37 protein-coding genes and 1 pseudogene are annotated in these 41,359 nt (G+C 71.2%); 22 read left to right on the plus strand and 16 right to left on the minus strand.

Translation table 11 applies throughout. The annotated features are described in order from the left end of the window. Window positions 1-610 (minus strand): annotated as a pseudogene (locus tag QMK28_RS20550) (pyridine nucleotide-disulfide oxidoreductase); the annotation flags it as partial. Between the two features lie 222 nt (window positions 611-832). Here QMK28_RS20550 and QMK28_RS20555 point away from each other — a divergent pair. After that, window positions 833-1,048 carry a hypothetical protein gene (locus QMK28_RS20555; protein WP_326440058.1) on the plus strand — a complete coding sequence of 72 codons (216 nt, stop codon included), beginning with the start codon at window positions 833-835 and terminating at the stop codon, window positions 1,046-1,048. Here the strand turns inward: QMK28_RS20555 and QMK28_RS20560 are convergent. Continuing rightward, window positions 1,027-2,313, minus strand: coding sequence for a uracil-xanthine permease family protein (locus QMK28_RS20560; protein WP_326440059.1), 1,287 nt, complete (start codon window positions 2,311-2,313; stop codon window positions 1,027-1,029). The two genes, QMK28_RS20555 and QMK28_RS20560, sit on opposite strands and share 22 nt — an antisense overlap. A gap of 3 nt (window positions 2,314-2,316) precedes the next feature. Then, entirely contained in the window at window positions 2,317-3,438 is a 1,122-nt protein-coding gene (locus tag QMK28_RS20565) for an arylsulfotransferase family protein (RefSeq protein WP_326440060.1), read from the minus strand. A 109-nt stretch (window positions 3,439-3,547) separates the two neighbouring features. On the opposite strand from QMK28_RS20565, the gene QMK28_RS20570 reads away from it, so the two are divergent. Further along, complete coding sequence (locus tag QMK28_RS20570; protein WP_326440062.1) at window positions 3,548-4,105, plus strand: helix-turn-helix domain-containing protein; 558 nt, start codon at window positions 3,548-3,550, stop codon at window positions 4,103-4,105. 135 nt (window positions 4,106-4,240) lie between these two features. Here the strand turns inward: QMK28_RS20570 and QMK28_RS20575 are convergent, their stop codons facing one another. Next, window positions 4,241-4,729, minus strand: coding sequence for a glutathione peroxidase (locus tag QMK28_RS20575; protein WP_326440064.1), 489 nt, complete (start codon window positions 4,727-4,729; stop codon window positions 4,241-4,243). 191 nt (window positions 4,730-4,920) lie between these two features. Here QMK28_RS20575 and QMK28_RS20580 point away from each other — a divergent pair, with 191 nt between their 5' ends. The 3 genes from QMK28_RS20580 (at window position 4,921) to QMK28_RS20595 (ending at window position 8,881) form a co-directional block, all read left to right on the plus strand. After that, window positions 4,921-5,166 carry a hypothetical protein gene (locus QMK28_RS20580; protein ID WP_326440065.1) on the plus strand — a complete coding sequence of 82 codons (246 nt, stop codon included), beginning with the start codon at window positions 4,921-4,923 and terminating at the stop codon, window positions 5,164-5,166. A gap of 371 nt (window positions 5,167-5,537) precedes the next feature. Beyond that, window positions 5,538-6,770 (plus strand): aminotransferase class V-fold PLP-dependent enzyme, encoded by a 1,233-nt coding sequence (locus QMK28_RS20585; protein WP_326440066.1) that lies wholly within the window; start codon window positions 5,538-5,540, stop codon window positions 6,768-6,770. 260 nt (window positions 6,771-7,030) lie between these two features. Next, a complete protein-coding gene (locus tag QMK28_RS20595) occupies window positions 7,031-8,881 on the plus strand; it encodes a TerD family protein (RefSeq protein WP_326440068.1) in 1,851 nt (616 codons plus the stop codon). Between the two features lie 61 nt (window positions 8,882-8,942). On the opposite strand, the gene QMK28_RS20600 is transcribed toward QMK28_RS20595, so the two are convergent. After that, window positions 8,943-10,235, minus strand: coding sequence for a PAS domain-containing protein (locus tag QMK28_RS20600; RefSeq protein ID WP_326440070.1), 1,293 nt, complete (start codon window positions 10,233-10,235; stop codon window positions 8,943-8,945). Window positions 10,236-10,594: 359 nt separating this feature from the next. On the opposite strand from QMK28_RS20600, the gene QMK28_RS20605 reads away from it, so the two are divergent. From QMK28_RS20605 to QMK28_RS20630, 6 genes are all read left to right on the plus strand, one after another. Then, window positions 10,595-11,965 carry an ATP-grasp domain-containing protein gene (locus tag QMK28_RS20605; protein WP_326440071.1) on the plus strand — a complete coding sequence of 457 codons (1,371 nt, stop codon included), beginning with the start codon at window positions 10,595-10,597 and terminating at the stop codon, window positions 11,963-11,965. Next, entirely contained in the window at window positions 11,965-13,974 is a 2,010-nt protein-coding gene (locus QMK28_RS20610; protein ID WP_326440073.1) for a PEP/pyruvate-binding domain-containing protein, read from the plus strand. The genes QMK28_RS20605 and QMK28_RS20610 overlap by 1 nt, the downstream gene beginning before the upstream one ends. Then, window positions 13,914-15,311, plus strand: coding sequence for an MFS transporter (locus tag QMK28_RS20615; protein WP_326440075.1), 1,398 nt, complete (start codon window positions 13,914-13,916; stop codon window positions 15,309-15,311). The genes QMK28_RS20610 and QMK28_RS20615 overlap by 61 nt, the downstream gene beginning before the upstream one ends. Before the next feature lie 155 nt (window positions 15,312-15,466). Further along, a complete protein-coding gene (locus tag QMK28_RS20620; RefSeq protein ID WP_326440077.1) occupies window positions 15,467-15,985 on the plus strand; it encodes a mycothiol transferase in 519 nt (172 codons plus the stop codon). 252 nt (window positions 15,986-16,237) lie between these two features. Continuing rightward, window positions 16,238-17,863 (plus strand): MFS transporter, encoded by a 1,626-nt coding sequence (locus QMK28_RS20625; RefSeq protein WP_326440079.1) that lies wholly within the window; start codon window positions 16,238-16,240, stop codon window positions 17,861-17,863. Window positions 17,864-18,025: 162 nt separating this feature from the next. Beyond that, window positions 18,026-19,624: an IS1634 family transposase gene (locus QMK28_RS20630; RefSeq protein ID WP_326440081.1), complete on the plus strand. Its 1,599-nt coding sequence runs from the start codon at window positions 18,026-18,028 to the stop codon at window positions 19,622-19,624. A gap of 23 nt (window positions 19,625-19,647) precedes the next feature. Here the strand turns inward: QMK28_RS20630 and QMK28_RS20635 are convergent, their stop codons facing one another. Next, window positions 19,648-20,394 carry a hypothetical protein gene (locus QMK28_RS20635; RefSeq protein WP_326440083.1) on the minus strand — a complete coding sequence of 249 codons (747 nt, stop codon included), beginning with the start codon at window positions 20,392-20,394 and terminating at the stop codon, window positions 19,648-19,650. A 35-nt stretch (window positions 20,395-20,429) separates the two neighbouring features. Next, window positions 20,430-20,972 carry a PadR family transcriptional regulator gene (locus QMK28_RS20640; RefSeq protein WP_326440085.1) on the minus strand — a complete coding sequence of 181 codons (543 nt, stop codon included), beginning with the start codon at window positions 20,970-20,972 and terminating at the stop codon, window positions 20,430-20,432. 101 nt (window positions 20,973-21,073) lie between these two features. On the opposite strand from QMK28_RS20640, the gene QMK28_RS20645 reads away from it, so the two are divergent. The 5 genes from QMK28_RS20645 (at window position 21,074) to QMK28_RS20665 (ending at window position 24,960) form a co-directional block, all read left to right on the plus strand. Next, window positions 21,074-21,640: a hypothetical protein gene (locus QMK28_RS20645; RefSeq protein WP_326440087.1), complete on the plus strand. Its 567-nt coding sequence runs from the start codon at window positions 21,074-21,076 to the stop codon at window positions 21,638-21,640. A gap of 213 nt (window positions 21,641-21,853) precedes the next feature. After that, a complete protein-coding gene (locus QMK28_RS20650) occupies window positions 21,854-22,198 on the plus strand; it encodes a hypothetical protein (protein WP_326440089.1) in 345 nt (114 codons plus the stop codon). A gap of 724 nt (window positions 22,199-22,922) precedes the next feature. Continuing rightward, window positions 22,923-23,348, plus strand: coding sequence for a PadR family transcriptional regulator (locus tag QMK28_RS20655; RefSeq protein ID WP_326440091.1), 426 nt, complete (start codon window positions 22,923-22,925; stop codon window positions 23,346-23,348). After that, on the plus strand, window positions 23,345-24,487 hold the full coding sequence (locus QMK28_RS20660) for a hypothetical protein (protein ID WP_326440093.1): 1,143 nt from the start codon (window positions 23,345-23,347) through the stop codon (window positions 24,485-24,487). The genes QMK28_RS20655 and QMK28_RS20660 overlap by 4 nt, the downstream gene beginning before the upstream one ends. Window positions 24,488-24,630: 143 nt before the next feature. Continuing rightward, the gene (locus QMK28_RS20665) at window positions 24,631-24,960 is read left to right on the plus strand and encodes a VOC family protein (RefSeq protein WP_326440095.1); all 330 of its coding nucleotides are present in this window, start codon (window positions 24,631-24,633) and stop codon (window positions 24,958-24,960) included. Between the two features lie 95 nt (window positions 24,961-25,055). Here QMK28_RS20665 and QMK28_RS20670 read toward each other — a convergent pair whose 3' ends face one another. Beyond that, complete coding sequence (locus tag QMK28_RS20670) at window positions 25,056-26,231, minus strand: methyltransferase domain-containing protein (RefSeq protein ID WP_326440097.1); 1,176 nt, start codon at window positions 26,229-26,231, stop codon at window positions 25,056-25,058. Between the two features lie 1,042 nt (window positions 26,232-27,273). Between QMK28_RS20670 and QMK28_RS20675 the strand changes: the two genes are divergently transcribed. Next, window positions 27,274-28,107, plus strand: a complete 834-nt coding sequence (locus tag QMK28_RS20675) for a helix-turn-helix domain-containing protein (protein WP_326440099.1) — start codon at window positions 27,274-27,276, stop codon at window positions 28,105-28,107. Continuing rightward, entirely contained in the window at window positions 28,104-28,313 is a 210-nt protein-coding gene (locus QMK28_RS20680) for a DUF397 domain-containing protein (protein ID WP_326440101.1), read from the plus strand. The genes QMK28_RS20675 and QMK28_RS20680 overlap by 4 nt, the downstream gene beginning before the upstream one ends. A 386-nt stretch (window positions 28,314-28,699) precedes the next feature. On the opposite strand, the gene QMK28_RS20685 is transcribed toward QMK28_RS20680, so the two are convergent. Together QMK28_RS20685 and QMK28_RS20690 are read right to left on the minus strand one after the other, a co-directional pair. Beyond that, on the minus strand, window positions 28,700-28,954 hold the full coding sequence (locus tag QMK28_RS20685) for a hypothetical protein (protein ID WP_326440103.1): 255 nt from the start codon (window positions 28,952-28,954) through the stop codon (window positions 28,700-28,702). Window positions 28,955-28,957: 3 nt separating this feature from the next. Continuing rightward, window positions 28,958-29,671 carry a TNT domain-containing protein gene (locus QMK28_RS20690; RefSeq protein WP_326440138.1) on the minus strand — a complete coding sequence of 238 codons (714 nt, stop codon included), beginning with the start codon at window positions 29,669-29,671 and terminating at the stop codon, window positions 28,958-28,960. Between the two features lie 599 nt (window positions 29,672-30,270). Here QMK28_RS20690 and QMK28_RS20695 point away from each other — a divergent pair. Beyond that, window positions 30,271-31,434, plus strand: a complete 1,164-nt coding sequence (locus QMK28_RS20695; RefSeq protein ID WP_443050780.1) for a CapA family protein — start codon at window positions 30,271-30,273, stop codon at window positions 31,432-31,434. Window positions 31,435-31,550: 116 nt separating this feature from the next. On the opposite strand, the gene QMK28_RS20700 is transcribed toward QMK28_RS20695, so the two are convergent. From QMK28_RS20700 to QMK28_RS20720, 5 genes are all read right to left on the minus strand, one after another. Beyond that, entirely contained in the window at window positions 31,551-32,150 is a 600-nt protein-coding gene (locus QMK28_RS20700) for an ANTAR domain-containing protein (protein WP_326440105.1), read from the minus strand. 219 nt (window positions 32,151-32,369) lie between these two features. After that, window positions 32,370-33,113: a GAF and ANTAR domain-containing protein gene (locus QMK28_RS20705; protein ID WP_326440107.1), complete on the minus strand. Its 744-nt coding sequence runs from the start codon at window positions 33,111-33,113 to the stop codon at window positions 32,370-32,372. Between the two features lie 230 nt (window positions 33,114-33,343). Next, on the minus strand, window positions 33,344-33,757 hold the full coding sequence (locus QMK28_RS20710; RefSeq protein WP_326440109.1) for an ATP-binding protein: 414 nt from the start codon (window positions 33,755-33,757) through the stop codon (window positions 33,344-33,346). 207 nt (window positions 33,758-33,964) lie between these two features. Beyond that, a complete protein-coding gene (locus tag QMK28_RS20715) occupies window positions 33,965-34,777 on the minus strand; it encodes an SAM-dependent methyltransferase (RefSeq protein ID WP_326440111.1) in 813 nt (270 codons plus the stop codon). Between the two features lie 278 nt (window positions 34,778-35,055). Then, complete coding sequence (locus QMK28_RS20720; RefSeq protein ID WP_326440113.1) at window positions 35,056-35,187, minus strand: hypothetical protein; 132 nt, start codon at window positions 35,185-35,187, stop codon at window positions 35,056-35,058. A gap of 203 nt (window positions 35,188-35,390) precedes the next feature. Between QMK28_RS20720 and QMK28_RS20725 the strand changes: the two genes are divergently transcribed. The 3 genes from QMK28_RS20725 (at window position 35,391) to QMK28_RS20735 (ending at window position 40,497) form a co-directional block, all read left to right on the plus strand. Continuing rightward, window positions 35,391-36,122, plus strand: coding sequence for a hypothetical protein (locus tag QMK28_RS20725; protein ID WP_326440115.1), 732 nt, complete (start codon window positions 35,391-35,393; stop codon window positions 36,120-36,122). Between the two features lie 354 nt (window positions 36,123-36,476). Beyond that, complete coding sequence (locus tag QMK28_RS20730; RefSeq protein WP_326440117.1) at window positions 36,477-38,900, plus strand: SpoIIE family protein phosphatase; 2,424 nt, start codon at window positions 36,477-36,479, stop codon at window positions 38,898-38,900. A 274-nt stretch (window positions 38,901-39,174) separates the two neighbouring features. Further along, a complete protein-coding gene (locus QMK28_RS20735; protein ID WP_326440119.1) occupies window positions 39,175-40,497 on the plus strand; it encodes a haloacid dehalogenase-like hydrolase in 1,323 nt (440 codons plus the stop codon). Between the two features lie 61 nt (window positions 40,498-40,558). On the opposite strand, the gene QMK28_RS20740 is transcribed toward QMK28_RS20735, so the two are convergent. Next, entirely contained in the window at window positions 40,559-41,293 is a 735-nt protein-coding gene (locus QMK28_RS20740; protein ID WP_326440121.1) for a YoaK family protein, read from the minus strand. Window positions 41,294-41,359 lie beyond the last annotated feature (66 nt).

Consider the following 41,359-nt stretch of genomic DNA (forward strand, 5'->3'; position numbering starts at 1 on the left):
CACGGACGGTCGGCAGGCCGAGCTCGGCCAGCCACTTCGGGGCCTGCGAGCCCCGTCCCGTGGCGTCGATGACGAGGTCCGCGGTGAGGTCGGACACCGAGCCGCCGCCGGCGGCGGCGCGCACGCGGGCGCCGGCGACCCGCCGCGCGTCGCCGAGCAGTCCGATGGTCTCGACGCCGTGCAGCAGGGTGATCCCCGGTCGCTCCAGGACCTGTGTGCGTACCACCCAGTCGAGGAGGTCGCGACTGCACGCGATGAGGAACTGGACTTCGGGCCCCCGCCGTATCCAGCCCTGCGGGCTCATGGAGACCAGCCCCGTCGGCAGCGGGATGCGGCGGGCCCCGGCGGCGAGCCAGCGGTCCATGGTGCCCGGAAGCAGCGCCTCGACGGCGCGTGCGCCGCCGGACCACAGCAGGTGGGCGTGCCTCGCCTGCGGAAGCCCCTTGCGGGGCCGCGCGGACTCGGGGAGCCGATCCCGGTCCACGACGGTGATCTCGTCGAAGTGCCCGAAGAGCGCGGCGGTGGCCAGCATGCCGGCTAATCCCGCGCCGAGGACGAGGGCCTTGCGGGGGCGGGCCAGGGGGTCGGCGGGGGGCGTGGGTTGATTCATGGGCGGCATTCTTCCGCCCGCCCGTCCGGGTCGAAGCGGCGGCGAGCGGTCCGCGTGCGAAGCGGCGACGAGCGGACAGAGCGCGGACAGGGCGCGGACAGGGCGCGGACAGGGCGCGGACCGCGCGCCCGGGCCCGGAACATCTGCCTTGTACACCGACGTACACCGACCCGGGCCGAGGTACGGGGTGCGTATCCGCGTACGTGGCCGCAGGGTGGAGATATGGCTGAGAACCCGCCCGTCGTCGTACACCCGTGGCTCGACGGCTCCCGGCGCGTGGCGATCCGGGGGCGTCCGGTCGGCCGGGCCTTCGGCACCGCCGACCTGGTCGAGTTCCTGCGCATCGCCGGCCTGGACCTGGACGGCGTCACCCTCGAGGACCCCGAGCTCATCGAATGGCGCGGCGGCGGCCCCGCCTACTGGGGTCCACCGGGCTGAACCGGCAGCCGCCGGGTACCGGAGGACGCGAAAGCGGCGGACAGGAAGATCCCCGTGAGAGCCGCGGCCGGCACACCGCTGCCGAACAGGGTGCGGGCCCACCCCGGCAAGGGCTCGTAGAGCTGCGGGGCGAGTACGGGCAGCAGCCCGGCCAGCAGCGTGAGGGCCAGAACGGTCGCGTTGGGCCCCTCGGAAAGCGCGGCTCGGCCGAGCATTCCGACGCCCATCGCGGCGATCACGGCGAAGACCACGAGGGCCGCCCCGCCGACCACGGGCGCGGGCACGGCCGTGAGGAGCCGGGTCACCGGCGCGAGCAGGCCGCTGAGGATGAGCAGGACGCCCGCGCCGGCGGTGACGAAGCGGCTCCGGACGCCGGTGAGTTGGACGATGCCGATGTTTTCCGCACTGGTCACCATCAGCGACGTGCCCAGGACGCCCGCGCCGAGCGAGGTGATCGCGTCGGCCCGTGCGGTGCGCGGCACATCGCGCGCCGGGTCCGGCTCGCGGCCCACCGCCTCGCTGTTGAGGACGGTCTGACCGGTGGCCTCGGCGAGGGAGGCGAGGCTGAAGACCATCAGAGGCAGCGCGGCGAGCAGGTCGAACTGCGGGGCGCCGTACGGGAAGAGGTGCGGCAGCGAGACGAGCGAGTCCCCCGGGGCGACCGTGAAGGGGGTTCCGGTGAGCGCCGCGGCGAGCGTTCCCGTCGCCATGCCCAGCAGGACGGACATCTGCCGCCACACACCGCGCAGCACCAGGAAGCAGAGCGCGGTGCAGACGATGGTCAGGAGGGCGAGCCAACTGCCGCCGGCGACCATCGGGGCGGTCAGCTTCACCATGTTGACGCCGATGATCAGCACCGTCGCCCCCATGACCAGCGGCGGGAAGAACCGGGCGATCCGCCCGTACAGCGGAAGCACCGCCAGCAGGAAGAGGGCGGCGACGATGACGGACCCGGAGGCGGTGGCCGCGCCGTGCTGCTGGGCGGTCTGCAGGAAGACGGCGACGGCCGCGCCGCCCGGCAGCATCACGAACGGCAGCCGCGAGCCGACGCGCAGCACCCCCAGCGACTGCAGGAGCGCCCCGGCGCCGCACAGCACCAGGGTCGCGCTCAGCAGCGAGGCGGTGCGCCCGGCGGACAGGTCCAGAGCCGGGGCCATGAGGTAGACGGAGGAAACGGGGGTCGCGATCATCGCGAGGACGTGCTGCGCCGAGAGCGGCGCGAGGCGGGCCAACGGCAGCCGCTCGTCGACCGGTTGCACGGACATCGCTCAGCCCCGCCGCTTCAGCCAGGGCAGATCCCGGGCGGCGTAGCGGTAGGCGCGGAACACGGCGTTGTTCTGTGCGGGGAACAGCTCGCCGACGCCCGGTTCCTGATAGCCGCCGAAGTGCGGGACGACGTACTCCCAGCACAGATACCCGTCCGCCGTCACCTCGAAGAGGCGGCCGGCGGGGGAGTCGGTGATGAGCGTATTGCCGTTGGGCAGCCGCTGGGCGCTGCCCATGAAGGGCGCGAAGAAGGATTCGCGCGCCGGGTCCCGGTACTCCCACGCCGTCTTCCCCGAGGCCCGGTCCACCTCGATGACGCGGGAGTACGGGACGTCGCAGCCGGGCCGGAAGACGCCGTTGTCGAAGATCAGGATGTTGCCGTTCGGCAGCTCGGTCGGGTTGTGCTGCTGAGAGACCAGGCCGGGCTCGGTGCGCCACAGGACCTCGCCGCTCTCGCGGCTGATCACCACGACCGCGGAGACGCTGCGCAGACTCGCGAGCACATTGCCGTCGGCCAGCGGCAGCACGGAGTTGACGAGGGGCCAGTGCTCGCGCGCGTAGTCCGGGTGCAGCGGGTACTCCGCGCGGTCGAGGTGCTCGCTCGCCCGCCACGACCAGAGCAGCCGCCCCTGTCCGTCGACCTCCCTGATCGTGTCGGCGTGGACGGTCCCGGCCGCCTCCGAGGCGGGCGCCCCGCCGCGGACCGAGGCCGCGTCCGCGCCGGTCAGCGGCTCCAGGGCGGTGTAGAGGACGCGCCCGTCGCCGTAGTGGTGCGCGTCGTGGTGCTGTAGCCGGTCGAGGTGCTCGCGCAGCACCGTGCCGTCGGGGGCGATCTCCTGCATCGCGCCGCCGCGGTACTTGTGCCACATCGGGAAGAGCGCGTCCTGGCCGGGCAGGACGCCGTTGTAGGCGAGGTTGCCGTTCGGCAGGACGCGCGCGTGCCGCCCCGGGCGGTACGGCAGGTTCCACTGGTGGGCGACGTCGCCGCGCAGATCGACGAGATAGACCTGACCGGTGCCGGTCAGCGGCGCGTAGAGGGTGTAGCCGTCATACGCCGCGTTCTCGTCGAGGGCGATGAGTCCGGTGCCTCGGCGGCGGCGTGAGTTCTGGTCTACTTCGGTCATGCTTTGTTCCCCTCATCAATGTTTGTTTGATGACATCAAACATTTCGAGGGTAGGGGCGGAGTGTTGCGGCAGTGTGAAGGCCCGAACAACCCGGTTGAGGAGTGCCCGATGAGTGAAACGCCGGACGAGTTGACGATCGGTCCGGGTGTGCGCAGGCGTCGGCTGGCCCTGGGCCTCACCCTCGCCGGACTGGCCCGCCGCGCGGGGCTGTCCGCCCCGTTCCTCAGCCAGGTCGAGAACGGCCGGGCGCGCCCGAGCATGCGCTCACTGCAACGCATCGCCGACGCGCTCGACACCTCGGCCGTCCAGCTCCTGGGCGGCGCGGACGGCGCCCGCACCGTCGACGTCGTACGCGCGGACTCGCCGGCCGTCTCCGAGAGCGAGGCGGCGGACGGGAGCGTGCGGCCGCTGGTGCGCGGCCATCAGCAGCTGCACGCGGTGGAGTTCACCGGGCGGCGGGTGTGGGAGCGCGAGTTCCAGCACGCGACCGACGAGTTGATGTACGTCGTCGCGGGAGCCGTGGAGGCCGAGGCGGACGGGGAGAGCTACGCCCTCGCGCAAGGGGACGCCCTCTATTGCGCGGGCGGCGTCGCCCACCGCTGGCGCGCGTTGCGGGCGGACACCCGGGTGCTGCTGGTGCGCGTGGCGGACGACTTCAGGGTGTGACGCCGAGGGGCCGTCGGGCGCCGGACGGCCCGGACGGCGGCCCGGTGCACCGCCCCGTGAATCCCCATGATCAAGGTCGGATCATGGGGATCATCCGGCCCGGCGTCACGCACAGGTGTCTCCCAGCGGCCTCGGTCAGGCCAGCGCGCTCGTGATCGCCGCGCGCAGCTCGGGGGCGCTCGGCGCGACTCCCGGCCGGAAGCGGCCCAGTACGGCGCCATCCTTGCCGATCAAGAATTTTTCGAAGTTCCACTCGATGTCGCCGGCCTTGCCCTCGGCGTCCGCGACCGCGGTGAGGGACTCATACAGCGGGTGCCGGCCGCCGCCGTTGACCTCGACCTTCCCGGTCATCGGGAACGTCACGCCGTAGGTCGCCGAGCAGAATTCCTGGATCTCCTCGGAGGTTCCCGGCTCCTGTCCGCCGAACTGGTTGCACGGCACGCCGAGCACGGTGAAGCCGCTGCCGCCGAGCTCCTTCTGGAGGTCTTCCAGGCCGGCGTACTGCGGGGTCAGTCCGCACTTGGACGCGACGTTGACCACGAGGGCGACCTGGCCCTTCGTCGCTTCGCCCAGGGTGGCCGGGGTGCCGTCGAGCAGGGCGATGGGGGTGTCGAGCAGGCTCATGCCGCTTTCCTTTCACCGAACCGGAAATGTCAGGGCTGATCCCGGCCAACCTATCTTTCCCGGTCTGTTCCGACTGGGGCAGGGCCAGGCGCAGGGTGTCGGCCGGTCCGGGCCGACGGCACCCGGCCGGCGGGCTCCTGGGCGAAGGGGAGAATCTGGAGATCGACCCCCCGCGCCGGCTGGTCCAGAGCATGGTCGCGCTCTGGAGCGACGACGTGAAGAGCGAGGGCACCTCAAGGGTCACCTGGGAGATCGAGCCCGTCGGCGACTCCTGTCGGCTGACCGTGACCCGACGAGCTGCGCGAGGGCGCGAACGACGAGCTCTACGGCGGTTGGCCGATGATCCTCTCCGGCCTGAAGACATGGCTGGAGACGGGCGAGCTGCTCACCACGCCGGGATCGCTGATGTACGGCGGCTGAGGCGGAACTCGCCGTAGGGAAAGGCTCACCTCGGGGACGGGGGCCGGCGCTCCGGCTCGGCCGGAGCGCCGTCACAGCGTTGTTCGCCGTCGGGATCGGCCCGTCGGGCCAGTACTCGCGTGCGCCCCGGCGTGGTCGAGATCGAGCACGGGCGCGAAGGGAATACCGGCCAGCTCGCAGAACTCCTCCCCTCTCCCGCAGCGAGAGCTGCCGCGCCACCGCGTACGGGCTGCAGGGCGCCGCCGCTACGACGGCGGCTGACCTGCCGCGGTGCTTCAGTTCGCTCTGCTTTCCGATGCGCATGGCGCGAAAAGATCGCTTTACCGATGGGGTGCCGGCAGGCATCGTCGGTGCTGTACGCGACCCCTTCCGTCAGGAGCCCCGCCGCATGGACATCGCCGCACTCCGTCACGACACCCCCGGCTGCGCCAACCGCGTGCACCTCAACAACGCGGGCGCCGGGCTGCTTTCCCGCCGCACGCTCGACGCGATGACCTCCCACCTGGAACTGGAGGCCCGCATCGGCGGATACGAGGCCGCTGGACAGCAACTGGAAGCCCTTGAGGCGACTTACGCCGGCATCGCCGAACTCGTGGGCGGGCGCGCCGACGAGGTGGCCCTGTTCGACAACTCCACCCACGCGTGGAACGCCGCCTTCTACGCCCTGGACTTCACGGCGGGCGACCGCATCCTGACCGGTCGCGCCGAATACGGCAGCAACGTCCTGGCCTATCTGCAGATCGCGCGGCGCACCGGAGCCGAGGTGGTCGTGGTCCCCAACGACGTCCACGGACAGCTGGACACCACCGCGCTCGCGAACCTCATCGACGAGCGCACGAAGCTGGTCGGCGTCAGCCATATCCCCACCGGCGGCGGCCTGGTCAACCCGGCGGCCGAGATCGGCCGGATCACCCGCCGCGCCGGAGTCCCGTTCCTGCTGGACGCCACCCAGTCCGTCGGTCAACTCCCCGTCGACGTCGAGGAGATCGGCTGCGACATGCTCACCGCCACCGGCCGCAAGTTCCTGCGCGGGCCGCGCGGCATCGGCTTCCTCTGGGTGCGCACCGAAGCGCTGGCGTACCTCGAACCGCATGTCGCCGAGACCGCCGCCGCCATCTGGGACGGCAAGCGCGGCTTCGCCTGGCGGGAGGGGGCGAAGCGCTTCGGGACCTGGGAGATGAGCTGCTCCAACGTCCTGGGTCTGGACGCCGCCGTGCGCCAGGCGCTCGAACTCGGTCTGGACGCGATCGGCGAGCGCGCGGTCAAGCTGGGCGCGCAGCTGCGCGAGCGCCTCGACGAGCTGCCTGGCGTCGGCACATACGACCTGGGGCGTGAGCGGTGCGCCATCGTCACCGCGAAGATCGAGGGCGTCGCCACCGAGGAGGTCGCGGCCACCCTCGCCCGGAACGGCGTCAACGTGACGACCACCGTGCCCGAGCAGACCCAGTTCGACACGGAGGACCGGGGCGTGCACCCGCTCGTGCGGCTCTCCCCGCACTACTACAACACTGAGGAAGAGATCGACCGGGCGGTCGAGGTCATCGCCGAGTCGGCGCGTACGTCTGCCCGTTCGGATGCCCCTACGGATGCCCCTACGGCTGCCCGTACGGCGACCGCCTGAGCCGTCCCGACGCGGCCCCGCCGGGTGCGCCTCGGCGGGGCTGGGCGGGGCCGGGCGGAACCAGGCCTACACCCTGTCGCTGTCCAGCATGATCGGGCCGCTCCTGGTCGGCTTCGTGGCCAACGAGCTGATCCGGCCGGTCCACCCGCGCTACCACGAGCCACCGGCCGCAGGCAGCGCAGGCCGATACCATCCCCGGCTCAACTCACCGTATGGCGCGATGGGTTGCGCGGTCGGTCGCTGCGGGCATCCTTGCCGGTATGAGCCTGGCTGCGATCACTGATGTGCCCGACATGCAGGACTACGCCTTCGACTGGGCGCTGGTGGACGTCGAGACCTCCGGCTTACGGCCGGGTGAGCACCGCGTGCTGTCGGTGGCGGTGGTGACCGTCGGGCCCATGGGCGAGCTGATCGAGGAATTCTCGACGCTGCTCGACCCCGGCTGTGACCCCGGTCCGGTGCACATCCACGGGCTCACGGCCGAGCGGCTGCGCGGCGCACCCACGTTCGCGCAGGTCGCCGACCGGATCGGGGCGATGCTCCAGGGGCGGGTGATGGTCGCCCACAACGCTCAGTTCGACTATGACTTCCTGGCACGGGAGTTCGCCCTCGCCGGGGTTCAGCTCCCCGTCTCGCGGCGGCTGTGCACACTGGCGCTGAACCGCCGAGTCGCGCCGCCGACGCCGGACCTGCGGCTGGGCACGCTGGCCGCGCACTACGGCGTCGCGCAGCAGCACGCCCACGACGCGCTGGACGACACCCGGGTGCTGGCCGGCATCCTGCGCGGCACGCTGAAGGCGGCGGCGCGGCTGGGGCTGTCGCTGCCGCTGGTGACCTGTCCGCCCCGACAGCAGCCGCGGATCGCCTCCCGCACGCCCAGGACGCCGTGCGCCTACCGCAACCCCGGCCGGCTGCCCGCCGGCGGACCGCTGGTGCAGGGCATGAAGATCGCCGTCACGGGCGGAACCGCCGTGGGACGCGGGGAGTTGACAGCGCGGGCCGCGGCCGCGGGGCTGAACATGACGTCCTCGGTCAGCCGGCACAGCAGCGTGCTGGTCAGCAACGACCGGAGTTCCGGCTCGGCGAAGGCGCGGCGGGCGGCGGCCGAGGGCGTCCCGGTCCTGGACGAGACCGCCTTTCTCCGGCTGCTCGACGATGTACGGCCGGGTGTGCCGCACGAAGAATCCGCCGGCGCGCCCGCTCCTGCCCCGGCGCCCGCTCCACGACAGCCGCGGGGAGCCACCAGCGCGCCCGCTCGCGCAGGTGTTGCGGGCGGGACGGGGAGCGGCGGACCGCTGGCGGGGCGGCGGGTGCTCGTGCTCGGCGGCACGCATCCGCAGGCCGCGGCGGCCCGCACGCGGGTCGTCGAGCTGGGCGGCGCCGCCGCGGTGAACCTCTCGGCCAACGTCACCGACGTGCTGCTGCTGCCCGGCGCCGACAGTGACCGGCGGCTGCCCCGGATCGTCGCCCTCGACGTGCCGTTGCGCGATACCGCATGGCTCAGCGTGCCCGCACCCGCGCTCTCATCCGTGCCCGCCGAGCCCGGTCCCCTCGGGCAGCTCGCCGACCGGCCGGCGGCTGCCCTCGTACTGCCCAGAGGCGCTGTCATCGATCTGCCGGTCACGGCGCGGGCGGCCCGTTGGACCATCGCGGTGTCCTGGGCGCAGCAGACGGACTGCGCGGTCGACGTCGTCGCGTTCACCGTCGACGAGGACGAACAGGTCTCCTGCGACGAGGACTTCGTCTTCCACCGAGCGCCCGAGAGCCCGGACGGCGCCGTGCGGCTCTCGACCGACGGGCCGGCCGAACAAGCGATCACGCTGGACCTCGCCGCGCTGCCCGCGGCCGTCCGTAAGGTCGCCATCGCCGCGGCGGTCGACGGCGCGGCGACCTTCGGTGACGTGGGCGCTGTGGAGATCACCGCGGCGCACGGCGACAACGCCCGAGTGCTCGCCCAAGCAGCCCTGGACGCCGCCACCACCGAGCGCACCCTGCTGCTCGCCGAGATCTACCGGCGCGGTCCCACCTGGCGCTTTCGCGCCGTCGGCCAGGGTTACGACCACGGTCTGGAGACCCTGGCGCGCGGCTACGGCGTGGACGTCGAGGACTGACCTCGCGTAGCACCCAGCGGACTGACCTCACGCGGACTGACCTCACGCGGGCCGACCGGTCTCACGTGGAACTCAGCGGATGCGTCGCCGTCGCGGAGCGCGGCGGCCAGGTCTGTGGATCGAGTATCCCCAGCACATACGCGCGCCCGACGAGCGCGAGCCGTGTCGGGGCCTCCAACAGCCCCCGGAGGCGGCTCAGATGGTAGTCGACCGTCTGCCGCGACAGCTTGAGCGAGGAGGCGATCTCGCCGTTGCTGCACCCGGCGGCCAGCAGCGCGAGGATGCGGACCTGGGCCGCGGTGAGCGGTGGATGGGGCCGGTGCGGGAGGCCCTGGTGGGTGAGGACGGCCCATACGCTCCTCGCCCGCCGGGAGTTCTGGCTGACGGAGGTGAGCAGCAGCCGGGCTCGCCACCGGTAGCCGCGCGCGTCGACGAAGGACGCGGAGGTCTGGATCCGGCGCCGGCGGCGGGCTATGAGGTCGTTCCATCTGCTGTGCAGCGCGTCGAGCCCCTCGGCGGGGGCCAGAAAGCCGTGTGCGGGGCGGCCGATGAGCGCTGAGACCGGGACGTGCAGCAGCTCGGCGGCGGCGGTGCTGATCTGCTGGATTCTGCCGCCCGGCGAGAGCAGCGCGCACGGCAGCCCGCTGTGGTCGCGCAGCGCCTGCAAGTCGGCCTCGGCGGCACGGCGCTGGCTGAGCGCGCGGGTGTGCTCCGTGATGTCCATGTAGATCCCGGCCACGCACGCCTGCGAGCCCTCCACGACCGGGAAGCGGTGGCCGACGGCCCGCCCGGTGCTGCCGTCGGGGCGGTGGAAGGTGAGGGTATGCCGCACCGGTTTCCCCGAGGAGAGGATCTCCCCGTCCAGCGTCCGGAACAGTTCGGCGTCGGCGGGGGTGTCGAAGTCCGTGACCCTTCTGCCGATGATGGCCTCCGGGGTGGTGCCGTAGAGCTGGGCGTAGGTGGGGTTGGCCCACAGGTAGCGGCCCTGTCCGTCACGGATGAAGGCCGCCGCGGGGGTGAAGTCGGCGAAGGGGTCGTGGCGTCGTTGTACGACGGCCGGCGCGCTGACGTCCATGGCGAGTCCGCGCACACCGGCCGGGCTGCCGTCGGGGAGCCGTTCCCGGTAGGAGGCCACTTCGAATAGCCGGCCGCCGAACGTCACTTGGCGGCGGCTGATTTCGCCGTCGTCACCGGACTGCGGGTATTTCGCGCGCAGGGTGTCCAGAAACTTTTGCGCCACACGGAAATCGTTGAATGCTCCACCGCCGCTGGCGACGATGCGCAGCTCCTCGTCCGCCTCCCACCAGGAGACGGGCATGCGCTCCAGCAGCGCGCTGAGGCTGGTCTCGTTCAACAGTCGCCTCTTCGCAATGGATACTCCGGACCGGGCCGCCGGAATGGCAAGGCCAAGAATTCCCCCGCTTGTTCTCGCGTACGCTCTTTTATCGGCCCTGGGTGAAGAAGGGCTGATTCTGCCGCACCTGTGCGCTGTCCGACAGCGCGCCTCCTGGACCCGGTCGCCCGCCGCACGGGCTGCGGGCTACCTCAAGTTCCGTACAGACTCAGGCATTTGCCTGAGAGGCCGCCCGTGGATGTGTGGGTACGCGGCACTGTCGCCTGTTTCGCTTGAGTCGCCCGGCTTGGGAACATTTCGTCTCCGGCCGGAGCCGCACTCTCCCCTGCCGAATTCAACTGACTGAGGAGTCGTCACCCGTGAGCAAGGTGCTGTTTGTCTACGCCAAGGGCGGACCGCCGCTGGAGTACGCACTGTCCCGGGTCGCCGCGAAAGCCGAAGTGCATCTGCTCGCGCTGAGCGCACTTCCGCCTTCGGTACGCGACGCCTGCACCCGGCTGTGCGCTTCGGTCGTGGTTCCCTCGGAGGCGCGGGCACGCGACCTCGTCGCACTCATCATGGACCGGGCCCGGAGCGTCGGCGCGGACGCGGTGATGACCGTGTCGGAGTACGCGGTGGTGGCCGTCGCCGACGCGTGCGAGAGGCTCGGCCTCGCCGGATCGGGCGGCAACTGCGTGCTGGCGCGCGACAAGCGGATGATGCGCCGGACCTGGAGCGAACACGGCGTCTCACAGCCCCGGTTCCACTCGGTGGCCTCGGAGGACGACCTGCGCGACGCCGCGCGGACCCTCTCCTTCCCGATGCTGCTGAAGGCGGCCTGGAGCGCGGGGTCCACAGCGCACCGGATCATCCGCTCGCCGAACGAGGTGGGCCCGGCATGGGACCGGGCGCGCGAGGTCATGGCCGAGTCGGCGGGCCTGGGGTACGCCGAACTCCATGTGGAGGGGGCGGGTGCGGACTTCCTCGTCGAGGAGATCGTGCACGGCGACGCCGAGGGCTGGTTCGCCGACGCGGGCTGGGGCGACTACGTCAGCGTCGAGGGCGTCGTCGCCGACGGCGTCTACCACCCGATCTGTCTGAGCGGGCGGATGCCGACGATCGAACCGTTCACCGAGCGCGCGAGCATCACCCCCGCGCCGCTGCCCGCCGCCGCGCAGGAGCGCGTCGTCGCGCTGTCCCGGGCCGCGGTCGACGCGCTGGGCCTGGAGAACTGCGGAACGCACACCGAGATCAAGCTCGGCTCCGACGGCCGGATGTGGGTCATCGAGACGGCCGCGCGCTTCGGCGGAGCGATGACCGTGCCGCAGATCGAGGACGTCTTCGCACTCGACCTCATCGGGCTGCTGGCCGACCAACTGCTGGGCCGGGACGTCTCCTGGCCCGCCGAGGTCCTCGGCGGGGAGCAGGCCCGGCACGCGGCCGGATCGCTGGTCGTGCTGGCCGTGGACGGTGACGGAGCGCCCTGGCCGGACCGGCGCGCCTGGGACTTCGACGCGGTGGACTGGCCGAGCCTGCTCAGTCCCGGCAGCCGGCTGTCCGAGGTGACCGAGCACTCGCTGCCGCGCGGCTCGACGGTGCCGGTCTACGACCCGGCGGCGGGCGCCAACACCATGGCGGCCCTGTGTCTGCTCTCGGCGGCCCGCCCGGTCACCGTGATCCGTGACTTCGAGGCCCTGACCGCGGCCTTCCCCGGCGTCCTGCCGGCCGCCGCGAAGGACGGGGGCGCCTGATGTCCGCGATCACCGAATCCGCCGCGGCGACGCCCCACTCGGCGGACGGCACGGTCGTCGGCGAGAACCTGTCGCTGCCGCTGTTCCGCACCCTGTCGGGCGTCCTCGCCGGACACCCTTACCTCAAGGTCGTCGTCGACCGCGCCGAGCACACCTGGCACCTGCTGGACACCGCGGTCCACCCCTTCCACGTCAACTATGTGGCCACCCGCGTCCTGGGCATGGACCTGGAGCAGTTGGACGCCCGGCTCGACGCCTTCAACGCCTCCGTCTACACCGACCCCGACCGACGGTTCCTGCTCGGCGTCCTGTCCCTGCACACGGACGAGGACCGCGACAGCCGCGAGCGGTCCTTCCTCGTGCTGGAGACGACGGAGGCCGACACCATGGACGCCGGCCTGCTGACGGAGTTCTACACCTTCGTCCGCGAGCGGGTCGACGGCCGGCTGCCGCTGCTGCTCAAGCCCGCCAACCACGGCCAGGAGCACGAACTGACCTCGGTCAGCGACGCGCGGCTGCCACGCATCCTCAGCCACGAACTGTTCGGCAACCGGCCGCGCACACCGCTGAACCCGGGGGAGGCCGTAGGACGGCTGCGGTACTTCCGCGACGCGCGGGAGTACCGGGCGGCCGCGCCACCGCTCGGCTGGTCCGACATCGTGGCGATGGACTGCCTGCCGGACGACGTGCCGCGCGTCGCCGGATTCATCAACTCCGCCCCGATCACCCCGCTCTCGCACACCAATGTGCTGGCGGCCGGCTGGGGCATACCCAACGCCATCGTGCGCGACCTGGACCGACTCGTCGAGACGGACCGGCTGGACGGCGCGTGGGTGCGCTACCGCGTCCGCGAGGACGACGTGAGCCTCGCACTGCTGGACAGCGCCCCCGCGCTGGAGGCCCCGACCTGGCACCAGCAGCGCATCCGGCTCCAGCCGCCGCTGCTGGAGGACGTCCCGGCGCTGGCCCTGCACCGGCTGCGGCACGCCGACCGCGACCGCTACGGCACCAAGGCCGCCAACCTCGGCGAACTCCACCACGTACTGGACAGCCGCACCGCCGACCTCACCGCGTTCTACGGCCGGGCCCGCCCGCCCCGCCGCGATCTGTACGGCTACCTCGCCGCCCGGCTGGACACGCCGCTGGGCGACGCCGCGACGCTGCGGCAGGAGGCGGCGGAGTTCGTGGCGTCGACCGTCGCGGCTCCGGACGGCGTCGCGCTGCCGTTCGCCCTGCAACACCGTTTCCTCACCTCCTCCCCGGCCATTCAGCAGGGCATCGGCAAGCTCAAGATGGCGCTGGAACTGGGCGCCGCCGACGCCTTGGACTCGCTCTGCCTGGACCTGCAGCACCTGGTCCGGCACACTCCGATGCCGGACGAGGTGACCCGCCGGATCAGCCAGGCCTTCCCCGCCCCGCTCGCCGCGGGCAGCCGGCTGGTCGTGCGCTCGTCCTCCAACGCCGAGGACCTGCCCGGCTTCTCCGCGGCCGGGGTCTACGACTCGATCACCACCGTCCGGGGCGTCGGGGAGCTGCTCGACGCGGTCCGCCAGGTGTGGGCCTCGCTGGTGTCCCCCCGCAGCGTCCGGCTGCGCCACCAGTCGGGCATCTCCCTCGACGACACCTACATGGGCGTGATCATTCAGGAGTACGTGCCGGCTGAGCTCGGCGGCGTCCTGGTCACCTGCAACCCGACCAAGCGGGAGGACTTCCGCAACGTCTACCTCAACTGCTCGCCCGGTTCGCCCGAGAAGGTCGTGGACGGGACCGTGCTCCCGTTGCAGTACCTCTACAACACCGTCGAGGGAGGCGGCCGCACCGTGGCCCTCGGCTCGGCGGGCGAGGACCTTCCGGCCGCGACCAGGACCCGGCTGGCCCACCTCGCACTCACCGGCCGGCTGTTGCAGTCGCACTTCGGCGCCGAGCCGGGAGACCCGCTCGACATCGAATGGCTGATGACCGAGCGGGGCGACTTCCGGCTGGTCCAGATCCGCCCGTACGCCCTGTGAGCGCACCCCTGCGTCTCGCGCGGCGGCTCGGAGCGTCCAAGCCGCCGGCCGGCCGGCCCCTGCCGCCGGCCGCGCGGCGGGTCATCCTGCTCAACAACGGCTTTCAGCTGCTCTTCAACCTGCTGTGGTGGATGCCGGTCTTCTACGCCTACCAGCGTGAGGCGGGGCTGTCCGACCCGGAGATCTTCGGCATCCAGAGCATCTACTACATCGCCTTCTGCCTGTTCGAGATCCCGACCGGCCTCATCGCCGACCGGATCGGAACCCGCAACTGCCTGCTGGCCGGCGCCCTGGTGATGACCGCGGCGAACCTGACTCCGGTGCTCTCCCCGACGTACGGGGGGTTCCTCGTCCACTTCCTGGCCATCGCCGCGGGCCGCTCTCTCACCTCGGGAGCGTCCAGCGCTTATCTCTACGACGCGCTGCACTCCCAGGGCGCGGGCGAGCACTACCTGAAGGCGGAAGGGACGGCGCGCGCTCTGGGCCTCGTGGCGAAGGTGGTCTGCTGGCCGCTGGTCGGCCCGCTGATGCAGCTCGCCCACCCCGCCCCCTACCTGCTCAGCGCACTCGGCGCGGCGGCCTCGCTGGCCTGCGCCGGGGCGCTGCCGCGCCTCGCACCCGCCGCTTCCGGCGGCGGGCAGGGCGGCGAGCGGGGGAAGGGGAGGAAGGGCAGGGGCGAGATCTGGCGGCACGCGGGCGCCGCCCTGCGCTGCGTACGCGGCTCGCCCTGGCTCACCCTGGTCATGGTGCAGGGCGTGGCCGTCTTCACCCTGGCGCGCATCTGCCAGGTGAACCTCTTCCAGCCGGTCCTGCTGGACCACGGCATTCCGGAGAGCTCGCACGGAGGCGTGCTGGCCGCGATGACCGTCGCCGAGGCCGTCGCGGCGGCCCGCCCGCAGTGGCTGGGGCGACGGCTGCGGCCTGTGCACCTGGTGTCCCTGCTCAGCGTCGCCATGGCCGTGACGCTCGCCGGGATCACCCTCGGCGGCCCGGCGGCCGTGATCGCCCTGCTGTGCGTGTTCGCCGCGATCACCGGCTTCGTCTATCCCATCCAGCGCAAGCTGGTGAACGACGCGATCCCCGCGCACGCGCCGCGCGCCACGCTGCTCTCCGTCGAGAGCATCGTGGACCGCGCCGTCTGCGCGGTGGCCGCGGTGGCCGCCGGCGCGTACCTCTCGGCAGGCCGGATGGACGCGCTGCTCCAGCAGAGCGCCGTGCTGACCGTCGTGGTGATGGCCGGCGTCCACGGAGCCGTACTGATGGCACGCGCCCGCGGCAAGCGGCGGGCGGGGACGGCGGAGGTCCTCGAGGCCGAACGGGAACGGCCCACCGGCTGACCGGCCGGGGGGCCGGCGTCCCGTACCGGCGTCCCGTACCGGCGTCCCGTACCGGCGTCCCGTACCGGCGTCCCGTACCGGCGTCCCGTACCGGCGGGCCGTCCCGCCGGAGCGCACCATCGGGGGAGCGGCCCGAACCGACCCGGAGGTGACTGATGCGGAGCATCGATGTGCTGACCGACTCGTTCGAACGTGTCCGTGACGCGGTGCACGGCGCGGTGGAGGGGCTGTCGCCGGACGACCTGTCCGCGCGCGCCGAGGGCGAGGCGAACTCCGTCGCCTGGCTGGTCTGGCACCTCACGCGGGTGCAGGACGACCATGTGAGCGAGGTGGCCGGACAGGAGCAGGCGTGGCTCACCGACGGGTGGGCCGACCGGTTCGGGCTGCCCTTCGACCCGGCGGACACCGGATACGGGCACACGAGCGACGAAGTGGCCGCTGTGCGGGTCGAGTCGGGCGACGAGTTGCTGGGGTATTACGACGCGGTGCACGCGCGAACCCTCGCCTTCGTGGCCGGGATCGAGGACGGCGACCTCGACAAGGTCGTGGACAAGGCATGGGACCCGCCCGTGACGCTCGGCGTGCGGCTGGTGAGCGTCATCGCCGACGATCTCCAGCACGCCGGGCAGGCCGCGTTCGTACGGGGCGTCGCGCTGCGGAGGGACACAGGCTGAGCGGGCCTCGGAGCGGCGCCTGCGCGATCCGAGGGGGCCTCCTCTCGGGGGTCTGCGCCGGCCGGTCGGCAGCGGCAGCGGTAACGGTGGTGGCACCGGCGGTGGTGCCACCGGTCGCGGGATCGGCGGCCGGGGCGCGCCCGGCGATGATCGACTGGTGGCGCCCGGAAGGCGGGCTTACGGTTGACCGCAGTGATCGATCCCGGTCACAACAGCAGCCGTCCGGCGCGTGAGCCCCATCGTGAGGCCCCCATGACGAGCCCCCTGTCGACACCATCGGAGTCTGCCCAAGCCCCGGAGCGGGGCGGCGGCAGCGGTATCGCACTCCTCGTCATCGCCTCGTGCCAGCTGATGGTGGTCCTCGACATCACCATCGTGAACATTGCGCTTCCGCACATCCAGAGCTCGCTCGGCTTCTCGACCGAGAACCTGTCCTGGGTGGTCAACGCGTACACGCTCACCTTCGGCGGCCTGCTGCTGCTCGGCGGCCGGCTCGGCGACCTGCTGGGCCGCCGGCGGGTGTTCATCTTCGGCGTGCTGCTCTTCGTACTGGCCTCACTGCTCGGCGGTCTGGCCCAGGAGTCCTGGCAACTGCTCGCCGCGCGCTCCCTGCAGGGCGTCGGCGGCGCCATCGCGTCGCCCACCTCGCTGGCCCTGATCACCACGACGTTCCGCGAAGGCCCGGATCGGAACCGGGCGTTCGGGGTGTTCGCCGCTGTCTCGGCCGGCGGCGGAGCGATCGGCCTGCTCGCGGGCGGGATACTCGTGGAGTGGCTCGACTGGCGCTGGATCTTCTACGTCAACGTCCCGATCGGCCTGCTGATCGCGCTCGCCGCGCCCCGCCACATCCGCGAGTCCGAGCGCCGCTCCGGCCATTTCGACATCGCGGGGGCGCTCGTCTCCACCGTGGGCATGGTCATGCTCGTCTACGGCTTCATCCGGGCCGCGGAGGACGGCTGGAGCGATCCGCTGACGCTCGGGGCCTTCGGCGCGGCCGTCGTGCTGCTCGCCGCGTTCATCGCCATCGAACGGCAGTCGAGACAGCCCATCACCCCACTCAGGATGTTCCGCGACCGCAACCGGGCGGGCACCTACGCAATGATGCTGAGTCTCGCCGCCGCGATCTTCGGGATGTTCTTCTTCCTGACGCTGTTCGTGCAGAACATCCTCGGCTTCAGCCCCTTGCAGGCCGGACTGGCCTTCCTGCCGGTAAGCGTGGTCATCGCGGTGGGCGCGGGGCTCGCCTCCCAACTGCTGCCCAGATTCGGGCCCAAGCCGTTCATGGTGCTCGGCGCGATCCTGGCGGCGAGCGGCCTGTCCTGGCTGACCCTGACCGACATCCACAGCTCGTACCTCGGAAGCATCCTCGGACCGCTACTGGTGTTCGGCACCGGTATGGGTATGCAGTTCGTTTCCCTGACGCTGATGGCGGTCTCGGGTGTGGAACCCCGGGATTCCGGGGCGGCCTCCGGGATTCTGAACGCCACCCAGCAGGTGGGCGGTTCGCTCGGACTGTCCATCCTGGTCACGGTCTTCGGCACGGCCAGCCGCAACGAGGCCACCGACCAGGCCCCGAAGTTCCTGTCTCAGGCGACACCCGGCGAGCGGCTCCAGTTCCGGCGGACCGGCCAACTGCCCTCGCCCTGGGGCGACGAGGTGCTGACCGCCGGAGTCACCAGCGGGTTCATCGTCGCGGCCGCCTTCGCGATCGTCGCGGCGCTGGTCGCCCTGCTGGTCATCCAGGTGCGCGCCTCCGACCTCGAACGCCTCAAGGGCGGACCGGCCCTCGTGGTTCCGCCCGGTGAGGGCGACGCGCCCGCCGAAGGCGGAGCGGCCGGCGTGAGCGGAGCGGCTCCCGAGGACCGGCCGCCGGGCTGAAGTGGCCGTCGCTAGTCCCGTCCTCCGCACGTAGCTGAATCGAATGAACTGATGATCTGGCCGGTACTTCGGTGGGGTGGGGTCGTTGGGTAGGGCGTGCCGATATCTCGTTCGCGTCGTTCCCGGGTCCAGCGTCCCCGCATGGCGGTGGAGTTGACTCCCGTGGTAGAGAGGCGTCTGGGCGCTCTGCCTGCCTCTGCCGAGTTTCTGCGCCGGCTGGACGTGGCCGGGATCATCGACGAGTTGTGCCCGGTTCGGGACGTGGCTCATCTGACGCACGGGCAGGTCATCGAGGTCCTGGTCGCCAACCGGCTGTCCTCGCCCACCTCGATGGTCCGGGTGGAGGACTGGGCGCGGAAGTGGGCCGTCGAGGAGGTCTTCGGCGCGGACCCGGAATCGTTGAACGACGACCGGCTCGCCCGCGCGCTGGACGCGATCGCGCCGCACCTGGAGGAGATCACCGGCTCGGTTGGTGCCCAGGCCATCGCAGAGTTCGGCATCAACGTCGCCCAGATCCACTGGGACATGACCAGCATCTCGCTGTTCGGCGCCTACGAGGACCAGGAAGAGGGGTTCCCGCAGGTCAAGTACGCTCACCCCAAGGACCGGAGGGTCGACCTGAAGCAGATCCAGGCCGGGCTGGCCGTCAGCCGTGACGGCGGCATCCCCGTGTTCCACCGGGTCTACGACGGCGGCGCGGGCGAGGTCGCCCAGGTCGTCGGCGGCATGAAGGCCCTGCGGAAGATCGCCGAGCGCAAGGACTTCCTGCTCGTCGCGGACTCCAAACTCGTGTCCTACCCCAACATCACCGCACTGCTGGACGCAAAGGTCGACTTCGTGGCCCCCCTCCCAGCCGCCCAGGTCAAAGCAGAGCTCTACGCCGCCCTGGACGTGGAGTGCGCCCAGCTGGTCGACTACGTCAACGACCGCGACCGCGAGCGGAACACGCCCGCCGACCAGCGCGAGTCCTACCGGGTCCTGGAGGACTTTCATGTCATGGCCGGGCCGCGCAAGCGCGACCCGCAACACCGCCTGCGCAGGATCCTGGTCCACTCCACCGGCAACGCCCAAGGACAGCAGGCCGCCCGCACCAAGCGCCTGACCAGGGCAGCGGAAGACCTGGACAAACTGCAACGCTCCGCCGGAGGCCGCTACTACAACACCGCGGCGAAGGTCGAGGCCCGGATCGGTGTGATCGCCAGGACCCGGCGCGTCGCGACCTGCCTGCGCACCACCGTCACCACCGACCCCACCGGGCACCCGTCCCTCACTTGGCACTTCGTCCAAGACATCCTGGACGCCGAGACCGCCGCCGACGGCTGGTACGCCCGGCTCACCCGGCTCACCCCGGAGCAGGCCGACGCGGCCGAAGTCCTCCGGCGCTACAAAGGCCAAGGAGTGGTCGAGCGCCGCTACAGCGAGTTCAAGGGCCCCCTGGCCGTCGCACCGATCTTCCTGGAACACAACCGACGCATCGCGGCCTTGATCACCGTCATCTGCCTGGCCCTGCTGGTGTTCTGCCTGATCGAACGCCAAGTACGCCAGGCCCTGGGCCCCGAGCAGACCATGAGCGGCCTCTACCCCGACAACCGCAAGGTCCGTCCCACCGGACGCATGATCCTTTACCACCTCGATAGCCTCATGCTCCGCCCCGGCAACGCCACCAGCCCACCCACCATCCTGATCAACCAAAGAGTCCAAGCACACCTGCTAGAACTCCTCGGCATCGACGAAACAAGACCCCGCTGGCTGGAGACCTAAACCCCCACGTGCGAAGTCTGGGGCTAGTCGCGCTGGGTCATCGGCTGGACTTCGACGGCGGCCGACTCGTCGGCCGGAGGGCCGAGCGGACCGCCGGCCTGAGCGCCCCGCGGGACGGAATCCGTCCGCCCGGCCTGCCGCTGGGTGAGCCGGTGCGCCGACTCCGAGAGCCCGAGCGCGAGAAGTGCGAGCGCCGCGGCGATGAAGCTGATCCTGTTCGCCCCGACCCAGGTGATCCCGATCCCGCCGATGACCCCGGACAGGGCGATGGCGAGATACAGGATCGACGCGTGGAGCGAGATCAGGACCGAGGCCGACTTCGGGTCCAGGGTGATCAGGCGGTGCTGCTGCGGGGTGCTCATGCTGAAGGCCACGACGCCGAATACGACGATGAACGCGACGGAGGCTCCGAACGACCCCGTCGTGAGCGGCAGCACCACCAGCGCGGCCGTCACCCACACCGGCGCGACGCGCATCACCCGACGGCCACCGATCCGGTCGGCCAGCACCCCCGCGCCGTAATTGCCGAGGGTGGCGATCACACCGAGGGTGAACATGAGAACGGCCAGCCGTTGGCCGCTGCCGTCGGTGGCGGGGGCGAAGACCTCCGCCATGTAGGTGTAGAGGATGTAGACGGAGGTGAAAGTGACCATGGTGGTGGCCAGGGTGGCCAGCACTCGGCGGTCGCCGAGCGGCGCGATCTGCCGGCGCAGCCCCTCCCGCGCCGGCACGGACACCTGGCGCGGCACCAGGGCCAGCGACCCGAGCATGCCGACGACGGCCAGCCCGGCGACGAACCTGCGCGTCAGCTGCCGGTTTCTGGGGCGGGCGCGCCGGGTTGGATCTGTTCGGTCGCCCAGCGCGCCCATTCCCCGTACATGGCGCTGAAGCGCAGCCCGAATTCCAGGGCGAGGCGGCCGTTGACCGAGAGCGGGTCGTCGTCCCAGTCGATCGACGCTTCGAGACCCTTGAGGGTGGCGAGCTGCTGGGCGGCGCGGGCCTCTTCGCGGGCGAGGTAGGCGGCCGCTTCGACGGGGGTGAGGACGCCGAGGAAGAAGACTCTCAGCACTGCGTCGCTGCGCCGGTTCCGGGCGGGCTCGACCTCGGTCAGCCAGTGTCGGAGCTCGGTCAGGCCCTGGTCGGTGAGGGCGTACTCCTTGCGGCCGCGGGGCCCCTCGGCCGACACCTCCACGAGCCCGGAACCGGCGAGCCGGGCCAGCTCGCCGTAGACCTGGCTCTGGTTGGCGGGCCAGACGTTGGCGAGAGAGGTCTCGAACAGTTTCATCAGGTCGTAGCCGCTGGCCGGTTTGTCGGCCAGCAGGCCCAGCATGGCGTGACGAAGGCTCATGACCGCCACTTTACCCTCCACTCTTGACATGTCAAAGTTAGACCCTCTATATTCGACATGTCGAAGTTGGTATGTGGGAGCTGAAAGGCCGAGGGGATCTCATGAACTACCTGCGTGGCTTCATCCCGTGGATCGCGTTCGCGGTTGTCTCGTCGGCGGGCTGGCAGTGGGGCGCGGTCACGGCCCTCGTGCTAGGCGGCTGGCTGCTGGTCCAGGACCACAGGGCCGGTGCGGCGGCCGACTCCCAGATCCTTGAGCGCAGCACGGTGGTGTTCTTCGCGGCGCTCACCGTCCTGGCCTTCGCCCGTCCGCACAGCGGTCTGGAGCATTTCGACGGTGCGATGGCCCTGGGCTGGCTGGCGCTCACCGCCTGGGCGACGCTGGCCGTCGGCCGCCCGTTCACCACCGGAATCGCCCGCCGTCAGGCCCCCGAGGAAGTATGGAAGAGCCCGGTCTTCCTGCGGATCAATGTAGTGATCACCGCCGTCTGGGCTGCGGCCTTCACCCTCACCGCCTTCGCGCTGACCGCCATCGACGCCGCTGACCTGGGAAGCCTCGCGTCCATACCCGTACAGGTCGCCGGTTTCGTGTTCCCGGCCCTGTTCACCGCGCGCTACCCGGACCGCGTCCGGGCCCGCCAGGCTCAGCGCGGCGCGCAGGAGGCGTAGGGCCGCGAGGCGGTCCAGCGGCTCGCGGCCGGGGCGGGTTCCGTGCGGGGACCGGCCCCCGCCGCTCGGCGTCGTTGGGATCGGGCAGCCGGTCAGGTGAGATGTCCGGTGCCTGCGGGCGTGGCGTCGGTGGAGGCACTTCGCCCGCCGTGACACCCTCACAGAGCAGTTCGAGGGGCTCGACTCGATGCGGGGGCGGCATAGGAGTAAGTTTTGCGCGAACGGTTTGTGCTGGCCGAACGCCTCCTTGCAGATGGTCACGGCCGCGCGGGCGTCCTGCCGCCCAGTCTCGTGATGGCGAAGGCGCACCACCGCGAAACCCCGGCGTCGAAGACCGCGACGGCAACAACACCACGACGAAGAAGTTTCGACCCACACCAGGAGCCCATCTCCATGCAGCCGCCCAACCAGAAGACCAGCTCCACCCCGGCCGCAGAGCCGGTCCCCGCACAGGGGAAGCCGGACTACCGGAACGTCTTCGTGCAGCCCGTCTACCCCGACGGACAGCCTTATGAGAACGAGGAAGCAGAGAACGCGGAACTCCCGACCTTCCGCTAGCCCGCCCCGGGGTCGCCCCGCCGACAGCCGGAAAGCACCGCTGCGGACATGCGGCGGTCCCGGGTCTGCGCGGCGGCCCAGGTGCCAAGTGCGCCGAGGGCCCCGCGCGTCGACCACGGACCGGGCGGGCCCCGGGCCATCGGCCGCCGCGCTCGTTCGGTCAACCGCCCCAGGAATAGCGTGTGTTTCCCCTGCCGGAGTGTCAGGCCGGGGAATCAGGTGGCCCGCGCGCCCCTCGCGAGCGTCGCGTTTCCCCCGCGAACTCCGCCCCTCGGCACGCCCGTTCAAGCGTGTTGACTGCATGGCGGCCTTCGCAGTGAGTGGTGAAGGTGCCGCGCCTCCGGCTGTCGAGAGGCGGTACGGGACGGCCGCCGTTGATGACGTGGGAAGTCTGTTCCCGGTCTTGATGGATCCAAGGCGCCCGACGTCCTGGCTGCTCCGCCCGAGCGGCCCCCCGCCGCCAGCAGGGTCTGCGGCAGGGACACATCCGGCGCGGATCCTGCGTCTGGACGGCCTGCGTCCGGACAGTCCGCGTCGCGCCGCCCGCAGCCTCGCCGGCCAGGCCGGCGCTTCGTAGCTCCATAGCCGCGCGGCCCCGATCTGGGCGTCATGTCCGTGCCCACCCGCCGCGCCGCTGCGCCACCTCCTGCCGGCAACCCCGCCGTCCGCCAGGCCATCGCCCTGGTCTCCGCTATATATCGGATCACGATGTATCATCGATGCCATGGCTTCACGACCTCTCACCGAAGCAGGATTCTTCGTACTCCTGGCGTTGCTGGACGAACCCCGCCACGGCTACGGCATAAAGCAGGAGGCGGCCGAACTCTCCGGTCAGCGCCTCGACCTGCGGGTGGGCACCCTGTACGGGGTCCTGGACCGGCTCAGCGCCGAGGGGCTCGTCGACCACGACCGCGACGAGGTGCACCAGGGCAGGCTGCGCCGCTACTACCGCCTGACGCGGGACGGCGAGCAGGCGCTCGAAGCCGAGAGCGCCCGGATGGCCGCCAACGTACGGGCCGCGGAGCAGCGGCTGACCGGCCGCTGGCCCGCGGACGAGAGCGCCCCCGCCAAACCCGTCCGACCCGCCGCACCCGTCACACCCAGCGCACCTCGCCGGGCGCGTCCGGCCGGAGCAGGAGGAGCCGCATGAGCCCGACGACGACGCTGCTGGAGGACCGGTTCCGATTCGTTCTCCGTGTGCTGCCCGACTACTACCGGCAGGAGCGCGAGGAGGAGATGGTCGACACCTTCCTCTCCGATCGCGAACCGATCGACGAGGAGGCGTCCTTCGGCCGCCCCGGCGTCCGGGAGGTGGCCGGGGTGCTCGCGCTGGCCGTCCGCAGCCGGCTGGCGGCCCCAGGGGCTCCCGGCCGCTACGCCGCCTACGGCCGCACCGCGCGGCTGGCGACGCTGCTCGGTGTCGTCGCCCTGGCGTCGGTGGTCCTGTTCAACGTCCTGTCGGACGTGGCCGTACTGCTGGCGGGCTCGGCGGCGGACCGGCGGATCGTGCTCGACATGATGACCGAGCGCGCCGCCGGCTCCGGCTTCTCGCTGTGGGCCGTCGCCCTGTACGTGCTGCCGCTGGGCTGGATTGGCGCGTGCTTGGCTCTGCCGGCCGGTCGGTGGCGCACGGCCGCGGCCTTCTCGGCGGTGGCCACCGCGCCCGTCCTGGTCGAGCTGGCCAGGCAGGCGGCGGACGGCTTCATGCCGACCGGCGCGCCGCTGGTGTCCACCGGCTTCCAGTGCCTGGTGGCGCTGACGACGGTCGGTGCGTTCCACTCGGGCGCACCCGGAGCCGAACTCTCCAAGCGTGTCGACGAGTGGCTGCCGCCCGCGTGCTTCGCCGTGGTCCTGGCCTCGCTTCTCGCGGGGCGTCCGGTTCTGGCCTTCGAAGACTGGGCGTACGGGTGGGCCTTCCTCGTCGCCGGAACACTCTGGCTCGTCCTCAGGGCACGGTCACTCAAGCGTGCGTCGGCCCTGCGTGCGTCAGGCCCCCGCACGCCGGCCGAGCGGACCGGAGCCGAGGACCGGCTCTCGGACCCCGCTCTGCCCGCGGCACTGGCCGCAGTGGGACTGCCGATTCTCGCGGCCAGGACCTGCACCGTGGAATTCCTCGCGCACGCTTCCGGCATGCCCGCCGTGGCGTTCCCGGTGCACGCCGGGCAGGTGATCGCCATCGCCGCCCTGGAAGCGGTCCTGCTCGTCCACGCGGTACGCGCCCTGCGCCGTGAACCCCGCACCCGGCCGATGAGCGCAACGCGTGAAGGTACGGCCATCCCCGGCCGGTAGTGCGGTGGCCCCGTGGCGCCGCAATCCCGTAGCCGGACGGACAGGCCGCTCGCGCCGGGAAGGCCGTTCGTGCGTCGACGGGGCCTGCGTTCTCGCTCCACCACCGACTGGTGCAGCGGGGGCGTCCGGGGCAGGCTGTCCGCATGGGACTGAAGCTGTATCAAATCGCTGTCGACGCCCACGACCTGCCCGCACAGGCCAGATTCTGGTGCCGTGCCCTGGACTGGCGCATCCTCTTCGAGGACCCCGAGGAGGTCGTGATCGGGGCGGACCCGCTCGCGTATCCCGGCCTTGTGTTCGTGCCCGTGGCGGAGGGGAAGACGGTCAAGAACCGGCTACACCTCGACTTCAGCCCGGACGACCAGGCGGCCGAGGTCGAGCGGCTGCTGGCGCTCGGGGCGCGGCGGGCGGACGTCGGGCAGAGGCCGGATGTGACCTGGACGGTTCTTTCCGACCCGAACGCGCCGTACTAGCAGTTCTAGAGAGTAGCCCCAGGTCAGCAGGTATGGAAGAGCCCCGTCCACGCGCCACGGGGGCAGCGCACGGACGGGGCCGCTGGTCCAGCGGTTCAGACCGTCCAGGACTCCGAGGGATCATCGAGCCATGCGGCGAGTCCTTCCGGGGTGACCGTGAGCCCGAACCGCTGATACGGGGGGCTGTCCCGCTCCAGCCACCACCGGTAGGCGCTCTCTGCCTCGTCCCACAAGTGGCGTGGCCCTCCTTGCCACACGTGCCCGCCGTTCCGCCCGTCCACGAACATCACGCACGCCCATGACCGGTCTTTGAGGCCGTAGAGCCACACCGACCGCACACCGTCGCTCTTGGCTGTCATCACTTGCACGCAGTCCCGGACGCGGAGCCCCAGCACGAATTCCAGCGGATCGAACGATCCTCGGCACCATTGTGACTCTGTGACCGTCGTGTCCGACTCCAGGCCCGACCGGATGCCGTCCTCTCCGACGTATTCGGCGTGCGTCACCGGGGGCAGCCGCTGCGCCCGGATTTTCATGAACTCGACCGGTCCCGTAAAGGCACCCACTGCTGCCTCGCCGTCCGCAGCGACGACCAGCCGGGCGACAGCATCTTGGTTGCTGAAGTGGGTACCCCACGGGCTCACGATGACCGCACCGGGGCGGGCTTGTTCGATCCAGGCATGGGGAATTCGACGAAGTCCGCATGTGACCATGATCCGGTCGTATGGGGCTCCGGGAGGATGCCCGTTGAAGCCATCCCCGGTAATGACCGTGGGAGCGGCTCCAAGCCGTGTCAGCGCGGTGCGCGCGTGGTTGGCGACGTTGGGGTCTACCTCGATTGAGGTCACGTTCACGTCTCCGAGCCGGTGTGCGAGAAGCGCTGTTGTCCACCCTGTTCCTGTGCCGATGTCCAAGACCCGGTTACCAGGTTGAACGTCCAAGTCCCGGAGCATGGAGAACACCACGGACGGCATGGATGCCGAACTTGTGGACAGCGTGCCCGGTTTGGCTCCCTGGTGCTTTCCGTCGTCCCATTGCGTGACGATGGGGACATCGGCGTCCGCGTACCTCTGCCAAACCTTCGGGTCCGTGGACTGGTCCACGGCTACCGTCTGCCGGGTATCCATGTCGTACGCCCACATGAGGTCTGGCAGGAATGCCGATCGGGGAACCGCCGCGAATGTGGGGGCCCAGTCAGGCACGAGAGCACCCGATTTAACGAGCCTGGAACCAAGTTCACTGAGAGCGTCCCACCCCTCATTCTCGCTCACAGGTAGAACACCTCACCGGGCGGAATCAGTGATCCGGGTCCGCCGTCTGGGTGCGGCTTCTGCGGGTACGGTTCGGGCTCCTTTGGTTGAGGCCACGGCTCGCCCGGCGTGGTGCTCACTGTTGTGGTCATGTACTCACTCCCTTGTGTTGTGGAGGCTTAGCCCCGTCCCTGCCGGGATTCCGAATCGAGTACGGGGGAGCCCCGAATTCGGTACGTCCGGCAGGGACGGGAGTCATGAGGCGGAGAGGCAGCGGGGGCAGTTCACGGCGCGAGTCCATACGGTCTTCTCGTCGCTGGCTTTTCCAGCGCCGCATACCGACTTCAACTCATCTGTGCGCCGTGAGTCCTGTAGCGGGCCGGTGAGCTTGTGCACGGTCATCACGTCTTCCCCGACCGTGCCTGCTGCCCAATCCGTCGTCTCGTCGGGTCGCGTCTTCGTGGTCATGACTTGCCCTTCTGCCGTTGCTTGTGCAGCCTGCCGACCGCTACTAGTTGCCGCTGCTCCCACTCACTTGCCGGGCGGAGTCTCCGGTAATGGACGTGCCAACTAAGGCCAGTTGGACGGCTCATTTCGATGAATGGCGCGTCCACCTCCCGCACCGTGCCCGGCATTTCGTAGTCGCGATCGAAGATGACTGCGCCAACGGGGATTTCTTCCGGCGTGGCAAAGGCAGGCTTGAACCGGACGCTACGCGGGGGCTTTGCAACCGGGTGCTGAGCGCTCATGATCGGTCGGCCCTCCGGTGAGGGTGGTTCGCGATCTCTTCGTTGCACTGCCGGAGCGTGACGGGGCTTCCCATGGTTCGGGCCGTCTCGCGCTGCCTGGCAAGGGCCCCGCACACATCGCAGCCGTCCACGGGCACGGGCTCAAGGGCGGGGCTGTGAAGCGCCGGTACGGTTGTCTCAGCCATGGTCGCTGTGCCCCTTCGTGGTGGTCGCGTTGCCAACCTGAGCACAACGTTCCGCCGTGGTGGGTAGCCTCACCAGTAGGGCGGCTGGACACGCCCAACTGTCCAACCAATCAAGGGGGGTTCGTACATATGACCGCTGAAACAGTTGGCGCAGACCCGACCGACCCCACGTCGTCAGCACTCGCCCACTTCGGGGCAGAGGTCCGGTTGGAACGCGAAGCGTTAGGGCTCTCCCGTGCAGACTTCGGCAAAGAGGCCACGTGTGGGTACGACCTGGTGGCCAAGATCGAGAAGGGGCAGCGGGTACCACCACGAGAGTTCGCGGAAGCCTGTGATCGGGTGTTCCCGCACGCGAACGGCCGGTTCCTGCGCCTGTGGCCCCTCGCCCTGAAGTTCGCGTATCCCGCGTGGTTCCGGGGCTACGTCGAGCTTGAAGAGAAGGCGACGCACATTCGTCTGTTCCACCCTCTGCTAGTTCCGGGCCTTGTCCAGACCGAGGAGTACGCACGGGAGGTTCTGCGGGCTGGACGGCCAGAGAACCTAGACGACGCCGTGACGATCCGCATGGAACGACAACGTGTACTCGTCAAGGATGATCCGCCCCGCCTATGGCTGGTGTTGAGCGAGTACGTACTACGCCGTACCTCTGTGGGGGACGCTGCCGTCATGCGTGGCCAGCTTCAGCGGCTCAGGGACCTTGCCGAGACCCCGCGTCACATCCTCCAGATCCTTCCGGAGGAGGCTGGACCGGTCCACGGTGGCAGCAACCCCTTCGGTGTGCTGTCCTTCAGAGAAGGAGCCGACGTGGTGCACGTGGACGGCTTCCCAACCGGGTACATCGTTGCCGACACAGCCCCCGTCTCAGAGGCCCAGAATGCCTATGATCTTCTCAAGGCAACGGCCCTGCCGCCGGACAAGTCGGCAGCCCTGATTGACGAGATCATGAAGGACGTACACGCATGACAAGCGCTCAGCAGTACCCCACCGATGCATGGCGGAAGTCGAGTTACAGCGGATCGAATCAGGGGGAGTGCCTTGAGGTCGCGGACGGCTACGCCGACGTTCCCGTACGGGACTCCAAGGACCCCCACGGGCCCGCCCTCGTGTTCGACTCTGCCGCATGGTCGGCGTTCATCCAGGACGTCAAGGGCGGGCAGTTCCCCGCCTGAACGCCTCGACCCCAACGGCCCCGTCACTCCCCGGAGCGGCGGGGCTTCGCCGTACCAGCGATCACGTATCGTGACCAAGATGGCCCCCATGTTCGCGGCGGCCTTCTCGTTGGCTTCACGCTGCCGGGCGGGGGAAGTGGTTTCGTCGGTGGTGACGCTGAGACGGATGGCGGATACGGCGCGGGGCTGATCAGAGTTCGTGTTCACCCTCGCGCTAGAGCGGGAGGGTTTCCCCTGCGTGACCTGCGAAGTTGTCGCCATGCCCGAGACCTCCAGAACGGTGTCTTAGACACGTCCGGAGACCCCGAGGGCAATGAGTTCTGCGTGCTGAGCCCGAAGGTTTCCCTCACGGAGTGACGCCCCGAGCTCCACCGCCACGCCGTTGCTCAGTCCTGGGGAGCCGTCCCGGGCGCGGCGAGCTGGTGCAGGAAGTGCGCGCAGGCCGCCGACTCGTCGGAGAAGGCGGCGACCACCTGCCAGACACCGCGTTCGAAGACGCCGGTCTGCCAGCTGTCGTCCACACGGCGCAGGAACACGAAGTCGGGTGCGATCGGGTCGGGCTCGTGCACGTCCTCGATCCATACGTAGCCCTGCGGCACGCCGGCGTGCCGCAGGGCCGACAGCAGGTCCTGACGGTGCACGGTTCAGCGCACTCCGGTCGCGGCGAGCTGTCCGGTCGCGGCGGACCGGTCGTCGTCGGGCTTGAGGTAGTTGTGCGCCAGCAGCCACTTCACGTTGAGCGCCTGCCCCTCGCCCGGGTCGAGGAACTTCGCGTCGAGCAGGACCTGCTTACCGCCGCCGGGCTGTTCGAACCACGCGGCGATGCGGCCCTTCCAGACGCTGAAAGGCCTGGTCACCTCGTACGCGTGGTAGTTGCACGGAAAGGCGGCCTCGCGCGTGGACAGGCTCTGCGGCGGCAGGGCGCGCCGGGCGTACCGGTCACCCGCCGGAGCGAGGAAGGAGCCGTACTCGGAGCCGAAGCGGTCCAGATCCTGCCCGACCCGCAGCTTGGCACGGCGCTTGTCGACCTCGCCGTTGGGCTTGACGAGGAATCCGTCGTTCGGCGGGTACTTCCAGCTGCCCTTCGCCTCGTCCCAGTACTTGGCCAGGAACGCGGGAGGCGTCAGTGCCCCGGTGCGCCGGTAGTGGGCCAGCAGCGGCCCCACGGGCTTCTCCCAGCGCGGGGGCAGCGACTCGGGACCGAGCCGCTCGTCGCCCTGGTACTTGCCGGAGCACGCTGTCCGGTCCTGCCCCGCGTCGGACGCGCGCACGGTGGCGGCGGCGGCCTCGTCCGGAGGAGCTGCTTGCGCCGTCCCGGCCAGCAGCGATCCGGCGAGCACCGCCCCGGACATCGCCATCGCCGCGCGCAGCCGCTTGAAGGTCTTCACAGTCGCCGTCGCCCCTTGAGGTCACTTGAGATCATGAGTGAACTGCTCAGCTATACCCTCCCGTCGGGAGCGTGGGGATGTATTCGGCGAGTTTCGGCTGAATGGCGTCCTTCGCCGGGCGCTCGGCGCCCCGGACACTCGGCACGACGTACGCCGCTCGGCGACCGCTCGGCGGCGCGGTGATCCCGACCGGCGCGCCCCCTTCCGCGCCCGGACCTGCGCGTGACGAAGGCGCGCAGCCCTTGGTGCGAGTGGCTGCGGGTGGGGCGGGAGCGGCGTCCGGCGCGGCTCGCGGCTGCTCTGTCCGCTGTCGCCGCTGTGAAGCCCCTGGCCGGATTCGGTCCGGGCTCCGCCCTGGCCCCGGACCGAATCCGGCCAGCGGCCGGCTGGGCCCGCGGCCGAACCGCTCGCGAAGCGCCCCGCCCCGCCGCCCCCGACGTGCGCGTTAGCCCCTCCGGCCGACCCCGCTGTCGGGATCACGCCCGCCGTCCCAAGGTGATCAGAGGCGGCCGGAGAGGCACCGGACGACTCGTGAGCCGAAGGAGACGGATGTGGGACTCGCCGGAGGGATGAGACTGGCCGCGGGCGCGCTGGCCCTGGGCGCGCTGGCGGCCTGCACGGCGCAGGGGACGACCCGGATGCACAGCGCCGCACCGAACGCGGCGACGAGCAACGGGGGCGCCCGGATGAAGACAGAGGCCGGCCGGAGCCCGTTCACGCTCGTCGCGACCGGCGACATCCTCGCCCACGCTTCGATCATCCGGCAGGCCAAGGCGGACGCGGGCGGCTCCGGGTACGAGTTCCGCAAGATGCTGGCGGGCGCCAAGCCCATGGCCACCAAGGCCGACCTCGCCATCTGCCACATGGAGACCGTCTACGGAGCGGACGGCGGCCCCTTCACCGGCTACCCGAACTTCAAGACCCCGCCGCAGGTCGCGGGGGCGATCAAGGACACCGGCTACGACAGCTGCTCGACCGCCTCCAACCACACCCTGGACGCCGGGGCGGCGGGCGTGGCCCGGACGCTGGTGGCGATGGAGAGGGCGGGACTCAGGCACGTGGGCTCCGCCCGCTCGGCGGCGGAGCGGGACGAGCCCGTGCTGATCAAGGCGGGGGGCGCGACCGTCGCACAACTCGCCTACGCCTACGGCACCAACGGCATCCCGCTTCCCGACGGCAGCCCGTGGATCGTCAATCTCATCGACCCGGAGCGGATCATCGCGGACGCCCGCGCCGTCCGTCGCGCGGGAGCCGACGTCGTCGCGGTGAGCGTCCACTGGGGGACCGAATGGCAGGAGAAGCCGAATGAGCAGCAGCTGTCGGTGGCCGACCGGCTCACCCGCTCCAGCAGCGGCGGCCGTCGTGACATCGACCTGATCCTGGGCACGCACGCTCATGTCCCGCAGGCGTACGAGAAGGTCAACGGCACCTGGGTCGTCTACGGGATGGGCGACCAGGTCGCCGGAGTGATGAACGACCCGCGCGGCAGTATGGGTTCGGCCGCCCGCTTCACCTTCGCGCCGCCGGCCGCGGCCGGGAAGCCGTGGAAGGTGAAGAAGGCCGAGTTCATTCCGTACCTGATGGACAGCGAGCCCACTCTGCGGGTCGTCGCTCTCAACGCACCGCAGACCCTGCGAGCCAAGCGCGCCGATTACACGAAGGCCCGTACGACCATCCGCGACGCCGTCCTGAGCAGGGGCGCCGACGACGACGGGCTGACCATGAGCCGCTGAGCCGCTGAGCCGCTGAGCCGCTGAGCCGCTGAGCCGCTGAGCCGCTGAGCCGCTGAGCCGCTGAGCGGCCGGGGAGGCGGGGTGACGGGCTGCCGTCGAGGCGATCCGCCGGTGCCTCAGGGCCGGTCGGGGTCGTCGGGTGCGAGCCAGCTGCCGTTGGTGGCGGCGTCGTCCGGATGGGCGGGCAGCCGGAGCCGGCCCTCGACGACGGCGCGAGCCACCTCCAGCAGCGGCAGCCGGTAGCGGTACGCATGGCCGCGCAGCCGCAACAGGGCCTGCGGCAGCGGGATGCCGAGCTGTACGGAGACCATCCCGGTGGCCTGGTGCAGTTCGGCGCGGTGCAGCACTGAGGCGGGGCCCATCAGGCTCGCGGGCTCGTCCGCGCCGGAGGCCCAGGCGAGCAGCGGCATGGTGAGCCGGTCGGCCAGCGCGAAGGCGTCGGTCAGGCTCTGCGCGGGGAGCGGTCCCGGGCGGGCGCGGTGGCCGGTCAGGACACCCACCGGAATCGCGCCGATCCGCAGCGGGAAGGCGAAGATCGCCCGCACACCCAGAGCGTGCACGCAGGACGGCAGACCGGGCCAGCGGTCCGACTCGGCGTCGGTCAGATCGGCGACCAGCCCGACCGCGCCCCGGCCGGCCGCGTCCGCGCTCGGCCCCAGGCCCAGGACGCACTGCAGATCCTCCAACGCGGCGGTGGCCGCACCGACATGGGCCACGAGTTCGGGCGGGGCGTCACCGTCGTCAGCCAGAGGGCGAGCCCGTCCAGGCTCAGCACGCGGGAGCACGCCTCCAGCGGCAGGCGCGACACATCCCTCCCGGCAGCGGGGAGAACGGCGGTGAGTCCGGCCATGGCGGAGCTGATCACGCCTCTTCCTTGTCCTTGATCGCCGGTGATTTCGACACACTCGCCACCCAAGCGCCCCGTCGAACCGGGCTCAGCGAGCTGGGTGGAACAGTGCGGGATCGGCGCTGTCCTCGGCCACCTCGCGGGCGATGTCGGTCAGCAGCTGCCGGTGACTCCTGGCGTGCCGGCGCAGCAGAACGAACGCCTCGTCGACACTGATCTCGCGGCGCGCCGCGAGGATGCCCTTGGCCTGCTCGATGATGACGCGGCTGGACAGCGCGTCGTGCAACTGGGCCGACAGGGTCTGGCTGTCGTGCATGGCCCGCTGGGACACGATGCCGATGGTGGCGACGTCCGCCAGGGCCTTGCCGAGGTTGAGCCGCAGCAGGTCCAGCGGGCCGCCGCTGCCGTCGTGGAACAGGGTCAGGGCTCCGATCACCTGCTCGCGCAGCCGCAGCGGGATGGCGGCGATGCGGTTGAAGCCGAGATCCAGGGCGCGCGGGGTGAAGTGCGGCCAGCGCTGCCGGGCGGCGCGGGTGGTGATGTCGGTGTCGGGCAGCGCCGTGCCGGTGCGGAAGCACTCGTGGCAGGGGCTCTCCTCCCAGGCCACCGCGTCCAGCTCCAGCTGCCGGATGCGGACGTCGGAGGCGGCGGCGTCCAGGATCTGGCCCTCCGGTGCCGCCAGCAGGACCCCGGCCGCGGGCACTTCCAACAGGGACACGCAGTGTTCGGTGAGCGAGTGCAAGAAATCGATCACATCGAACGGGCCGACCAGGGTGTCGGCCAAGTCGACGAACGCCTTGGCCAGGCGCTGTTCACGTAGTGCGTCTGACATTCCGAATGCCCGGCTCTTTCCCCGCACCACCCTGGCCAAGGCTTCCCCTTACGGCCCCTTGGGGGTGGTTTCCTGGGATTTATCCTAGTGCAGCGGAAGTTGGCGGGAGGTATTTCCCTCTCGTCCCACAGGTCGCTCGGGTCGTCGGGCGCGCGGGCCTGTGGCGTCGCCATGCCCGTTCAACGCGCTGAGACGTGAGAGGTCACCCGACGGGGCCGCGTGCGGAGCGGTCAGCAGGCGGCCAGGACGGCGCGCACGGTCTTGCCGCCTCCAGGGGCGCCGGTGACTTCGAACCGGCGGGAGAGATGGCGCACCAGCGCGATGCCGCGACCGCTCTCCCCGGTCTCCGTGGGGAGGGGCGAGCTGGGCCGCTGGGGACTGTCGTCCTGGACTTCGACGGTCAGCAGCCCCTCGTGCACGTGCAGCCGCAGCCGGCAGTCGCTGCGGCCGTGGCGGGTGGCGTTGGCGACCAGTTCGGAGACGACCAGCAGAGCGTCGTCCACATGCTCTTCCGGGGGCGATTCGCAGCCTTGTGCCAGGAAGGCGCTGGTGAGCTTCCGGGCCCAGCGTGCCGACGCGTCGTCACGACGCAGGGTGTACTCGACGCGTGCGGCGTGCTGACGGGTGCGCCTGTGCGCACGCATGACATTCACTCCCCCTTCATCACGGTCGACCGGCTGCCCCACCGGGAGGTGCGGGCGACGGAACCCTCGCGCGGTCGAACCTGGACCCGTGTGATGCCCGCATCGGACGGAGTCCAATCCCGTTGGCAGGCCCCGGCGGACGACGGCAGCCGCCGGGGCCTGCCCGCCCCTGCGGCTGCCGTCGTTCCGTGCGCCACGAGTCGTGCGCTACGAGCGCTTCCGGGCCACACCGCTCCAGTAGTAGGCGGCGTTCGGGTCGCTGGGCGGACCGTCCTGCGGGTGCCAGCCCATCACCGGCACCACGCCCGGCTCGATCAGCTCCCAGTCGCCGAAGAACCGCTGGACCTGCTCCCGGTCGCGCGGCACCAGCGTCATCTGCCCGCGCTCGGCGGCTTCGACGATCTCCGCCATGGCCTGCGGGTTGAAGTCCTGGCTGGGGTGGGTGATGGCGACGTGGCTGCCCGGCGGCAAGGCGTCGAGCAGCACGCCGACCCCCGCCCACGGGTCCTGCTCGTCCTTCACCAGCATCAGCACCGCCACCAGCAGCAGACCCACCGGCTGGTCGAGGTCGAGGTGGCTCGTCAGCGCCGGCTCGGCCAGCAACTGATGCGGTTCGCGCATGTCGGAGGCCAGATAGATGGTCCGGCCCGACGCCTGGTTCTCCATCAACGCCTTGGTGTGCGCCTGCACGATGGGGTCGTTGTCGACGCACACGACCCGGCTGTCCGGGGCGGCGATCTCGGTGACCGAATGGGTGTCCCCGGCCCCGGGGACACCGGTGCCGATATCGAGGAACTGGCGTATCCCGGCCTCAGCCGCCATATAGCGCACGGCGCGGCCCAGGAATCTGCGGTTCTCCAGGGCCATCGTGCGGATACTCGGGATCGCCTCCTCGAAGGCCTTTCCCAGTGACCTGTCGGCGGCGAAGTTGCTGCTGCCGCCCAGCCAGTAGTCGTACATCCGGGCGGAATGGGGCACGCTGGTGTCGATCAAGGGCGCTGCCTGCTGATCGTGCGTCATGGCTCCTGCTTCGCATGGTCGTTCCGCGGCCACCGCGACCGCTGTCGGCAGCCGAGCGTAGCGGGCGGCCGATTCGCGGCGGGATGGCCTGTCCGGCGGCTACGCCGTTGAGTGCCGGCCGTTGAGTGCCGCGCGCCCCGCGGCCGACGGCGAGAAGCAGCGTGCCGGTGTCGCTGTCGCGCGCTATGAAGTCGGCGCGGGGGCCGTGGGGGACCGCCGGGGCGGCGGAGGGGCCGGAGCCGGGGGCCCGGGAGCGGCGACCAGTGCGGTGTGGCGGCCTACGGCGCGGTCGTGGCGGTGGCGGTGTCGCCCAGTGGCAGCAGCGCGCCTGCGGCCAGGGCGAACGCGGCTATCGCGAGCGGTCCACGCGGAGGGGTGTGCGCGTACGAGAGGAGATGGGGTATCCGCATGGGAGGCGTCCTTGCGTCGGTCCGGCCTCCCGTATCAGGAGGCAGGTTCTGGGTCGGGCTCCTCATTGTCTGCGTCGCGCGACCGGTCGTGCCAGGCGGAGAGGACCGAACGGGTACCGGGTCGGCCCGGCCTCGATATGCTGCGCCGCGACGGCGGGCGCAGCGCGGCGATCTTCCGCGAACTGGGCGACCGATGAGGCCGGTTGCAGACCGTCGCCCCGCTCGCGGCGCTGGCCGAGATCAGCGGCGACTACACCGAAGCCGCCCGGACGCACCGCGAAGGCCTGATCATCGCCGAGGAACTCGGGCTGCGGACGGAGGCCGCGGGCCGGCTGTCCGGCCTCGGCCGGATCGCGCTGCTGACGGGAGACCTCGACCGGGCGCGGGAGTTCCACGAACGCGCCAAGCGGCTGGCAGCCGAGCAGAGCTTCACGTTCGGTGAGATCTACGCCGGGATCGGCCTGGGGCTCGGAGCGCGCAGGGAAGGCCGGCTGGACGCCGCCGAGGCGCACCTGCGCAGGGTGCACGAGTGGTACGAGCGGGCGGCCCCGGAGCCGGGCAACGCGCTGGTCCTGGCCGAACTCGGCTTCGTCGCCGAGCAGCGGGGCGACGCGGTCGCGGCCATGTCCCTGCACCTGGACGGCTACACCGCCGCGCACGCCACCCGCGACCCCCGGGCTCTCGCACTGGCCATCGAAGGGCTGGCCGGCGCCTCCGCCCTGGCCGGCCGTCATGCCGTCGCCGCTCGGCTGCTGGGCGCGGCGGCCACCGCGCGGGTGGCGGCGGGAGCGCCGCTGCCGGCGGGCGAGCGCGGCGACGTCGACCGCATCACGACGTCGGCCCGCGAAGCCTTGGGCCAGGAGGCCTTCCGTGCGGAGTTCGCACGCGGCGAGCGGCTGAGTCCGGACGAGGCCCGCGCGCTGGTCGCTGCCTGAGCTGCGCGGAGGGCGGTACGGGCGGGGCTTCGCCTGAACCGCGTCGAGCCGCGCCGCGCCCGTCCCGGCGACGTGGCCACGGCCGCCCCCACACAACCGAAGAATTAGCAGAACCCCCCGTATGAACCCCATTCGCGCCCGTGTGTGGTTTCCTGAACGATCCAGCGGAGGGAACCATCCGCCTCTCCTGGATGCCAGGCCTCTGTCACCCCTTCCGGACCTCCGGGGAGGGGCGACGCGGTGCGATCGGGGGCGGCCGGCGGGGCGTGTGCCGCCCCGGGCGCCGACGGTGCGGTTGTGCCGGTGTTGATCAGGCTTGATTCTGGAGGTAATAAACCAGGCTGGGTTGGTTCCATGAGTGTGTGGAAAGCGGCGGAGAGTGCCGATTTCCGTGGTCCCCTCGACGTCACCAGGGCTGCCACGGCGGTCCTGGACGCCCGGGGTGTGGTCATCGGATGGAGTCCCGCTGCCGAGGAACTCCTGGGGTTTCCGCCGGACGAGATCGTCGGGCAGCCCGTGGACACCTTCCTGCCGCCCCGTACGGCCCCCTTGCCCGGACCGGGCGAGCGGCCCCCGCCGGCTCCGATGAGCGGCAGCGAAGCCCGGATCGCCCGGCATCGGGACGGCCGCGAGCTGCGGGTGGCGACCACGGTGTGCCCGCTGGCGGACACCGGTGCAGGGCCGACGCGTGTGCTGGTGGTCGCGGAGCTGGAGGGGCTGCGGCTGTGGGAGTCGCGGCAGGCCATGCTGCACGGACTGGCCACCCAGTCGCCCATCGGCCTCGCCATCTACGGCACCGACCTGCGCCTGACCTGGTCCAACGCGGCCTACGGAAAGGAGATCGGGCGCTCGCTCCAGGAGTATGTGGGGATGCGGGCCGACGAGCTGTACCCCGGTGGCGAGTTCGTGACCGAGGGGTACCCGCACTCGCTCGACGAGGTCATGCGGTTCGTGCTCGACACCGGCGAACCGGTCCTCGACCTGCACTTCCGCGGTCAGCAGCCCAGCTCCCCCGGCACCGACCACGTCTGGTCCTGTTCGTACTACCGGCTCCAGGACGCCCGGGGCCAAGTGCTGGGAGTGTGCGAGGACGCCTTCGACATCACCGAGCGCTACCAGGCCCAGCGGCGGCTGTCCCTGCTGGTGGAGGCCGGCGGCCGGATCGGCAGCACGCTGGACATGGCCGTCACCGCGCGGGAGATCACCGAGGTGGCCGTCCCGGACTTCGCCGACTCGGTCACGGTCGACCTCGTGACGGTCGTCCTGGACGGGGAGGAGCCGGGTCCCGGCGGCGAAGCCGTGCGGGCCCTGGTCCGGATGGCGTCGCGTTCGGCCCCGGTGGCCGGCCGGGACGGCGCCGGGGAAGCGTCGGAGCAGCACCGCGTCGCGTACCCGCCGGGCTCGCCCCAGGACCGCAGCCTCGCCTCCGGCGGTCTCGTGCTGGAGGAGAACGTGCTGGTCGTGCCGCTGCGCACGGGAAACAGCGCCTTGGGGCTGGTCACCTTCGAGCGCGGCATCCAGTTGGCCGTCTTCGACGGCGGCGAGATCGCCCTCGCCGATGAGCTGGTGACCCGTACCGCGGTGTGCATCGACAACGCCCGCCGCTTCACCCGCGAGCGCGCCTCGGCCCTCGCACTCCAGCGCAATCTGCTGCCGCAGCACCTGCCTCCGCAGTCGGCGGTCGAGGCGGCCTACCGCTATCTGCCCACCGACGACCTGGCGGGCGTCGGCGGCGACTGGTTCGACGTCATCGCGCTGTCCGGCACCCGGGTCGGGCTGGTGGTCGGCGATGTGGTCGGGCACGGTTTGCAGGCGGCGGCCACCATGGGGCGGCTGCGGACGACCGTACGGGCCCTCGCCCAGCTGGACCTGTCCCCGGATGAGCTGCTGGCCCGGATGGACGACCTGGTGGGCCAGTCGGCCGGGGAGCAGGCGACCGCGTTCGGCACGGACAGCGGCCCCTACGACGACATGGCCACCGGCGTGACCTGCCTCTACGCGGTCTACGACCCGGTCTCCCGGCGGTGCACCATGGCTCGCGCCGGGCATCTGCCGCCGGCGGTCGTCGACCCGGCGGGCGGCCTGTCGTTCCCGGACCTGCCGGCCGGACCGCCGCTGGGACTGGGCGGTCTGCCGTTCGAGTCGATGGAGATCGAACTACCGGTGGGCAGTCTCATCGCCCTCTTCACCGACGGCCTGGTCGAAGCGCGCGACCGCGACATCGACGAGGGGCTCGACACCCTGGGCCGGGTGCTCAGCGACCACACCCGGCCGCTGGAAGAACTGTGCGACCGCGCCTTGGCCGAGCTGCTGCCCGACGGGACCGCCGCCGACGACACGGCTCTGCTGCTCGTCCGGACCCGGGAGCTGGACGCCAGTCAGGTCGCGAGCTGGGAACTGCCGGCCGAGCCGGTCGCGGTCGGCAAGGCCAGGGAGCTGGCCACCGGCCAACTGGAGCACTGGGGCCTGGGCGAGCTGTCCTTCGCGACCGAGCTGGTCGTGAGCGAACTCCTCACCAACGCCATCCGGCACGCGACCGGCCCGCTGCACCTGCGCCTCATCCGCGACCGGACCCTGCTGTGCGAGGTCTCGGACACCGGACACACCTCTCCCCACCTGCGGCACAGCGCGGTCGACGACGAGGGTGGGCGCGGCCTGTTCATCGTCGCGCAGCTCGTCCAGCGGTGGGGAACGCGCTACACCCGGTCAGGGAAGACCATCTGGACGGAACAGAGCTTCCCGTCCGAGAACGTCGGCGGCCCCGGCCCGTTCTACTGACGGATTCAGACGGATCCGGACGGATCCGGACGGGCCCAGGCGGGGAGCGCCAAACCGCAGGCGGGTTGGGCGCGACCGGAGAAGGTCCGTGTTTCATGCTGTGTTCCTCCTTGAGTCGCCTTGCTCTCCGTTGACGTTTCGGGCTGACCCGAGGAATCTGCGAGCGGCGTATATGTGACGACTCGGCAGCTCGCAGATGTACGGTGCATCCAACTGGGCGGTGTCGTCTACGCACCGGCCCGGTGTCCTACCGCCTCGGATACCGGAGAACCACATGCGCAACAGATCCGTGCCGGCCGCGCTGAGCTTCGCCGCGGCGGCCGTCCTGGCCCTCACGGCCGCCGCCGTCCCCGCCGCCGCGACGCCCCCGGCAGCCGGCGGCCCGGCAGCCGGGACCGCCGCCTCGCCGGGCGCCCACTGCCCGCAGCTGTCCGGCAAGCTCCACTGGTACGGCGACAACCGCGCCCGACTCCAGCGCACGATCGACGAGCGCGGCCGATGCCGCACCCCGCACCCGGGCCCCGAGGGCCGCCCCGTGGCCGCCTTCGACTGGGACAACACCGTCGTCAAGAACGACACCACGGACGCCACGCTCGCCTGGGCCCTCAAGCACGACAAGATCCTGCGCCCCGCGAGCTGGAGCAGGACCAGCAAATGGCTGACCCCGGCGGCCGACCGCGCGCTCACCGAGGCCTGCGGCACCTCGGTCCCGGCGGGCCGCCCGCTGCGCACCTCCACCAACACCCGGTGCACCGACGAGATCTTCGAGATCCGCGCCGAAGCGAAGACCATGAGCGGCCGGGCCGCCTTCGCGGGCGCCTGGAACCACCGCCGTACGGTGCCCCAGTACGCCTGGGTCCCGCAGCTCTTCGCCGGACGCACCCCCGCTCAGCTCACCGGGTACGCGAAGCAGGCCCGCGACGAGGCCCTCGCCGCGCCGGTGGGCAGCAAGCAGACGGTCGGCACCCACACCATCCCCGGCTACATCCGCTACTACCCGCAGCAGAAGGACCTCATCCAGACGCTCCGACGGGCGGGATTCAACGTCTACATCGTCTCCGCCGGGGCCGAACCGGTCACCGACGCCTGGGCGGGCGGCGTCGGCGTCGACAGCGCGCACACCATCGCGATCCGCAGCGTCCTGCGGCACGGCCGCATCACCACCGGCACCGAGGGCTGCGGCGACACACCGGCCGGCCAGGGCGAGGCCATCCCGTACATCGACGGCAAGCGCTGCTGGATCAACCAGGACATCTACGGCGTCAAGGGCGCCGCGGCCTGGCACCGGCAGCGCCCCGCGCACCGCATCGCGCTGGGCGGAGGCGACGCGAACACCGACGTGACCTTCGTCGGCGACGCCACCGGCGCGCACCTCGTCCTCAACCGCAACCAGGACGAGGTGATGTGCCGCGCCTACGACGACGCGGACGGGCGGTGGGTCATCAACCCGATGTTCATCGAGCCACTGCCGCGCAGGAGCACCGCGTACCCCTGTTCCACGTCCGGCTACACGAACCCGGACGGCTCGCTCGGACCGGTGCTGCGCCAGGACGGCAGTGTGGTGCCCGACCAGAGCGATCACGTGCACGGCGGCTGACCGGCACGGCCCTCGTCAACGCGGCCGCGCCCGTTCCCGGTGGGGGCGGGCGCGTCCCCCGTTACGAGGGCCGCGTCCAGGGCTGGGTGGAGCGGGCGTGGAAGGCCACCGCGACGACCGTCCCCGTCAGGATGAGAGAGGCGAACAGCAGCGGGAGCGTCGCGGAGGCGTGCAGGGCCGTGATCGCGCCGATCAGCGCCCCGAGGAACATCGAGGCAGCGGAGAGCAGCCGTCGGCCGACCTTGCCGTCACTTCCCCCGGCGAGCCGTCCGTCGGCGGCGACGCCGGTGATCGTCATGGTCAGCACGGTCGTGGTGAGGTCGGGGACGGCCAGCCGGCGGGCGGCGGCGTTCTGCGCGCCCATGCCCAGACCGAGCAGCGCGATCAGCAGATAGCGGCCCGCTCCGGTGAACGGCTCGGACGCCACCGCACCGCACACGCACGCCGCCACGACGAAGAACGTCTCGGTGAGCGCGGTCCCGAGCAGCATCCTGCCCCGGTGCGCGGGGAAGCGGTTGGCGATACGGCCGCCGAGCAGCGCCCCGGTGGCGAACGCCAGCAGCGAGACCACCGAGGCCCACAGCGAGAACGACGCGGCGCCCGCCAGCGAGAAGGCCATGAAGACGACGTTGCCGGTCATGTTGGCGACGAAGACGTGGCCGAGCAGCAGGTAACTGAACGCGTCGACGAGGCCGGTGACGACGGTCAGCGCGATGAGGAGCGGCGGCAGGGGCCCGTGCCGGTCGTGCGGCGCGGGGACGAGGGTGGTCCAGACGTCCCGCAGGGGTGCGATCACCGGATGCCTCCTTCGGTTGCTCGGGTTTCAGTCGCTCGGGGGAGGGGGCCGGCGCTGGATTTCGTC

Origin of the sequence: Streptomyces sp. H27-D2 (assembly GCF_035828615.1) — a bacterium.
GTDB lineage: Bacteria > Actinomycetota > Actinomycetes > Streptomycetales > Streptomycetaceae > Streptomyces.

Coding starts and splice junctions, on each gene's coding strand:
- QMK28_RS20620 (WP_326440077.1), top strand. CDS start 15,467: ATGCGGAGCATCGATGTGCTGACCGACTCGTTCGAACGTGTCCGTGAC.
- QMK28_RS20665 (WP_326440095.1), top strand. CDS start 24,631: ATGGGACTGAAGCTGTATCAAATCGCTGTCGACGCCCACGACCTGCCC.
- QMK28_RS20635 (WP_326440083.1), bottom strand. CDS start 20,394: ATGCTCGGGTCGCTGGCCCTGGTGCCGCGCCAGGTGTCCGTGCCGGCG.
- QMK28_RS20610 (WP_326440073.1), top strand. CDS start 11,965: ATGTCCGCGATCACCGAATCCGCCGCGGCGACGCCCCACTCGGCGGAC.
- QMK28_RS20565 (WP_326440060.1), bottom strand. CDS start 3,438: ATGACCGAAGTAGACCAGAACTCACGCCGCCGCCGAGGCACCGGACTC.
- QMK28_RS20625 (WP_326440079.1), top strand. CDS start 16,238: ATGACGAGCCCCCTGTCGACACCATCGGAGTCTGCCCAAGCCCCGGAG.
- QMK28_RS20690 (WP_326440138.1), bottom strand. CDS start 29,671: ATGGCGATGTCCGGGGCGGTGCTCGCCGGATCGCTGCTGGCCGGGACG.
- QMK28_RS20710 (WP_326440109.1), bottom strand. CDS start 33,757: ATGCGTGCGCACAGGCGCACCCGTCAGCACGCCGCACGCGTCGAGTAC.
- QMK28_RS20645 (WP_326440087.1), top strand. CDS start 21,074: ATGAACTACCTGCGTGGCTTCATCCCGTGGATCGCGTTCGCGGTTGTC.
- QMK28_RS20675 (WP_326440099.1), top strand. CDS start 27,274: ATGACCGCTGAAACAGTTGGCGCAGACCCGACCGACCCCACGTCGTCA.
- QMK28_RS20655 (WP_326440091.1), top strand. CDS start 22,923: ATGGCTTCACGACCTCTCACCGAAGCAGGATTCTTCGTACTCCTGGCG.
- QMK28_RS20705 (WP_326440107.1), bottom strand. CDS start 33,113: ATGTCAGACGCACTACGTGAACAGCGCCTGGCCAAGGCGTTCGTCGAC.
- QMK28_RS20640 (WP_326440085.1), bottom strand. CDS start 20,972: ATGAGCCTTCGTCACGCCATGCTGGGCCTGCTGGCCGACAAACCGGCC.
- QMK28_RS20695 (WP_443050780.1), top strand. CDS start 30,271: ATGAGACTGGCCGCGGGCGCGCTGGCCCTGGGCGCGCTGGCGGCCTGC.
- QMK28_RS20580 (WP_326440065.1), top strand. CDS start 4,921: ATGGTCGCGCTCTGGAGCGACGACGTGAAGAGCGAGGGCACCTCAAGG.
- QMK28_RS20735 (WP_326440119.1), top strand. CDS start 39,175: ATGCGCAACAGATCCGTGCCGGCCGCGCTGAGCTTCGCCGCGGCGGCC.
- QMK28_RS20570 (WP_326440062.1), top strand. CDS start 3,548: ATGAGTGAAACGCCGGACGAGTTGACGATCGGTCCGGGTGTGCGCAGG.
- QMK28_RS20680 (WP_326440101.1), top strand. CDS start 28,104: ATGACAAGCGCTCAGCAGTACCCCACCGATGCATGGCGGAAGTCGAGT.
- QMK28_RS20715 (WP_326440111.1), bottom strand. CDS start 34,777: ATGACGCACGATCAGCAGGCAGCGCCCTTGATCGACACCAGCGTGCCC.
- QMK28_RS20660 (WP_326440093.1), top strand. CDS start 23,345: ATGAGCCCGACGACGACGCTGCTGGAGGACCGGTTCCGATTCGTTCTC.
- QMK28_RS20585 (WP_326440066.1), top strand. CDS start 5,538: ATGGACATCGCCGCACTCCGTCACGACACCCCCGGCTGCGCCAACCGC.
- QMK28_RS20560 (WP_326440059.1), bottom strand. CDS start 2,313: ATGTCCGTGCAACCGGTCGACGAGCGGCTGCCGTTGGCCCGCCTCGCG.
- QMK28_RS20720 (WP_326440113.1), bottom strand. CDS start 35,187: ATGCGGATACCCCATCTCCTCTCGTACGCGCACACCCCTCCGCGTGGA.
- QMK28_RS20730 (WP_326440117.1), top strand. CDS start 36,477: ATGAGTGTGTGGAAAGCGGCGGAGAGTGCCGATTTCCGTGGTCCCCTC.
- QMK28_RS20555 (WP_326440058.1), top strand. CDS start 833: ATGGCTGAGAACCCGCCCGTCGTCGTACACCCGTGGCTCGACGGCTCC.
- QMK28_RS20615 (WP_326440075.1), top strand. CDS start 13,914: ATGGCTGATGACCGAGCGGGGCGACTTCCGGCTGGTCCAGATCCGCCC.
- QMK28_RS20575 (WP_326440064.1), bottom strand. CDS start 4,729: ATGAGCCTGCTCGACACCCCCATCGCCCTGCTCGACGGCACCCCGGCC.
- QMK28_RS20595 (WP_326440068.1), top strand. CDS start 7,031: ATGAGCCTGGCTGCGATCACTGATGTGCCCGACATGCAGGACTACGCC.